A 57,671-nucleotide genomic window follows, 5' to 3' on the forward strand; every position below is an offset into this window, starting at 1 on the left:
CCAACTTTAATAGTCGAGGGTAATGATTTGCCTTGCCCAATAACAAATAAGGCTACTAGACTAAAACCAAGGACAATTGCACTGCCTATAAACGCGATTTGGGTTGCAGGTGTATGCCATAATGGGTGAGCGACCATTTGATAATAGACCTGTGCCGTGACCAATATAGCGGATAATCCACCAATTCCACTTACCCAGCCTAATATCGTGTTGCGCATGTTTACTGTGGGTTGCAACCAGCAAGATAGCGCCCATAACGTAACAACGCCGTTTAATAATACAAATGTCACGGCCTCACGGCTTAACCATGAATGGCTTAACCCCAGAACGGAACGATAAGCTTCGAGAGGCACGCCTAAATGGCCCATTGACATCGTTGACCCGACAACTTCAATCAGCCATATCAATAACACTGCGCGACGTAATGCAGAACCTGATAATAGGCGCTCCTGACTGGCCTTCATTTGGTAAATGGTTAATGCGAGAACAGCGCCGACTCCCCATTGGCTCATCACCGTGAAAAATACCAGAGGGAGTTCCATATGTTTAATATCCATGATCAGTCCTCCATCCCAATAATCACAATATTTGGATGACTAATTGTGTGATCGGGCATGTTATAACGTTGCTCCAGTACCGCCCAGTTTGTCGTGTGCTTTTTACGTAGCTCGGTAATATCACCAAACTCAATAGCGCCCGTCGGGCAAGACTCCACACATCGTGGCAATAAGCCTTCATCTAACCGTTCTGCGCACATATTACACTTACTGGTTTTTCCTTCTGCTGGGTCAAAGACAGGGGCATGATATGGGCAAGCCATGATGCACATCTGGCAGCCGATACATTTTTCATGATCTTGAACGACAATACCGTCCGCCCGTTTGGTATAAGTATCTGCTGGGCAAACTTTTAAACATTGTGGGTCATCACAATGATTACAAGACATCGTAATAAATGCTTGGGTATTCGGTGAATCATCATTAAATTCACGAACTCGGCGCCACAACACACCCGGTGGCGTGACATTTTCAGATTTACAGGCCATTGAACAAGTGCGGCAACCATAACAATCTTTTGTGTTGATCAAAAAACCATATTGCTTGACCATGATTAAGCCTCCCTTCTGACATCAACTAGCGTGCTATTACAGCAGTGTCCTGTTCCCAGGTGTTCAACTTGGTCATTCGTGACATGGCTGCTACTTCCCCCCTGCTGCTCCCACCAGCCGTTATCTAGTGAGATTACGCCTTTTTTAATATGCGTAGTTACCACCGCAATGGCTCTGTGTTCGCCTCGGTCATTAAATGTAACCGCCCATTCCCCATTCTTAATGCCTCTAGATTTAGCATCTTCTGGATGGATTAAAACATTTGGCTGGTTTCGTTGTACTTCAAGGATCCATTCATTCATTCCATGACTTGAATGCACACTACGCGCTAACTTGCGCTGAACCGCCATCAACGGGTACTTTTTGGCTAATTCAGGTGAACCTTTAACAGACTCCGTCACTTGGTAGTAAGCGACAACAGGTGAAAAGTTTTTCTTTTGCCAATCTTCAATAAACAGGTGCGCTTTTTGGGTTGATGTCCTAAAAATACCGTCTTTGAATGGTATCCAATCCCCCTCGACTGGGCGCACAGGGCCTTTTTCTAACATTTGGCGCGTGATACCAGAACCGACTAAACAGGCGTCAATATAGTGCTCTATGGGTTTATTGAATACGTCTCCAAAACCAAAACGTTCCGCTAATTGGGCAAAAATCCAATAATCGGGTTTTGCCTCACCCGCGGGCTCAACCGCTTTTTCCATTAATTGAACATATTGGCTACGTACACCTGCCATCAAACTGGTATCTTCAAAAATCGTGGTAACAGGTAGAACTAAATCTGCATATAACGCCGTCGAACTCATTAAGTTATCCGCCACAACCACAAACGGGACTTTCTTTAATGCTTCGCGTACCTTATTTGTGTTTGGTAATTGGGTCATTACCCCCATGGTCATGATCCACCAGAAATTAATCGGATGCGGTTTTTCATTGACAATAAAATCACCAACTTTCGCAACAGGAATAGGCGGGATATTTTTCACATTCGGTGCGGGGGGAACGATTGGACTAAATTTAGCCATTTGTCGAGCACCGCCAGCATCGCAAACACCCGCCCCTCGTTTTCCAATATTTCCAGTGAGTAAAGCGAGATAGAACTGACTAGCGGCAACATAAGCCCCATGTTCTGTGCGCTGAGCGCCGGACATATTTTGTACAATCATGGACGGTGTAATAGATGAGTAATCACGAGCAAGGCGGACTATCGTTTCCACAGGTACGTCTGTTTCTTCACTGACGCGAGCCACATCCCAACCTTTCGCTTGCTGATAAATTTGTTCAAAAACCGTGGTGTAACCCAAGTTATCAGGGAGTTCATGTTGGAAAAGTGCCGGTTTAATACCCGATAAATCATGGCGAACTAATTGTTTGCTTAATATATCGAAAACTAAATAGCTGTCTTTATCATCTTCATTTTGCCTAACTTGTTTTTGGTCTGCATCAACCAAATAGACAGCACCGGTATGAGCTCTGAGGAAATTTTCATCTATCCGATTTTCTTCAATGATAATTTTGATCATGCCTAAAGCAAGCGCAGTATCTGTCCCTGGAATAATTGGGATCCACTCATCGGCTTTTGCTGCGGTTTCATTAAAGCGCGGGTCAATAACCACTAATCGAGCGCCATTCTTTCTTGCTTGGTTATAATTTTTAAAATAGGCTTGCATCGTAACCGCTGGGTTATTCCCCCAACACAGGATATAACGGCTATCTGCTATCGTATCGCGGGTATCGGCATACCTCAGGCCGAGCATTGGGATCATGGCGGCTGTTACAGCAGAACAACACAGTGAGCCTGCTTGTTTCGTTGCCCCACCTAAATAATCGAAAAACGCCTTCCCCATATCATTTTTAATCGAGTCCATGTTTCCGGCATGAGTCGAAATAAACAACCCTTCATTGCCATATTTATCGATGGTCTCTCTGATATTTTTTTCAATAAGATCCAATGCCTCATTCCAACTTATTGGCTTGAATTCTGCTTTACCTTTTTCGCCTACTCGCAGTAAAGGTGTTGTGATGCGTTGATCATGATAGACCCATTTAGTTCGGCTCATACCTCGCAAGCAGCATTTAACATTAAACCCATCCGTTGCTTGAATTTTCATCAGCTTACCTTGATAGGTATATGCGGTTAGGTTGCAATGTAAACACTCCATTGCACAAGTTGAGCGGAATGTTTTGTAGTCCGACAGTTTTAGCCGCACTTTGGGTAAGGGTTGATTACTGTTACCCTGTGCATATGAACAGGGTGCAATACTTGCCAACCCGACAACACCAAGCCCTTTGAGCAGAGTTCGGCGCTTCAAACGTAGTGTATTTATAGTTTTCATTATAGTGAACCTCGACATTGCCTTTATAAGTACACTATATATATACCCCATTCACCAAAGATGAACTTGAGTAGTATCAATAATTCTATCTATTTATAGGTAATAACGCGTTACCGCTTTAGGGTTATCTTTTTGCTTTATCGGGTCGTTAGCAGCGCAAGGCAACTCATGGTAAAATACGAGGACTTGTTAAACTGAGGTTTATGTATGTCTACTCTGCAAGGTGTTAATTCTGTTGATATCGCTGTAAGCATTTTAAATTATATTGCTCAAAATGGGGGCATTGCGCGCGCAGCAGATATTTCAAAAGGTTGTGAGATATCGAAAAGCCGTCTACATAAATACCTAGTTTCACTATGCCGTACACAAATGCTGTATCAGGATATTCAAACTAGTCGTTATGGATTAGGTCGTAATTTAGCCTTCTTAGCCAATTTTGTTGAGCCTGAAGACTCTTATATCGACACCATTAATAATAGTTTGATTCAATTTCGCGATGAACAAAACGTCTCAACGGGTATTGCCACCCGCCTAGGGAAAGCACTTTCTTTAGTTAAATATAATCGCAGCTTCAAAAATATTGAAATTGACTTTTTACCTAACACCCCATTACCTGTCGTAAAAAGTGCTGCAGGGCTGGTTTATTCCGCATTTGATAGCCAATTTGGCTCGAATTCATATTCACAAGACGAAATAAACAAAGTTATCCAACAAGGCTATGCAATCCGTTACCGGCCGACAGAAGGTATTCCCGGTGCACAATCTATTGCTTGTCCTGTATTTAATCGCGAAGGCCAACTTGTTGCGGCAGCAGTAACGATGGGATTTATTGCAGAAAATGAAATGGAAAAGTTGGCAACTTCATTAATCAAACAAGTTAGCCGGTTAAATTTATAATAACTACACGTGGCCGATACTATCGACTCCAGCTATAAACTATAGCTTGAGTCAACGGTTCCAAATAAACCAAGCAAAAAATAAAGCCGAGCTTTGAAGTATCCCACTTTATGGAAGCACTTCAGTTACCTCGGCTTTATAAATTCATTACTTCACATCGATACGAGGCAATTCGCCCATTTCTTTGAGTTTTTTAGATATTTCACGACGCTCTTTAGAGAGCTCTGCGTTCTTAATAATATAATCATCAACGCGATCATCGTAATCGCTACGCATATTCGCAATAATTGCCTGAATATCTTCAATCGACATGCCTGGTTTTATATATTCACTCAAGTTATCCAGCAGTAAAACACGCTTCTGGTTATCACGAATTTTTTTCTCATTGTCGGTAATTTCACGACGAATTTTATTTTTGCGACGAAACATACGCACAAATTCCAGAACATTTTGGAAAGATGGCTTGTTAGCGTTGTCCATGTTTAAAACCCTCTAGTCAATATTTAAAACGCATTATCTATTAACACAATACATTCTAATCCTATCGTGTTACAAGTCCGTTTGGCATATTTATCAAAATATTCCACTGTAAATTGATTTCGCCTTACACTTTTACGACCAAATTTTCGGCGTGATCTTCATGAAATTTATTTATTTGTTCTTTCCCTTTGATTTATGGGACACCAGCCCATCACCTCTGAGGCAAAATGCAGATAATATCGTCGTAATAATCACAAATACTCCCATAACAAGATAAGTATGAGCAAAACCAATTTTGTCATACCCCCAGCCTGCTAATGGAGACAAAAGACTTGCAACAACAGAACTCATGCAACTAAAACCAACCAAATAAAGTGTCGATGATAAACGCTTATCAAAATGAAGACTGTTATATTTAAAAATTGCGACTAAAAGAATTGGGAGTTCAACGGCATGCAGTAATTTCATTATCGATATCATAATTGCACCATCAGCTAAGCCTGACCCCATAATGCGTAACGCCATGACTGAACTAGCAAATAATAATCCATTTTTAGCACCGATACAGTTGACGATAAATGGCGCTATGAACATGCCTCCCGCCTCCAAGAAAACCTGCAATGAATTTAGATAACCGTACATCTCATTACCTAATTGTTCACTTTGGAACTGATGAACAAAATACACCATAAATTGCTGGTCATAGACGCTGTATATGCAGGTTCCTAATACAAATAATATTAAAGCCCAAAATTGAGGCTGCACAAATAATTGTAAAGCATCTTTCACCGTTATGGCGGAAGGCTTACCGTGTTCAAGACGATTATAAGCCTCCGTATTTACTGTTTTTAATCTCAATAAAATAACTAAAAATAATAAGCCTGAAACGGTTGCCATAATAAAATTGTAGTCGGCGTTTACGTTAATATTGCGTCCAGCAAAAAACGTTGCAGTGGCCCATCCCAGTGAGCCCCACATCCTCGCTTTTCCATATTCAAAATTATGTAATCGGCTGACCCGTTCAGTATAAGATTCAAGTACACCAATCCCTGCGTGAAAGGTGATGCCAATAAACAAACCACCGATAATACTGCCTAAAAGTACATTCCATTTTAACAGCGTACCGAAAACCATAAAAAATGGCCCTGATGAAATTAGCAGTACGGCAATAAATAGCAGTAAATTTTTTCGTAAGCCTAATTTGTCCTGTATAAATCCATAAAGTGGCTGAGCGCAAAGCGCCACAATTGAAATGCAAGAGAAAATAAACCCCGTATCTGCGCCATCTAAGCCAACATATTTACGCAGCCAAATTGCGACGACAGAAAATATTGATGACCACGTGAAAAAGAAAAAAAACAATAATGCACTCAACGAGGCATAACACTGTTTTGACTCACGCTCCATATTTCACCACCTGTCCCAAATTATCCTGATTAAGCCGCTATTAATTCCACTCTCTCAATATCAGATAGCGTTGGTTTAGCTTTCACAGTAGATAAGGTATCATTAATCAACAATGTATAGTGATACCAATCAATTAACCACTATCAACCTATTATATAACCATCAAAATGGTGAAAACGTTGCAAGATAATAAAAAACAACCTACTTTTTTTATTCATGACTATGAAACCTTTGGTAAACGCCCTGCTCTCGATAGGCCTGCGCAATTTGCAGGCGTTCGTACCGACCTTGATTTTAATATCATTGAAGAACCTGAGGTTTTTTATTGCGCTCCGGCTGATGATTATTTACCACAGCCAGAAGCCGTCATGATCACAGGGATCACCCCACAGGTAGCATTATCTCAAGGCGTTAATGAAGCCGAGTTTGCTAAACGAATTCATGCAGCTTTTAGTGTCCCTAATACCTGTATTATGGGTTACAACAATATCCGTTTCGATGATGAAGTTACCCGTAATATTTTTTACCGAAATTTTTACGACCCATATGCTTATAGCTGGCAACAAGGAAATTCGCGTTGGGATTTGCTCGATGCTTTGCGGGCCTGTTTTGCGCTTCGTCCTGAAGGCATTCAATGGCCAGAAAATGAAGATGGCCTACCGAGTATGCGTTTAGAACATTTGACCAAAGCAAATGGGGTTGCTCATGAAAATGCTCACGATGCAATGTCTGACGTTTTAGCCACTATTAATATGGCAAAACTGTTGAAAGCTGCTCAACCGCGAATGTTCGACTATTTTTATCAGTTAAGAAATAAAAACAAAATAAGCCAACTTATTGATATTGTAGAAATAACACCATTAGTTCATGTGTCTGGTATGTTTGGCGCATTGCGTTCTTATGTTAGTTTAGTTGCACCTCTTGCTTGGCATCCTGACAACAAAAATGCCGTCATTATGTGTGATTTATCTGCCGATATCTCCCCCTTAATTGAGTTAGATGTTCAACAGTTACGTACTCGCTTATATACACCTAAAGCCGAACTGGCTGGCGAGTCTCCTGTTCCTGTAAAATTAGTGCATATTAATAAATGCCCTATTTTAGCGCCAGAAAAGACACTGCGCCCAGAAGATGCACAGCGAACTGGTGTTGACCGTGACTTATGTATGCGCAATCTGGAAATCTTACGTAAAACTCCTGACATTCGTAACAAACTAATTGAGTTATTTAGCGAACCTCAAATATTCGCAGAGTCCGATGATGTCGATACACAAATTTATAATGGTTTCTTCGGTACTTCTGACCGTTCGACCATGGATATTATTCGTGAAACATCCCCACAGAACTTGCCTGCATTGGAATTAAGTTTTGAAGATAAGCGTTTGAAAGAACTGTTTTTTCGATATAAAGCACGTAATTACCCTGCAACACTATCTTATGATGAGCAGCAACGCTGGTTACAGCACCGTAGGGACTACTTTAATGAAGAACGTTTAACAGACTATATGCAACAAATACAGCAACTGCTTGTAGAACATCAACATGATGAAAAGCGTTGTCAGCAATTAAAAGCATTGATTAATTATGCGAGAGATCTCGCCAGTTAATTTATCAATAAAAAAGGCAGATATTGTACTATTCCCAATACCTGCCTTACTTCATTTATATAGCGGGTTTATTACTGGTCATGAGTATGACCACAGCCACAATCTCCTTCCCAATTTTTCCGTTTCGTTGTTTTACCTAAACCTGGATTCATTGTGTTTGTGGGATCAGATTGCTTATAGAATGATTTCAGTTGCTCAGGTGCTTTATATAAATGACCGACGTTATGTTCAGCCGGATATTGAGCGCCTCGTTCATCTAATAACGCTAACATTTTTTCTTTTAGTTCTTTCGGGTCAACGCCTTTTTTCAAGACATAGTCTTGGTGCATAACATGGCACATAAAATGACCGCAGTATAATTTATGAACTAATAATTTTTCAATTTCTGGTGGTAATGTTTCAAACCAATTTCTATCATTACGACGCAATGCAATATCGAGAGGCAATACATCTTCCACATCTTTATTATGAACAGCATGATAACGAACCGCAGAACCCGCAGCAGCAAAGCGGTGCAAAAAGGCTTTTGCGCCCTCTTCTGGCGTACATTCAAAATAGCCGCCATCTGCGTTTGAAAAATAAGATTTTAGCCAAACTTTAGCTTCATCAATGCCGTCTCCAGCCATTTTCAACATTAAATGGTGTTCATAACGATCACGGAACTCTTTCATGCGAGGCGGTAAGTGGGAAGGCCATAATTTACTGAGAACCTGCATGGTACGGTCAATCAGATTTGATGGTAGGAATGGGACTTTATTTAATACTGCATCAATACGCCCTTTAAGAGTGAAAAACATTGGCATTTTGTCAGTACCGAATTTATCAATCATTAAAAAGGTATCTTTACCATAAACCTCTGCAATATCGAAACAACCACGATGCATATATTCCCCTGCAACTGGCAGGTTTTTAAATTCACTCAGAATATAACGACGTATATCTTCCAAAACATCTGGATTGTTAGAACCAATATAAAATACTTGTGTTCTTTTATCTGCTGGGAAGGTATCTAAACGAACAGCAAATACCGCTAGTTTACCCGCGCAGCCAGAAGCTTCAAATAGACGTCGTTCATCCGCATTGAAACGTGACGGTGTATCGGCATCGACATCACGAACGCGTTCCGCATATTCATGGTCAGACGCTAGTTTATCGCTCACTTGCACGTCTTCGCTGCTATAACCACGATTTTGTAAATTCGTCAGGATCTCTTCTGGCGTATTCCCCAAATCAATACCGAGGTGATTGACAAGCTCTACTTTGCCATCATCATTCACTCGCCCATACAGAGCCAATTCAGTATAGGCAGGGCCTCTGCGCACCAATGAACCACCAGAACTGTTGCAAATACCACCGACAACCGAGGCACCAATACATGAAGAACCAATCAAAGAGTGCGGCTCGCGCCCTAATGGTTTCAGAATTTTTTCCAGATCGTACAAAGTACTTCCTGGCATCGCAACAACTTGGTTAAACTCAGGTAAAACTTGAATTTGGTTTAGTTTCAAGGTGCTAATGATGACGATATCGCGATCATAATCATAACCACTCGGAGTTGACCCTTCGGTTAACCCTGTATTAGCCGCTTGCATCAGCACAATTTTATCTGCTTCAACACACGCCTTGAAGACATACCACTGTTCAAGCAATGTTGTTGGAAATACAACTGCGATTGCATCGCCCATACCAGAGCGGAAGCCTTTACGGTAACGTTCTGTTTTATGTGGCTCTGTTAAAATATTTTTTTTGCCAACAATATTCCTAAGCGTCAGTAATAACCGTTGATTCTCAGGTTTCTTTGCATCATTCATTTGTGTGCCTTATTAATCGAATTCGTAATTATCATAGTTATGCATTATGTGTTGTAACAACAATATCACATAATATTATGATGTTAATAGGCTACACGCTTTATCTTAAATAATTCTTAACGGGTAAAAAAATAGCGCCTCAAGGACGCTATTTGATCAATTCTAATTCTGAGTATATTCAAAATAGTTCGCGTTGTAGCAAGGCGCCGAGCAAAACGATCATGGGGAGCATACATAAGTATGTGACCCATGTCGTTTTGAGAACGCAACGCAGTTACGGCACGAAATATGAAGAATATAGCTAGATGTCGCTCATCTGTGGCATAGGCCGCTTAAACATACGTGTCAGCACCGCCATATAGACCAAACCAACTGCTGTCCAGATCAACCCATAAACCATTGAGTCTTCTTCTATATTCAGCCATAACACACACACTGTCAGTGTACCAATAACAGGCAGGATCAAGTAGTTTAGGATATTTTTGAAGCCTGTCATGCGGCGTTCACGAATAAAGAATTGGCTAATGACCGAAATATTTACAAAGGTAAACGCGATTAGTGCACCAAAGTTAATTAATGCTGTCGCAAAATCCATTTCAAACCAAATAGCGCCTAATGCCAAAAAGCCAACCAATAATACGTTGTATGCCGGGGTGCGCCATGTTGGGCTTACGTAGCCAAAGACTTTTTCTGGGAATACCCCATCACGTCCCATAACATACATTAAACGCGCACTACCTGCATGAGCGGCCATGCCTGATGCTAATACGGTAACACATGAGAACACCAGAATGATTGACTGGAAGAATGTACCAGCAACAAAACGCATAATATCTGGCTGTGTTTCATTAATATTCTTAAAGCGTGATACATCAGGGAAGTATTGCTGTAAGAAGAACGAAACCGTAATAAAGATAACCCCACCGATTAACGCGGTTAAGAAAATAGCGCGAGGAATAACTTTACCAGCATTCGGTGTTTCTTCTGAGAGTGAACTTAACCCGTCAAAACCTAAGAATGAGAAACAGAGGATTGTTGCCCCAGCAATGAGTGGGATCATTTCCGTTTTTTCATTAGCAAATGGGTTAAAAGTCCAAATTTCTCCCGTTCCTTCACCGTTAGAAACACCGTGGATCACAAGCCCCGTAAACACCACCATGACACCCACTTGAATGATGGCAATGACGGTACTTAAGTTTGCAATTACGTTAATCCCACGTAAGTTGGCTGCAGTCATTAAAATAACCAGCCCAACAACGAAGATTGCCGGTTCCACATTAGGGAAAATATCTTGTAAATAAATTTTAGCCAATAATATGTTGATCATTGGCATAAAAATATAGGACAGCAAGGATGTCCAGCCCACCAAGAAGCCAATATGTGGGCTCATTGATTTTTGGGCATAAGTGTACGCTGAACCGGCTGATGGGAAACGTTTCACCAATTTACCGTAGCTCAGAGCAGTAAACAGTATCGCAGCAAGTGCAATAATGTATGAAGTTGGAACATGTCCACCGGTTTTATCTGACACCATTCCGAAGGTATCAAATATCGTCATTGGCTGGATATACGCAATACCGATCATGACCACTTGCACCAATGTTAAGGTTTTTGCAAGTTGTACGCGGTTATTCGCACCCGTTTGATTGTGACCGATGTCTAATGGAATTGGCGTATTATTTTGCACGTCTAAGCCCTCCCATAACTTTCGATTGCATACTACTTCGGCTTAATCGACAGTTACTGGGAAGACTTTGCATCTGCCTATAGGCAGAGAAAAACGAAGAAAGGGAGAAAGGCGTGTGAGCGAAGCCACCGAGAGCCCCGTAGTCATCGATACGGCAGCCGCCAGCGCCTGGCCCTGCTGCGAATGCGAAAAAGTAAGCCATAAAAGCATTCCTCAAATCGGTAGCGAAAAATGTTTGCTACACGTAAATATTAAAATTATCTCTCCGGCTCTATGTCCGGCCCCGCTAGAATGAACGTTCCTAAAAACAAAAAAACCGATGCTTCATTTGATTAAGCATCAGTTATTTTTTAGTTCGCGCATTTTGCACGCCATAACTCGAAATAGCAAGTTAAATTGTTAACAAATCACCCTATTTTCTATGAGAAATTTTGATTATTTCTGGCTTTTTGCCATATCTGCTTATAAGTTCTTTTTCTTATGATTTTTATCAAGTTTTAATCAACAAAAAACCCTTTGGTGAGAGCCAAAGGGTTTGGGTTAATCGAGATAATTTTTTCGATTAGAAGTTGTAGTTGATACCGATATTGTAACGACGGCCTTCTAATTCAGCGCCGTAAGTCGCATTATCGATTCGGCGATCTAAGACGTTATAGACACCACCAACAATGTTTGCGTTCTTGTTAAGCTGATAACTCGCACCTAAATCAAATAAAGCATAAGATGCTGTACCACTTGCCATTTTTTGTCCACGGCCTTGGTACTCAGAGGTTTTACCGCGGAAATTCATACGCGTCCACGTTTCTAAATCTTCAGTGGTTTGCCATGTCAGTGTAGAATTAGCCATATGTTTAGGCTGTTTATTTAATGGCTTACCTTTATTTACACCACTTTTTTGTTCAGTATCTGTATAAGTGTAGTTAGCTGCGAAGCTTAAGTCATCCACAATACGCCAGTTGAAAGTTAGTTCAACACCGCGCATTCTTGCTTTATCAACGTTTGCTTTGTCACTAATAAAACGATATGGTTTTCCAGGTTTATCACCTTCACCATCTTGAGGTACTGTACATGCTCTTACTGTGCTACTATTTTCTTCACAACGCCTAACTTCAGTAATTTTATCTTTAAAGTCAGTGTTATAGATAGTTATCCCTGCAGTAATATTATCTTGGTTATTCCAAATAACACCAATTTCTTCAGTAATACTTTTCTCTGGTTTCAAATCAGGATTACCATAAATAACGGCATTTCCTGCTCTACCGCCTGTTGCTTGTCCCCAGTTTGCAGACGATTCACGTAAGCTTGGTGCTTTATAACCTGTAGTTACCCCGCCTTTAATGGTCCACTGTTCATCAGCATGCCATACACCATACAGACGCGGAGTCCAGTGTGAACCGTAGTTTTCGTCTTTATCCATACGGATACCGCCCGTTAATGCAAAATCATTCGTCATTAACCATTCATCTTCTGCAAATAACGCCCAGCTGTATCGTTCAAGCTGATTATACTGTTTGAATTTATTACCTTCGTCTTTCAACTTCTCTTTACGATATTGACCGCCAATACTTAAACTATGATCCCCCAGTAAAAAAACGCTTTGATTACGGAAAACAAGGTCTTCTGCCGTCATTTTACGGCCTGGGTTTTTTGTCTCATCGTATTGAACATAGGTATCTGTTGAGGCAATATCATAAATACCCGTATGGGTTAATGCCATATGAGTCAATTCATATTTGCTAAAACCGCTACCGTCACCTCTTTTGCTGGTATAACCTTCACGGTCATCACGGTGTTGGTTATCACGTTTGAACTCTGCATCGAAGGTATTTTTGTCATCTGGAGTTAACGATACCGTCGCTCCGCCACTTGCCATAATTTGGCGGTTAAAGCCATTAATAATTTTATCTTCACCACGATGTGAATATTGGCCTTGTAGTTTTACACCTAGCAAACCATCAATTAATGGACCTGATGTATAGAAGCTGCCTTGCCCTGTATTACCGGAATTTTTGCGTTCTGTAATTGTGGCATCTGCCCGTAAACTGGTCGTCCACTCTTGTTGCACACGGCGAGTGATAATATTGATAACCCCACCCATCGCATCTGAACCGTACAGCGATGACATTGGGCCGCGTACCACTTCAATACGCTCGATCGCTGGTAATGGTGGTAACCAACCTTGCTCAATACCTGAACCGTCACTATTTGGGCGTGTGCTGCGTGTATCTACACGTTTACCATCGATTAAAATCATGGTGTATTTTGCATCCATACCACGGATGCTAATATCAGAGCTACTGCCGCCACCGGTGACTAAAACACCCGGTACATCTTTTAATGCGTCAGTTACATCACGATAAGCTTTAGTTTCGAGTTGTTCGCGAGTGACTACAGAAATAGACGCAGGTGCATCTTCAATTTTCTGTTGATAACCTGATGCGGTTGTCACATAGATTTTATCATTACTGTCATCAGCAAATGCAGGTGCCGCAGCGATAGCCGCAATTATGCTAATTGCCACTTTTCTTTTATTAAAAACAACCATTCCCAACTCTCCAAGAGATATTTTGTTTTATATATGAATTGATTTGCTCACATTGATTTCATTGAATCAAAAATATCTTTTTTATTATTTAGGCATTGAAATACCCATAGGAAATTCATGGTAAAAAACCATTATATAATTCAATTAAATTTCCTGTGGGTAATTACTATTAATGAATATTTAAATTGTTTATTTTCAATATTGCTTTCTCTCCTTTTATTTAATGTACTTGCCAAGTGCGGCAAGTACATTATTTTATTACGATATTAACTCGCCAGTTTATCAACCAGCCCATCAATCAGGACTTGTGGAACACCTTGCGAACAACGTTCGATGCGACCACGTACACCATAAACTTCAGCAAGGCTTTCCGGTGTAATAACCTCAGCAGGTTCGCCTTGTGCAATTAAATTACCCTGCTTCAACATTAATATATGCTCTGCATGTTTAAGCGCAATATTAATATCATGAACTACCACAACCGTGATTATATTTCGGCGTTTGGTTTCTTTCGCCACTAAATCCATCACATGATATTGGTAATTTAAATCCAGCGCACTTAAGGGCTCATCTAATAACAATAAGTTGGGTTGACGAATTAAAGATTGAGCCAAGCCGACTAATTGTTTTTGACCACCAGAAAGTTGGTCTAAATAACTTAACGCCAAATGTTCAATACCCAATTGGCGTAATAGCCCCATCACTTCGTCTTTACTATTTTCATTGCTCAAACCGCCTGACGCACGTTGAGCAACAATAACAGACTCAAGAACATACAGGTGCACACCAGCAGGTAACGTTTGCGGTAAATACACCACATTTTGTGCCCGCTGGGCAAAGCTCTGTTGGGTTAAGTCCTGACCATCCAGTAGCAGCTGCCCTGTGGCTTTGTTTAACCCCGCCAATGAACGCAACAACGTGGATTTACCACTGCCATTAGGCCCAAGTAATACCGTGATCTTGCCTCGAGGCAAAATATCCGTCGATAAATTCTCAATTACGGGGCGTTTTGGGTAGCCTGCATTAAATTGATTAATAATCAGGCCGCTCATGATACGTTCCCTCTATGACGTAAAATAATGCTTAAAAAGAACGGTACCCCCACTAACGATGTCACAATCCCAACAGGAATAATCACACCCGGAATAATATTCTTCGACGCAATTGACGCCATGGATAAAATTAACGCCCCAATTAATGCACTTGCAGGCAGATAAAAGCGGTGATCTTCACCAAAAATCAACCTTGCAATATGCGGTGCGACTAAACCAATAAAAGCGATAGGGCCAACAAATGCCACCGCTAACGCCGATAAAATACTGATGCGTAATAATGTTGTTAGCCTTAAACGACGCACATCAATACCAAAACTGATTGCCCTGTCCTCGCCCAACCTTAAAGCCGTCAGTTTCCATGAGCTCATCATGGCAATCGGGAAAATAAGTGCGAACACTAGCGCCATCACACCCAGTTTAACCCAAGTTGCTTTTGATAAACTCCCCATCGTCCAAAAGACTAAACCTTGCAAGGTATCTTCCGTCGCGATGAATTGCATCATAGAAACCAATGCATTAAAGGTGAACACGAGAGCAATACCAAACAATACAACACCTGAAGTTGCTACGCGCGTCCAACGGGTAACCGCGTCTAACATCAAAGCGGCTAACAATGCAAAAATAAAGGCATTCGCTGATATCACCCATTGGTCAGGCACACCTGGAATTGCAATGCCAGAAACAATCGCTAATGCGGCACCAAAAGCCGCGGCATTAGAGACCCCTAACGTAAATGGGCTCGCTAACGGGTTATTGAGGATAGTCTGCATCTCAGCGCCAGCAAGCCCTAATGACATGCCAATCACCACTGCCATCAACGCGTATGGCAACCGAATATCCCATACGATGACGCGTGTTCCTGCATCAACGACCTCTGGGGTCATCAACGTTTGCCATAAACGCTCAAGAGATAAACCTGATGGCCCTAATGTAAAATCAATAACCAGTGATAATAAAATTGCCGCAACGATGACCCCTAGCCAAGTCAACCGACGACGTAACATATTTTGATAATGTATTTTTACATTATCGTCAGCCTGAATCGCTGATTTTTCAGCCACAACTATTGGCTCGCTCGTCATACTCATCAATTCTTACCCGTTTTCATTACTTTTCGCTGACCCAATATACACCTGTTGGTTCGATGGCGAGAAACTCTCTATGCAATTGCTCCAGCGTTTTTTGCGGCTCAAGGTCGGTAAATTGTTCTGGATAGAACCACTTAGCGAAAACTTGCGTCGCAATCACATTGTACGGAGAGTTATAGTAATTGTGCCAGATAGCATAATCTTGCTTATCTTTAATGGCTGATAACGCGCTAATTCCTTTACGTTCAGTTATTTTTTTCAGGCTTGCTTTCGCATCCGCTAATGAGCTTTGCGCACCTAATTGAACGCCTGCATCTTTACTACCCGGTGCTTTTGCCCCTGATGCAATATAAATATTTGGGTCTGCTGCGATGATTTTCTCTAAATTCATTGTACCAAGTGCACCCGGTAAAACGCCTTTTGCGATATTTTTACCACCTGCTAGGTCAATAAAATTCCCCATATTTCCATCGCCAGCCGTGCCACAGCAATCTTCAAAGGCACCTGCACGTAATTCAATAAAAACACTTGGTTTTTTATCGTCTGGTATTTTAGAGGTGATGTCAGTGACTAATTTTTGGTTTTTTTCATAAAAATCGACATACTTATTTGCTGCCTGTTCACGGTTTAACGCTTTGCCGAGTAAACGCATACTTGGCAATGTGTTTTCCAGTGGCTTATCACGGAAATCCACGAATACAACAGGTACTCCCGCTTTTTCAAGCTGGTTAACTAATTCACTATTTTTACCCGGCCCATGGCCTGATAACCCAAAAATCGCGATATCTGGATTTAGGGTTAATACTTTTTCTGAACTGACGCTATCTGCACTGGTATTACCAATCAGTGGGATATTATCAATTTCAGGAAATTTAGCTTTATAGGCAGCGTAGGTTTGTGGATCTAGTTTTCGAAGATCACCTTGCCAACCTACAATTCGGTCAATAGGTTTATCACCTTCCAGCAGAGCTATTGCACTAAATAGGCGTCCCTCACCTAATAAAATGCGATTAACATTATCAGGAACTTCAACTGTACGGCCTGCAATATCAGTGACTGTTGCAGCCCAAGCACTCATACTGGCACTTGCTAATAACGCTAAACTTATCCCTTTTACTACCGACCTAGCTACAGACTTCTTGGCTACCGACGACATAGTATTAAGCTCCACTATTAACCTCATTGACTTACCTTTTTTTTATGCGGTAACAATAAAGCAAATAAGAATACTTATCAATACGATTATTAGTTTAATCATGACTTTCATCAATGGAATTTTGTGACCACCATCGTAAAGCCAAGCATTCAGCATATTTTATCGCCAAAATACCACTTTATTGCCAGCGCTATATATAAAAAAACAGCACCCTATAAAGAGTGCTGTTTTCATGATAAGTATTTAAAAAAATTATTTATCTAAATTTTCGCGGTAACTTGGAAAGCTCATGTCTTTATAGCGAATAAACGTTGTTTTCTTCGCTATCTTATAGCCAAACCAAATCGCTAAAAATAATGGGATACCAATATAAGTTGCAGTAACCCCCACCCAATCAATTTTATCTTCTAAAAAGGCTTGGTAGTTTTGGCCTAATGTAATTGTTAAACACAAAATAAAGGCAAAAATAGGGCCAATTGGGAAGAAACCTGAACGATAAGGTAAGTCATTAAGATCTTTCCCTTGTGCAATATAGCCTCTACGGAAACGATAATGGCTAATTGCAATACCTAACCAAGCAATAAACCCTGTCATCCCAGATGTATTTAATAGCCACAGGTACACCGTCTGGTTTCCAAACATAGAACTTAAGAAACATAAGCCCGCAACAACTGTCGTTGCTAACAATGCATAACGCGGTACGCCACCTTTAGATAATCGGGCGAAAATGCGCGGCGCTTTGCCTTCACGCGCTAAGGTATACAACATACGCGTTGATGCATACATACCCGAGTTACCCGCCGATAATACTGCCGTTAAGATAACCGCATTCATCACTGCTGCTGCGGATAATAGGCCTGCATTTTCAAATACTAAGGTAAATGGACTAACACTAATATCTTTAACATCGTTACGTAGTAAGCTTGGGTCAGTATAAGGAATGATCAAACTAATAATTAAGATTGCGAAGATATAGAATAACAGGATACGCCAAAACACTTTGCGCACGGCTTTCGGAATATTTTTGGCAGGATCTTTCGACTCACCCGCAGCAATACCAATTAATTCAGTACCTTGGAATGAGAAACCAACGATCATTGCCACACCAATCATCGCAGAGAAACCACCAGCAAAAGGTGCATCACCGATTTCCCAATTATGCCACCCTGCATTTTCTGCACCACTCATGATGCCAAAAATCATCAATACGCCAACAACAATAAAAATAACGACCGTGGTGACTTTTATTAATGAGAACCAGTATTCTGCTTCACCGAACCCTTTAACAGAGATGAAATTCAGTAAGAAAATAATGGCGAGGAAGATTGCGCTCCAAATCCAACCGGGCGTATCTGGGAACCAGTAGGTCATCACCAATTGAGCGGCAACTAAGTCAACCGCAATGGTCACGGCCCAGTTGTACCAGTAGTTCCACCCAAGTGCGAAACCAAAGCCTTCATCGACATATTTTGCACCATAAGTTGCAAATGAGCCCGAAACAGGCATATAAGCAGCTAACTCGCCCAAACTGGTCATCAAAAAATAGACCATTAAGCCAATGATAGCATAAGAAAGGAGTGCTCCACCGGGGCCTGCTTGTGCAACCGTTGCACCCGATGCAACGAATAAACCAGTACCGATAGATCCACCGATAGCAATCATCGCAAGATGGCGCGCCTTTAACTCACGGCGTAGTCTTTGTGCGCCGCCCTGCGAGATAGTATTGGTATGTTGTTCTGACATTTGTTCCCTGCAATTTATTATTCAGCTAATATCGCATGGATTCTAGCAAAATAGGCTGTGAGAACTAAGCAACTCTTCACTGTTATAAGATACCTTCATAATTCACACAAAATTATAAGTAAAACGCGTTATTGCCAAATCCCCCATTTCTATTGAAAGAATATCAAAAATAGAATGAGGTATTTAACTAAGACGAAAAAGCGCAGCCAACAAGGCTGCGGCTCGATATATGGCGAGTATTACTAGTTGCAATAAGACAACAGGTTAGTAATCGCGTTCGAAAGATGCTTTTGACGGTGATAAATCAAATATAGCGTTCTTTCTAAATGAAGTTCGTCTATTTTTAATTCGACTAGAGAGCCATTTTCTAATTGCTCTTCGATCACTCGGCGTGATAAACAGCTTATGCCTATCCCGTAACGCACTGCATGTTTAATCGCTTCTGAATTACCTAGCTCCATTAAAATATGAAAGCCGGGAAGATGTGCAAATAATAGTTGGTCAAGGACATCCCGCGTACCTGACCCCCTTTCACGCAAAATCCAAGGCGCATCACGCAAATCCTTTAAAGAGATATTTTTATTCGCTAATGGATTTTGAGGTGAAACAAAAATAACGAGTTCATCTTTTAACCATGCTTTAGAAATTAACTCAGGGCTATGGCAAACACCTTCAATTAACCCAACGTCCGCTCGAAACTCCATAACGGATTTAATGATTTCTTCTGTGTTACTGATAAAAAGCTCTAAAGGTATATCCGGGTGATCATGACGATAACCCGCTAAGACTTCTGGCAAAATATAATTACCAATCGTCGTACTGGCAGCAAGACGCACAGCTCCCATCTCTTTTTTAAATAATTGCTCGACCTCTAACCCTTGCTCTAATAATGCTAACGCTTTGGGATAAAGCAGCCTTCCGTGCTCATTTGTAACAAGTCGTTTACCCACACGGTCAAATAATTGAACGCCTAATTGGCCTTCTAAATCCGTTAGGGATGCGCTGACAGCTGATTGTGAAAGCGCTAATAACTGAGATGCCTGCGTCGTGGAGCCACTTTTTAATACTTCCGTAAAAACCTCAAGTTGCCTAAGTGTAATTCGCATAAAGGTAAGCCCCAACGTGATTTTTAGTATTTGTAATAATAATGTTAATAGTAACGATTTATTCGTAATATTCCAGAAGAAACTTATAATCTGTTTTAGTGGTAGATAATATAAAGACAATCAATTTAAATTATTATTGATTTTGATATATCCTTATTACTAAATCTTATAAGCGGTAATAAAGAGCATCATCATGAATAAAAGTGACACCAACACCCTTGAGCAGAACAGTCAGAACCCTATATTAAAACTCATACCAGGTATTATTCTAGCGGGTATTCTAACTGCTATTGCAATTTACCTCGGTGACCAACCCTGGTTTATGGATATCGGTTTAGGTGCATTAACCCTCGCAATATTATTAGGAATTATTGTAGGGAATACTTTTTATCCCGTAGCCAGTCAATCTTGTGATGCAGGCATTAAATTTGCCAAACACTATTTCCTACGCGCTGGTATTATCTTGTATGGTTTTCGCCTTACTTTCCAGCAGATCACAGACGTCGGAGCCACTGGCGTCATTATCGATGCTTTAACATTAACATCGACATTCTTACTAGCGTATTGGCTAGGTAAAAAAGTGTTCGGTCTTGATGAAGAAACAACACTATTAATTGGTGCAGGCAGTAGTATTTGTGGTGCAGCTGCAGTCATGGCAACCGAACCTGTGGTTAAGGCCTCAGCGAGTAAAGTCGCGGTTGCCGTTTCAACGGTGGTTATCTTTGGTACGATTTGTATCTTTGTTTACCCTTGGATTTACCAATTAAATGCGCACTTCGGCTGGTTTCCAGCAACAGAAGAAACTTTTGGGATTTATATCGGTTCAACCGTGCATGAAGTTGCACAGGTTGTTGCAGCAGGCCACACCATTGGGACTGACGCAGAGAATGCCTCTGTCATTGCCAAAATGATCCGTGTCATGATGCTTGCGCCTTTTCTCATTATCTTATCGGCTTTCTTAAGCCGTAAAACAGCGGCTAACCAAACAACCAATAGCCCAAAAAGCAAAATTACTATTCCTTGGTTCGCTGTATTCTTTATTGTTGTTGCAGGTTTTAACTCACTCAACCTACTGCCTCAAGTATTAGTGCAACAAATCATTGCGTTAGATACAATTTTACTCGCAATGGCAATGGTGGCTTTAGGGCTAACGACCCATGTGAGTGCTATTCGCCAAGCGGGTATTAAACCCTTGTTAATGGCGCTGATACTGTTTGTTTGGTTGATAGTCGGTGGACTTTTGATTAACTTACTGATTCAAAGTATTTTTTAAACTATATTCCCCTCATTTTTAGCCACCTCACTTGGTGGCTTTTTTGTTGATTTCATTTATTTGCTCATTAATGGCATACTCCAAGAAAAAGGAGTCAAAAATGAAATATATTGGAGCACATGTCAGCGCCTCAGGTGGCGTTGACCAAGCCGTTATTCGCGCACATGAAATCAATGCAACCGCTTTTGCATTATTCACAAAAAATCAGCGCCAATGGAAAGCCGCACCGTTAAGCGAAGACGTTATTAAAAAATTTAAAGATAACTGCAAAAAATATGGGTACGGCAAGCATCAAATCCTTCCTCATGACAGCTATTTGATCAATCTAGGTCACCCCGAATTTGAAGCTTTAGAAAAATCTCGTGTCGCTTTTATCGATGAGATGCAACGCTGCGAACAATTAGGTATTGATTTACTTAACTTTCACCCAGGTAGTCATTTAAAGAAAATTGAAGTTGACGATTGTTTAGCGCGGATTGCTGAATCTATTAATATTGCCCTTGCTGAAACTGAAGGAGTGACTGCCGTGATTGAAAATACGGCTGGCCAAGGGACTAACTTGGGCTTTGACTTTACACATCTCGCCAAAATTATTGATGGCGTGAAAGATAAAAGCCGTGTCGGTGTTTGTATCGATACTTGCCATGCTTTTGCCGCAGGTTATGACCTACGCACGGCCGAAGATTGTGACAAAACATTCGGCCAATTTGCAGAGATTGTCGGGTTTGAATTTCTAAAAGGAATGCACCTAAATGATGCTAAAAGTGAATTTGCCAGCCGCGTTGACCGCCACCATAGTTTAGGTGAAGGAAACATAGGCTTTGCGCCATTTACTTACATTATGCAAGATAACCGCTTTGATGGTATCCCATTGATTTTAGAAACCGTTAACCCCGATATTTGGCCGCAAGAAATTGCATGGCTCAAAGCACAACAAAATAGCTAATTATTTACTTTCTAATAACCAAAACCCCCTGCATTTATCATGTGGGGGTTTTGGTTGAAACTAACGCACTATAACGATTTCATTTCAATTTTAGCCATCATATCCGCTAATTTGTTTCTATTTTTTAAACCGACATCTGGCTGAGAAACTGATAGCGCGGAAATCGCTGTCGCCATACGTAACGTGTGCTCACTGGATTCACCATTCAGTAACCCATACGCTAACCCTGCCACCATGGAATCACCAGCACCAACCGTGCTTATCACTTCACAATGGGGTGGTTTTGCAAGCCAAGAGCCCGACGCATTAACCCAAAGAGCCCCTTCTTCCCCTAACGATATGACCACATGGGAAATCCCTTTATCTCTTAATTCATGCGCTGCGGTCACGACATCTTGTAAATCGGGAAGTTTTCGGCCAACCCAACTTTCTAACTCATGACGATTAGGTTTTACTAACCATGGAGATGCTTTTAAACCGGCCTTCAACGCTTCCCGGCTACTATCAAAAATAATACATGGGCATAATTGGCGAAGGCGAGTCATCCAGCGAGTAAATTCTTCTGGGTCAATACCACTCGGTAAACTTCCGCTCACCACCACCATATCGAAATGGCCTAACCAGTTGAGCGACTCTGTCGAGAAACGGTTCCAATCTTCTTTACTAACTTCAAAACCTGAAAAATTGAAATCAGTCGATTCCCCGTTATTTTCAGTGAGTTTCACGTTAATTCGTGTACGCCCTGGCACCATACTAAAGCGATTAGCCATACCATTTTCACTGAAAAAATGTTGGAATTCTTCTTGGTTATCCTTTCCCATAAAACCACTAACGGTGATATCAATACCTAAGTCACGGAGCACTTTTGCGACATTGACACCTTTACCACCCGCATTGAGGCTAGCGGTTTTGACTAAATTGACTTCACCAACTTCGATAGTAGAGCATAAGCCCACAAGGTCGTAAGCAGGATTTAATGTAATTGTAGCAACCCGGCGAGTCATAACCACTAATCTCCCTTATCATGATTATCGTGTCTTTAAATTTAATTATAGTTATAACATTAAAGCATATTGTTTTCAGTGATATTTGTACTTTTTCCTGCTTGTTTTTCTACACGATTATGTCAGGATCAGCGCGCTAAAAAATAAAACAATAAGGAGAAGATATGTCTGAGCCTACCAACGTCGTCGTGGGTGTCGGTGTTCTAATCACGAACAAACATGGGCAAATTTTAATGGGTAAACGCAGCAGTAAACATGCGCCCTATTGGTCTATTTTCGGAGGCCACGTTGACCCAGGTGAGTCTTTTGAAAATTGTGCCATTCGCGAAATAAAAGAAGAAATTGGTATTGATATCCAAGCCCCCACCGTTTTTGGCATCAGCAATAATTTACAAACTTATCAACAAGAAGGTAAACATACGGTTTCTATTTGTATGCATGTTGAATATAGCGGTGATGTTGAGCCTCGAATTATGGAAGCAGATAAATGTGAAAACTTAATGTGGGTTTCCCCTGATAATCTCCCAGAACCCCATTTTGAAGCGAGCCGCAATGCGGTTGACCTCTGGTTAACACACCGTTTCTACCACCACATCGCCTAATTAACCGAAACGTACAAACCTCTTCGTTTTGTGCGTTTATTGTCCATCTCTTTCTAATTACTCATTTTTCCCTAATTTATTCAATTTGCCATATTTACAATACCTCACACTTACCGTATCATTTAGCTAGTACAGTGAAACATAATATTTAGGAGCCACCATGGCTATTGATGGAACAACCCAACAAAAAAATCCTTCTATATTGGGAGGTGCTATGATCATCGCCGGTACTGCAGTCGGTGCTGGTATGTTTTCTATTCCTATGGTGACTTCTGGCGTATGGTTCACAGGTTCCGTCATTCTGTTAATTTATACCTTTATTTGTATGTTACTTTCTGGGTTAATGATTTTAGAAGCTAATATGAATTACCCTACGGGTGCTAGTTTCCATACAATGGTAAAGGATTTATTAGGTTCAACTTGGAATTCAATTAACGGCTTATCCGTTACTTTTGTGCTTTATATACTCACTTATGCCTATATTTCTGCGGGCAGCTCTATCATCGCAGCAAACCTGTCAGAAAAAATACAGATACCACAAGCGGGTGCAGGCTTTGTTTTTGCTTTCATTGTTGCTTTTTTTGTATGGCTTTCTACGCGTGCTGTCGACAGGTTAAGCACCATTTTAATTGGCGGGATGGTAATCACCTTTATCATGTCAATCGGTGGGATGGTTTCCACTGCATCGCCCGCGATTTTATTTAACCAAACTGAGCAAAGCGAAAGCCAATACCTCCCCTATGCCTTAGCCGCATTACCTTATTTATTAACCTCTTTTGGTTATCATGGTAATGTACCTGGATTAGTAAAATATTATAATAAAGATAGCCGTAGTGTTGTTAAGAGCCTCGTCTATGGTGCCACAATCACTGTTGTTATCTATATTTTATGGCAGTACGCTATTCAAGGAAATATTCCAAGAACGTCATTTATTGAGATCAGAGAAAACGGCAATAATATTGATGCATTACTGGCTCAAATGAATATTTCCACCCAAAGTAGTTTTATCTCTCAATTTTTGAACCTGTTTTCGTACATGGCTCTAGCCAGCTCTTTCTTAGGCGTGTCTTTAGGGTTATTTGATTTTATTGCTGACTTTTTCAAATTTGAAGATAATAAGTTTGGCCGTCTTAAATCTGTCGCAGTCACATTTTTACCACCAACAATTCTCGCTTTAATTTTCCCTAATGGGTTTATTTATGCGATTGGTTTTGCCGGGTTGGCTGCCACTATTTGGGCTGTTATTGTCCCTGCATTGATGGCAAGAGCCAGTCGTAAACGTTATCCAAATAACAGCTATAGAGCACCAGGAGGAAGCTTTATCATTGGCTTCGTGATCCTTTTTGGTTTAGTTAATGCGGTGGCTCATTTATTGTCATTGTCTGGCTTACTTCCTATCTACTAATCATTTCAGTATGAATATAGCCCACGGGTTATATTCATACTTATTGCCTTATCCAAGAACTGTATTATCTAAAATTGTATTTTCCAAAAATTTTTCACCGAAAATTGACTTTAGCATCTTGCCTAATTCCTTATCTGCGAGTAATTTTGTCGCACTCTTTTTGACAACCCCAAAGAAGGTTATTTATGGCCAAGGCCAATGAAATCAAACGTGGTTTTGCAATAAACTACAATGGCAAATTATTACTTGTAAAAGACATTGATATTCAAGCACCTAGCGCTCGTGGTGCGAGTACATTATATAAAATGCGTTTTACTGATATCAAAACTGGCCAGAAAGTTGAAGAGCGTTTCAAAGGCGATGATATTTTAGACACAATTTCACTTACGCGTCGTGGCGTCAGTTTTTCTTATATTGATGGTGATGAATATGTCTTTATGGATAATGAAGACTACACGCCTTATATTTTCAAAAAAGCTGATATTGAAGAAGAATTACTTTTTATTCCTGAAGAAGGGTTACCAGGAATGCAAGTGTTAACGATGGATGGGCAAGTTCTGGCTTTAGAGTTACCACAAACGGTTGATATGGCCATTATAGAGACAACACCTGCGATTAAAGGAGCGTCTGCCAGCGCACGAACTAAACCGGCAACAATGTCGACAGGGCTAACCATTCAAGTTCCTGAGTATCTAACTAGCGGCGAAAAAATTCGTATTCATATCGCTGAGCGCCGTTATATGGGCCGTTGCGATTAATTTTTACTTTTAATTTTGCAAAAGTAATGCTTTATATGCCTATGAGTTTATTGTTCATAGGCATATGCCATTGCAATTAAACATTGCTCCCTCATCCCATCTTCGTTTGCTACATTCAATTATTGGTTATCTCAAAATTAATCGTATTTAATCGTATAAATCCCTAACGTTTTATCTTTATTAATCCAGTTAAATTGCTGAGTACCTTTTTGATTTGGAAGCAACATTTCTTGATTTTTTAGTTTTCGAATATCTGCAGATGCGGTTTCCAATTTGCCGTTATCACTCCAACATTTAGTTTCAACCTTATTCGCATTCGCTTCGACAACACAAGGTGATGCAACAATAGCTCCAGTAAATCGAATAACGGCGGTATTACTCCGTCTCGCCTCACTGTTTTCAGAGGCGAAAATTGAAAAACTTGTACTTAATGTCGCTACCGCTAAAAAAGTCATTACTATTTTTTTTACTGAGCTATTCATGATGAAATCCCCTTCTAAAATTATGTTATCGTCACTTTCTGTCATTTATTTACAGTTAAAGTATTTAATTTGGCTGAATTGCCGGAGAACGACATACTAATTCCAAAAGGAAATTAAAAATTTAATTTATAGTCGTAGTTTTTTATTTTTCCTTTTAATTATTTATCCAAATAAAATAAACGACTTGCATCACACTTAATTAACCACACAAAATGCAACACTTTATAAATAGTATCTATTAGCATTGGTTGTATAATTTATAAAAAACGTCGCAATATCATTTTAGGCTTATCCTATAATTCATTAAAAATAGTATGTATCGCCATGAATAAAAAACTAGATAAAAAAATTTCATTACCCGTTAGCAACTTGATCGCATCAGGCCGCCAGCGCGCTTGTTATCAGCATCCTGACTATCATGACCTATGTATAAAAGTTCATTTAAATGGGAGAGATGACAAAGAAACCTTAAGAGAGATCCGCTATTACAAGCGCTTATATAGAAAAAACTTCACGACAAAAACAATTTCTCATTACTATGGCACCCAACAAACTGATCAGGGGCTGGGGTATGTATTCCAATTAATCAAAGATAAAACAGGAAATGTTTCACATACTTTAGATTATTACCTAAAAAATAAACAACTTTTTTTAAAACATAAAAAAAATATGAAAGTTGCTTACGAGCAATTTAAAAAGAATATATATAAAGAAGCTATCACCACGATGGCGCTAAAAACGTATAATATCGTTTACCAACTAGGTTATAAACCTTATGGCCAGTTTTTTATTATTGATAACCTGGGGTCCGCTAACTTAATCCCCATTGATTATTTTTCAACTAAAATAGCCCGTTCCACACTAAATCGTCGGTTTACCGATTTCGAACAACGGCTATATCGTGACTATAATATTAAGGTATAGCGCACATACTCTGACTTATACTTTACCTTCACCATTAGTATCTGGTTATATTGATTTATTGTTAGCATAGATTATCTCACATTATCTGATACCAGTATCACACAAAAAATAGGATTAACGAAAACACTGATATACATACAGTATTTTTGTTTTTTTGAGTATTTTTTCTCCTAATAGTGTTTTTTTAAGACAAATTAAACTATTCATTTTTTTCATAAATAAACCTTCGTTAAATATAAATTTAGACTTCTTTACATTTCGGGTTTGAAAAGGACTTAATTATGTAATTACACTGAAATATTACACAATAAAACGTGATTTAGATCATAGTTTATTAGTGATAAACACCCGTTCTGTAAGTGAATATACCTCATTGTAGACGACCATCACATAACCCAATGGCAAATAGGCTCTTTTATCTAATGTTTTGTAAATTTCCCCCCTATTAACTCGCCATTTTGCTTTTGTTTATGTATGCTCTTAAAGGTTTGATTTGGTACTAATGCGATACCGAATCTTCTAGGTAAAGAATGTTTTAGTAAATTTAGTAAATATTGATATATATCCTATACTCAATAAGTCATTAAATATGATTAATACATTCGAAGTTTGGTAGTGCTGCAATAAACACTTTCTGCGAAAAACACACTTTTCTGATTTGTAATGCGTTTTTCACAGGGATAGGTTTAGTTTTTTTGTGTCTTTTTACACAATAAGTACTAGAAAAATGGTAAGGGATATATATAAGAATGTTAACGTCTGAAAAACTTAAGCGCTATGCTTGGCGCATTGTTCCGGCAATTGCCATTGCCGTGACGCTCACAGCATGTACCACCCCAAAGTCAGCTAAGAATACACAATATACCGCTAAATCAGATACCCGTATGCTAAACGGTTCTGCTGGCGATTCGTTGACGATGGCATCTCAAGATGAATTCGAAGAGTTAGTACAAAGTGTTGATACTAAGTCTAAAATAATGGACCAATACGCAAGCTGGAAAGGTGTAGCTTATCGCCTTGGTGGCACAACAAAGAAAGGTGTCGATTGCTCAAGTTTCGTTCAGCGTACATTCTTTGAACAATTTGGTGTAGAGCTTCCACGCACAACATCTGAGCAAGAATCCTCCGGGAAAAGCGTAAAACGCAATAACCTAAAAGTCGGTGATATTGTTTTATTTAAAACAGGCCGCACGATGAAGCATGTTGGTATCTATATTGGTGATGAAAAATTTGTTCATGCATCAACCAGTAGTGGTGTTATCGTTTCTGAAATGACTAACTCTTACTGGAGCAAAAGATATTACGCAAGTAGACGCATTATCAACGGTTCATAAATTTTTGTAGTACCCTATATCCCCTTTCCAATAAAAAAGCTTCCATTTGATGGAAGCTTTTTTATTGGAAATCTTTACTGACTAAATTTAGTGGTAGTCATCCGATTTTAAATCAAAAATAACTCAGTCACCAAATTCCACCTCATGATGATACTCATCCAAAAAAACAGTTTTAAATATAGAGCCAAATAAAATCAGTAAGCAAAAACAGTAATAAACAGTCGAGCCATCATTACTAAACAAAGATTAAAACATACTCAAAGCTAAGCACTATAAAAACCAGAAGAAAGTTCTGCTATAGCAACACCTGAAGCTTTTAAACGGCACATAGCGGCTAACTCATCATTAGCATGAATGAATAGGCAAATTTCTTTCTGCCACTCTAAGATCGCATTAGCAATCTGCATGTCTGATAATGATTCAGACAATTGCTGCATTGCAATACAGTCTGTCGCACAGTCATGGCTAAGCAGTTTCAGCCCCACAAGCTTATCGCTATCGACATCATTCATAGGCACAACTTCAACATCGGTACCTTTTTTGCCTGATAACCAGCGGTAGCTTTGCGGTAGCCTGTGCACCACCGAAAGACCTAATTTTTCCACAAACATATCCTATTGAAACATTTTAGTATTTTGCCAAGTATTGATATTTACTTTCTTACTTGACCTAACACGGGCTTAAGCCAATCATTCATCGTTCAAACCGAACTTTTAGTTATCTAAAAAGTGACATTAATGTTAAATAATGAACCATAAATATAACATTAAAAAAACAAAATGTCGTTAAATTTTTGTGACACAAATCATTGCATATTCATTTTAATAGTAAATACATTAAAATTTAAACTATTTTTGATCTTTGCGCTCAACATCCTGCTCAAAACACTTAACTTTTTTTTACATTTCTGAAATGAAAATAGTAAAAAATAGTTTATTTTTGAAATTAAACAAAATTTTTATTAATCAATAATGTTGCAATGTACATTAAATCATAAAACATAAATTTAACAAATCTAACCATAATGATAGTTGATTTAGATCATTTTTCAGCAAATATTTTAACTACCCTGTGTTACTATTCGGTTTTGTCGAGTGATAATCCTTTATCCCTTATAGATAAAATGAATGATATGGAAAAGTAACTAGAAAAAGCTTTATTTGATTAGAGATATAAAGAGGAGAATTATGTGTTTTCAGCTTCATCCTTGAAACTTGAAAACATACGACTTACTTTGTTTTTTTTGCCAATAATACAAATAACATTGAAAAAGCGACACAAGCGACCATAGAACCCACCATTGGCCATGCGCTCTGGGCGGGTATTAGCGATAATAATGTTCCAACAAGTGCCCCTATCGAAAACCTTATTGTTCCTGCCAATGAAGAAACCGTTCCTGCAATATGTGGATAATTATCTAAGATCACGGCCATTGCATTCGACGTGATCATCGCTATACCACTAACATAAATGGCAACGCCGATTACCAGTGTCCAAAAATCTAGCGCAAAGGCTGTTGTCACTAGCAACCACACCCCCATTACAAATTGAATAATAATACCAAAATAAAGCATTTTTTCGGCACCAAAATGCCTAACATAGCGGCTATTTATTGTCGTCATAATAAATAGGAATATGATATTGATACCAAAATAGTAGCCAAAATTCTGTGGAGACACCCCGTTCAAATCAATATATACAAAAGCGCCTGCATTTAAGAATGAAAACATCCCTGCAAAGGAAAATGAACTCGCTAATATGTAGAACAGTACCTGTCTTGCCCTAAATAAAGTAGCAAACTGCCTTAATGTTGTACCAATATGAAACTTCTGCCTTTTAGCTACGGGTAATGTTTCTCGCACAAAACAGCTCACTAAAACGACAGCGATAACCGCGGCAATGGCGATGCTCCAAAAAATTGCATGCCATGAGAACCAGCGCATTAGCTCCCCCCCTAAAATAGGGGCTAACAACGGCGCTACTGTCATCACTAATACAACGAAGGACATACTTCTTGAAAATTCATCACGAGTAAACATATCCCGCATAAGTGCGTTAATCACAACACTTGCAGCGGCAGCAGCAAAACCATGTAAGAAACGTAACCAAATCAGTGAATCAATCGATTCCGTGATAGCACAGGCCGCTGATGCGATGGCAAAAACGACGACCCCACCTAAAATAACAGGTTTACGCCCGATGCTATCTGCCATCGGACCATAGAATAATTGCCCTATAGCAAAACCAAAAATGTAGCTATTGAGCGTCATCTGAATGCGCCCTTCATCTACATTAAAATAATGCATCATCGTCGGAAAGCTTGGTAGGTACATATCGATAGCCAATGGCATTAGCATCGATAATAAACCTAGAATTAATATCAGCCCCAAATAGGATGAACGCTGCTGTTGCACTCTTTAAACTCCTGCTGTTTTTTTACGTGGTACATTAATACTATTGATCTCTTCTTCCGTCAGTGGGCGGTATTCTCCTGGTTCAAGTGTCTCATCTAGCCAAATTTCGCCAACGCGTTCACGATGCAGCCCACAAACATGGTTCCCTACCGCAGCAAACATGCGTTTTACTTGATGATAGCGTCCTTCACTAATCGTCAATCGGACATCTCTAGGGCTAATAATTTCCAGTTTCGCTGGTTTAGTTGGGTGTTTTTCCCCGTTAAGCATGACCCCCAGAGCAAACTGTTCGGCAACATCATTGGCAATATCGTCACTTAATTGAACTCGGTATGTTTTTTCACAATGATGCTTCGGTGAAGTAATGCGATGTGACCATTGGCCATCATCAGTCAATAACACCAAACCTGTTGTATCGATATCTAAACGCCCTGCTGAATGCAGTTTTTGTGCGAGAGGCTCATCGATAAAAAACAGGATCGTGGGATGTGTTGGGTCATCTGTGGAGCAAATATAGCCTTGTGGTTTATGTAACATAAAATAACGCGGCCCTGTAACTTGCACGAGGACATTACCATCATAAGCGACTTCATGGTCAATCGTAACTTGAAAAGCACCTGATTTAACGATTTCATCGTCAACGGTTACAAGCCCTGCACGCAGTTCTCGCGCTACCAAACTTCGGCTTATCCCTAATTGCTGGGACAAAAATTTATCCAGTCGCATAGATTCTCTTAACTTGATGGAATGTCAGTGAAGCGTACAATAACGCTCAACTGTCAGAATAATATAGAGTGAAAGGGTGTTGTGATTGTTATCACATTATTCATTATAACAATAACCCCTGTGAAGTGATAGCTTCACCTAAGCAGCTGACATCTTTAGACAGACTCATCGTTTTAAATTAAATTTAACGTCATTCACCTGATTTAATTACATAATACTGAATAATATGCCTTTTATTTTACGCCCTTATCAACAAGAAGCTGTCGATGCGACAGTGAGTTATTTCCGTAAGCAGACTCACCCGGCTGTGATTGTCTTGCCTACTGGCGCAGGTAAAAGCTTAGTGATTGCCGAATTGGCCCGACTCGCTCGAGGACGAGTGCTGGTATTAGCTCATGTGAAAGAGTTAGTTGAACAGAACCATGCTAAGTACCTCGCATATGGCCTGCAAGCTGATATTTTTGCTGCGGGACTGAATCGCAAAGAGTCTCAAAGCAAAGTGGTTTTCGGCAGTGTGCAATCCGTTGCTCGCAATCTAAAAGCATTTGATGCACATTTTTCCCTAGTGATTATTGATGAGTGCCATCGCATAAGTTTGAATGATAAAAGCCAATATCAACAAATTATTCAAGCTTTACAGGTAAATAACCCTTCATTGCGTATTTTAGGCTTAACAGCCACCCCCTATCGCCTCAACAGTGGCTGGATTTACCAATATCATTACCATGGCATGGTACGCGGTGATGAAAATTGTTTTTTCCGTGAGTGCATCTATGAGTTACCGCTACATTATATGATTAAAAACAAGTTTTTAGTCCCGCCTGAACGGCTTGACATGCCTGTTTTACAATATGATTTCAGCCAGGTTTCACTCACATCATCAGGTATTTTTAACGAACAAGAACTTAATTTATCGTTAAAAAAGCAACAACGCATTACGCCTAAAATTATTGAGCAAGTTATTGAATACGCTGCTCCGTTGCAAGGCTGCATGATCTTTGCTGCAACGGTCGAACATGCAAAAGAAATTTTGGGCTATTTACCTCAGGGGCGCGCCGCATTAGTGACAGCTGAAACCCCAGCGGCTGATAGGCAATCAATTATTACGCAGTTTAAAAACAAAGCACTACATTATTTAGTTAACGTTTCAGTGTTAACAACTGGGTTTGATGCACCCCATGTTGATGTGATTGCTATTTTGCGACCAACAGAGTCAGTGAGTTTATACCAGCAAATTGTTGGCCGAGGATTACGCCTTTCTGAGGGCAAAACACGCTGTTTAATCTTAGATTATGCAGGAAATCCACACGACCTATTTCGGCCTGAAGTGGGCTCAAGTAAACCGAATTCAACCAGTGTGCCGGTACAAGTTTTTTGCCCATTGTGCCAATTTGCGAATGTTTTTTGGGGGAAATGTACCTCTGATGGCCAAATTATTGAACACTTTGGTCGGCGCTGCCAAGGCTGGGAAGAAGACGAAAATGGGCAAAAACAGCAATGTGAATTCCGCTTTCGCTTCAAGCAATGTCCACACTGTGGCGCTGAAAACGATATAGCCGCTCGCCGCTGCCAAAAATGCCAAGAAGTGCTAACCGACCCTGACGATATGTTAAAAGCCGCATTAAAACTTAAAGATGCATTAATCATTCGTTGCGGGGGAATGCAATTTATCACAGGGAATGATGCCAAAGGCGAATGGATTAAAATCAATTATTATGATGAAGATGGAACCTCTGTTTCAGAACGTTTTCGCCTAGCGACGCCCGCACAAAAACGCGTTTTCGAATACCGTTTTTTACGAGAACATCAACGTGCCCCAGGGGTCCCATTTAAGTGGAATAATGCAAATGATATATTATTGCAGCAGTCTTTGTTACGTTATCCCCAATTTATTGTCGCTCGCAAAAAAGAACGTTTTTGGGAAATTCGCGAGAAAATCTTCGATTATCAAGGGCGTTTTCGCGTTGCAGATCCCCTATCGTAGAGCGAAGATGATCATAATGATTGCTGGATGACGGATTTTTCGTTAAAATGCCGCCCGCCTTCCGATATCTTGTTCTCTGAATGAAGTATCCCTAGGCCAAATCTCGAACCTGCTGCTGGGTCGCCTGTAGCAGGAATTTATATTTTCTTTTTATAGAGAAATAGTAATGTTAACTATCAATGCAATTGAACGTAAAGAGCAGGGTAAGGGTGCGAGCCGCCGCCTGCGCAGAGATAACCAGCTTCCAGCTATCGTTTACGGTGGCAACCAAGAAGCTATCTCTGTAACTCTTAACCACGATGAAATCATCAACCAAGAAAGCAAAGCAGAATTTTACGAAGTTCTGAATCTGGTTATCGATGGTAAAGAAACAAAAGTAAAAGTTCAGGCTGTTCAACGTCACCCATTTAAGCCAAAAGTGACGCACATTGACTTCCTGCGCGCTTAATTAAAGCCCACAGCCGAGCTTTAGAATTTTCGGGACGCCGAGTAAATAACGCCGCAATTGCGGCGTTATTTATTTCTAGCTATTCAACACCATAATCTATTTCGTGCCACGGCGTTGTAATTGGTCTCGCAGATTAGGTGGTGTGCCACGAATGGTTAACGTATCAGTGACAGGATCCCAAAAGATACGCTCCCCCATAAGCATCGCATCAAAGCTAATCGTGATCCCTCCGCCACTTCCTGAAAACTTCGTTAATTGCTTTAATGTTCCTCTATCAGCAGGGAAACTTTCCTCAAGTTGGTAATCATTTTGACGAGCGAAATCGTCAAAACTTTGCTCTTCCACCATTGGTAACTCTTTCGCCAATGCTTCCAACTCAATTTCTTCACCTGACTGTAATTGCTCCGTGCAATAACTGTGAACTTGCTGGCGATAAGCTTGACGCGTGTTTTTATCCATCTGAGCATTGTCACAAAAATCATCCAGTGCTTGAACTAAGCCTTTATTTTGAACTTTTGCATTTAGCCCTTCGGACGCAGCTAAAAAATCCATAAAGAAGTCAGAGACTTTTCGTCCTACTCTACCTTTTAAGAACGTTAAATACCGTTTTGACTCAGGATTGGTTTCCCATTCGGTTAAATCAATACGAGCGACAATATCCGCATGAGGAATATCTAAATAGTGTGTCGTGCCTAAATCTAATGATTCCGTGACAAACATGCTGTCACAACTATTGAGCACTGCAATTAATAGGTATTCGACTGCGAGGTAGCGGTATTGACAAAAAAGAACGACGCCCCCTTCAGCAAAAGGGTATTTGGCTAGTTCATCTTTCAAGCGAACGGTCATCGCACGGCTGAAACCTAAGAATTCTTCTTCGCCCTTACGCAATAACTTTAACGCATCAGCAAGTTCACTTTCTTCGTTAAACTCACCAAATGCTTTACTTTTAGCACTATAGACGCGATGTAGCTCTGCCATCATGTCTTGTACGACACCATCTGCTGTCAATAAAGAATCCCGCAACATCACCTCGAGGGTTTGTTCATCTCTTTTAATTAACTGGTGTAACGCTATCTGGTTAATTTCCAGACTCATTGTTGGCTCCTTCGAAATAGCAGAAATAATGTTGCGCGTATTAAAACATTGATATTATTCCTCTGCAATAGAAACTATCATTTGCACAAATTTTAACCCACACTGCTGAACTTATGCACACTTTACGAATCTTAATTAGCATTATTATCACTTAAACAAAAATTTGTTGCGAAGAAAGAAGAAAAACCAACTGTGATACGCTATGATATGTAGCTTTCATTAATTTAGGATCTCTTAATTTATGCCACAATCATCTCGCTATAGTGATGAAAAAGTTGAAGGTTTACTTTCTGACCTTGTTAGTGTGTTAGAAAAAAACCACACCCCTGTTGACCTTTCCCTTATGGTGTTAGGTAATATGGTCACGAATCTGCTGAATACGTCAGTTGCACCTGCACAACGTAAAATGATTGCAGAATCATTCGCAAATGCATTACTTTCTTCTGTTAAAGAAGATAAATCACACTAATTGATTAATGAAATAAACAGTATGGTCACCCACCTGCGCTACCGTGACAAAGTCTCTAACATGATTGGTTGGGGGCACTGGTTTGCACTATTCAATATACTGCTTAGCCTTGTGTTAAGTAGTAGCTATCTGTTTATTTTTGATTGGCCAGACACCCTAACTGGCCGAGTTTATGCTTTCGTCAGTTGGTTAGGTCATTTTAGCTTCGTGGTCTTTGCAGCCTACTTACTCATTATTTTTCCACTGACCTTTATTGTCATGTCTCAGCGGTTGCTGAGGCTACTTTCTGTTGCCCTCGCGACTGCAGGGATAACTCTTTTAATTTTTGATATCCGTGTTTTTAGCCAGTTTGGCTTGCATCTAACCCCACAGGTATGGGATTTAGTCATTAACCCTACAAAAGGCGAGATGGCTCGTGAATGGCAGCTGATGTTTATCAGTATCCCCATTATCTTTCTTGTTGAAATGTTATTTGCAACTTGGAGTTGGCAAAAACTGCGCAGCTTAAGCCGGCAAACCTTTGGTAAACCGCTTGCGGGTATTTTTATTGTGACTTTTATCATGTCACACCTGATGTATGCGTGGGCCGATGCGAACTTTTACCGCCCTATCACGATGCAGCGTTATAATTACCCATTATCACAACCAATGACTGCGCGGAAACTTCTTGATAGATACGGCTTATTGGATTTAACAGAACATCAAAATCGTGTCTTCCAGCAAGGTAGTCCGACTGCCCTTAAATTAAATTACCCATTAAAACCATTAAGCTATTATGATCAGGGTTCAGGTTATAATTTATTATTATTAGTGATTGATGACCTCGGTAATAAGTCTCAACAAGACTCGATGGATGCTCTGAATGAGTTTAAATCAATCAGCACACAGTTTACCAACCATTATACAACTGGTTTACGTAACGATACCGCCTTGTTTGGCCTATTCTATGGTATCTCATCGACTTACTTTGATAATATTCTTAATGGCCGCCATCCATCAAGTCTGATTGAAGCTCTTCAGCATCAAGGGTATCAGTTCGGTTTATTCTCAACAGATGGCTTTAACTCTCCATTATTCAGGCAAGCTATTTTAGCCGATTACTCTTTGCCTGCCACAACTGCCGATAACGATAGTTTGACTGTTTCTCAATGGAATAATTGGTTAGGTAATCTGAAAAATGGGTCGCCTTGGTTCTCATTCCTTAACATTACAGGTACGCCAGGCAGTGCAAAAACCAACGAGCAGATCAAGCGTGTGATGGCGACATTACAACGTGAGAACCGGTTAGAAAATACCATTGTTATTGTCACTGCCAATTACAATAATCAAGGTAAATCAGAGAACGAATGGTTAGACGGCAAACACTTTAATCGAGATAAGATGCAAGTGCCTCTATTTATTTACTGGCCGAATACTCCTGCACAACAAATAGATAAACTGACTAGTCATCAAGATGTAATGACCACGCTAATGCAACGGCTGTTACACGTCAGTAACCCACCTGATGATTACAGCCAAGGTGAAGATTTATTTAGTGTTAAACGTACTTACCCATGGGTGATCACCGGCGATAACGACGATGTTGTGATTACCACTGACAATGCCACCCTTTATATGGATCAAAATGGTCAGTTTAATATCTATGATAAACAAGGGGCTATCGAGAAAAATGAAAAACCTGATTTGGCTGAGTTATTGAAGATCTTTACTGAATTAAAGCGTTTTAATGAAAATTAAATGCTTAAATATCAACCAGTCGCATCATGCGTCTATTGCTTTTAGAAACAAATTGGGTAGTATAAATCAAAGTTCGGCATGTAGCGCAGCTTGGTAGCGCACCGTCATGGGGTGTCGGGGGTCGTAGGTTCAAATCCTATCATGCCGACCAACTTTTTATAGAGAAACCAACCTGTTACGGTTGGTTTTTTTATACCACCAAAAATATGGTGAAAATCAAAACCAAAGCTGTGAGTTAGGTTCTTTCTACATGAAAATTCAAGGTGACCTATGGAAGTATAAAATTCCTCTCTTTTATGGCCAGTGCAACTTTTTTGTATGTAAGGACTTAACAGATAAAGGAATGAATAACGAAGCAAACATTCTTTGCATGTCAAAGAAAATGACTCAAGCATATGTAAACAATCTATCAGAAAATGATTTATCCTTGATTGCTATATCCTTTCTTAATGCTGTTAACGTATTTCAAACAATAGATTTATGGTCATCTCAAAATTTGAAAATGCTTAATGCTGCAATTGCTGATTTACGTAATATATATACAACTGGTTTGATTGTTCTGACTAGTAAAATGTTAAGTAAAACTATTGGAAATATAAATTCAACAATACTTCCACGGTTAGGCTATTCCATGAAAATAGGTAAGATAACGCTACAAAAAATAATTTGTACCACTTATCAAACTCACGAGAAAAGGCATCATGTGTTAACACAGATACGAGCATGATCCACACCAATCCTTAGTTGAATTATCAAAATCTCATTTTAGTATTTTATGTATTATCACTATTAATAATAGACTAGCTGGAAACGAAAACAATGTTACAAATGAAATTAACACACTGGTATCCAGCAGTTCATTAATAACTGCTCTTAATTGTATTGTAGTCATATTATCTGACCATGACTGCTCCATTTGGTATTTTTGGTTAATAGCCATTCCTGCATTCAATAAAAACAATATAACGTAATTTGCTACAATAATACCAAGCGTTAATCCCCACTTTATGAATAATTTAGTTCCCATTTATTTGTTCCCCGTAAAGTAATTGCCCAATTATCCCCATTGTTTCCTCCCCAGAAAAATCTGTATTATATCCAATAATAGATGCTGCACCTGATGCGGCTTCAAACAATGTTCTCAATTTACTTTTTTCCATAGGTGTAACACCTGTGACATTTGGATACTGCTCTTTGAATAACCCTGTTACTTCTATAACAACAAGAGAAGATAAATCTTGTTTCTTACCAACCATGTAATCCTCTAAAGATGCGGGAACCACAAAAGATTCCTGACCAGTTACAATATATCTGGCTAACGAATAACCCGAACGAACAGATGATAATTCCTTTTCAAAAACCTTTGAGCCTCCTGCTTTTATTGCATTTACTGTTTGTGTTGTACAATTACTCGTTGATAAATCGTAAATGTTTATTGTGTGCCCGTACTTTTTAGTTGCCTCGCCCACATTAGGGGATAACCCAACAGGGGAAGAGCCTCCACTCCACAATGCCATAAAGTGAGCTTCTACTTGCTGTATATTGGCATCATTTACAGCAAAAACTCGAGCATTCATTTTGTATAGCTCATGTCGGTAATAATTTCTTGCATCCTCACCTATAAGGCGAATTAAGATACCGTCCCCCACGATGCCAAGAGTACCAGTCCGACCGAATCTACCATAAGTATAAACTGTTATTTGGTTATTTTTATGTAATGAAACATACGAGTGCCCAGAGCCTACTCTTTCTGTCCACACATAAACCCCATCAGGAATAAGATTATCTAAAGCCGTGCATTCACCTATGATATTAGAAGGAATAAAAGCGGCGTGACACGGACACGTTGAATAACTTTTGCGGGTATCAGCAGCTGGTTGCCCCCCAATTAAATGAGTAAAATCTCCCCCTACTATTTCATACCTTCCTGCATGAACACCACATGTAACTTTATTACCTTGAACGGCTTGTCGCTTAAAATTAATACCACCCCGATGTGCTAATGCACTCCCCTCTAATACTCTTCCACCGCATGTAGTCCTATCCCCCTCTAGCACTTTGAATGACATCACCATAAATCACCTCAATAAAATTAATTAACTAGGTTTTGTGTAATACTATAACTTGAGGTATTTGCAGCTTTATGTTCACAGGTGATACTTTCATACTTCATCGATACTGTTTCATAAGCTTGTGCATCATTATTGTCTAGGGCATTTGGATGGTGATTACTAATGCTTACGATTGATGCATTAGTCAATTTGATTGTTTTATAGACTATCAACTTACCGCTTCTATCGGTTCTATAAAAGCTAAATTCACAATCAAGTAACTCGTTATTATTAATGCTATTCATCAAGAGAGGGGTCGATTTATCATCTAATTTTGTAAATGAAAAGGGTGAGTGTGATACGTTTTGGTGACGACTCATACTATAATTAGTTGAATAAACAAAGATTTCATTTTCATGACCTTCTTGGTATTTATTTCCTATCGAGTCGTAACTTGAGCATCCAGCAGAGATAAGCCCTTGCTTCTTTCCTTTTATAACTAAATATATTTGATTTGCCACCGAGACGCTCCTTAATATAAAAAGAATAATTAAGCATTATATTCACCTTTTTTCTATAGGAATATTCGACATAGTTAATATAAATAGCTCAATGCTCCAATAAAGATTATTAAACCCAATTCAAAATCAGTCTCTAGGTTAAATTCAGCTCCCATAAAAGGAGTTGAACTTAAAGTAAACATCAATACCCTATGTTTGCAGTCATAAACCGACTGTGCCACACTGTTGTGCCATTAACTTCATCGACATAGATAGAAGAATCAAACAGTTATATTGGGGAGGAGCTTCAAGCCAGCTCCACCAAATTTGGTGGGTCAGCGATAGAAGAACAGCTTCAAAAACAGTGAATTACCAAATCCAGTTGGACTGCGCACTGACACAAATAGGACTACAAATGATACGCAAATCGTACGCGGATTATTAAGTTCACTAAAAGCCCACTTCGGTGGGCTTTTTTATTGCACCTCGAAAATTAGAGAGTGTGCCTCTCTGTAGTGGCATAGTTAATTTGGTCACCAACTCAGAGGTGATATCATCACTTCATAAACAGATAGGTGACAATTATGGCAAAACGTATAAGACGGCTTTTCAGTGCTGCATTTATGTTTAAAGGCCGTGGGTATGATCCACAAGCACGAATGGCTCATAGTGATGCTGAATCAACCAAGATTTATACCGAAAACCATGTAGAATGGGTTGAAGTGCCACATTGTGAGATTACTTGAGTAAAGAGAGATAACATATATGCAAGATGATGGTGATTTGATAGAAAGTTATAACCATGTTTGTGCTGAGTGCTTCGGTAATCAGGGAATCATAAATTTAATAAATGATGAAGAAGAACTTAAAGCTGAGCAAAAATGCGATTATTGTAAAAAAAATAATAGAAAAGTAGTATTGTTAGACTTAGTTCTAGCACATATTTTAGGCTCTATTTATTTTTGCTATGCAAACCCTGAAGAGGTTGCATATAGGGATAAAGGTGAGTTTATAACAGAAAAGAACTTGAGTACCGCAGAAGTGCTCTACGAACTAGGCCTTAAATGTAACAATAATAAATTATTTGAAGACATCTGTTCTCACATTAGAAATGACTATTGGTGTGAATCACAACCATACCTATCTGAAAAACATGAAGTTTTACTATATAGTTGGGATAGTTTTTCAAACCACATCAAAAATAAATCTAGATTTATTTTTTGAACAAGATACCGAACCTTTCGACGATCAATACTTTCCTCCCGCATTAATTTTAAATTATATTGGCAGTGCCATAAAAGAATTATCTTTATTTAAAACATTACAAAAAGATGAACCTATATATCGATGTCGACATTTATGTATCGATAATAAAAAATATTGGAACGCAAAAGATCTAGGCACTCCACTACCTAAATATACCCTAGGGAATCCAAATCGGATGAACCCTCAAGGAATACCCATGTTTTATGGTTCCCCCCAAAAGCTTACAGCTATTAAAGAAATTATTGATTCTTGCAACACGTCCGATGAATCCAAAGAGTTCGTCACAGGGATCTTTTATTCAACTAAAGAGCTGCGTTTAGTCGATTTAACTCAATCACTTGATGAAATAGATTATTTTGATCATTCTAATCAACACCTAATAACCTCTAAATTATTCTTACGAAAATTCATTGAAATAATTAATAAACCTATAACTAGGAGTGAACCTAATCTAGCATACATTGAATATATTCCAACACAAGTAGTTACCGAATATTTCAAAATTATACTCACAGATAACAATGGGCATCACATGAATGGTTTTCAGTATAAAAGTAGCAAGGATGGGGAACCCTGCATTGTGCTATTTGTTACTCAAGATGAATGTGATGATGACTCAAATATCACCAATAAAACGGTACTGGCACTAAAAAAAATAGAGCGTGATAGTAATAATGACATAAAGAAAAGGTTGGATGATGGGTGGTAAAACTAACCCTAACTTATTGATTCATATAGTGCGTATTTCGTAAATTATGCACTGTTTGAAAACACAGTAAAACATAAATATGTTATATTTAAAATCATAGCATTATATAACTTAGAATCGAATTCATGGGGTGTCGGGGGTCGTAGGTTCAAATCCTATCATGCCGACCAACTTTTTATAGAGAAACCAACCTGTTACGGTTGGTTTTTTTGTATCTAAATTTTAGGTGGGTAAAATGGGGTACCCCAAAAACTTTCACTTCTACAAATCAGTCGAATACAGCCACTCAACACTTCTTAATTAAAGCTGGCTTTATTCCTAGTGGCTACATTGAAAATTTAGATAATAATGACCCGGTACTTATCTATTGCTATAAACTTGATTAAAACCATCTACATAAGGAACTATAATAGCGCTTTATTCATCACAAGCGTTTGTAAGGCGTGATTAAATTGCTGATAGACTTCTTCTGCTATCGCTTCTGGATAACTTAATACCCTAAGCTTATGTGGCTTATTTCCAGGGTAATAACTTGGATGTGCGTGTGCGTATTCGTTTTGCTGAAAACCGCAATGTCGATAAAAAGACCAACGCTTTTGGCTCACATCATCAATAATAGGGTCAATTTCTAGGATCACTTTACCTACATCATGACAAAACTGTTTTAATACCTTTTGCCCATAACCTTGCCCTCTTAATACAGGAGAAATAGCAAGATGTTCGATGTAATAATAATCTTCGATTTTCCAACACCCAATAAAACCAATAAAAATGTCATTTTCTTTGAAGCTGAACAAATAATAATCACTATGATTTAATATTGCTTCTCTTCCTTGGTAGCTTCTTTGTTCATATAATGGAAAAGCTGTGTCATACAACTGGTTAATCATTGCTACCGTTTGGCTATCTTCACTTGAAACTCTTAAACCATATAACATTTAATCGTTACTCACTTTCATAAAATATATTTTTTAGAATACCTATTTTAAACTTTCTGACAATTACTTATCGAGCACTCATAATATTAACCTACTGTTTTATTTAAATATTATTTTCCCACTTAATTCACTGATAAAAATATTTGTGCCTCTATATTGACTTTTTTACCTAATAGTTCTAAAAATACTGTATATAAACACAGCTCTTATTAGAGGCTATCATGTTACGTATCGAAGTTTTATTTGATAAGAATGCTCCACAAAAACCGAGTTCAGTTGTTTTACAAGCACTTGAAACTGAGATTTTACGCAAACTTCAAAACCAATACCCGGACATGGTAACGCGGGTTGGCTTTAGTTCACAACAACGCGTGAATATCTCAGGTACAAAAATAGCGGAGGATAAAACGCGTATTGAAGAAATACTGGAAGAGATATGGATGGATGATGGTTGGGTCCCAGAAGAAACAACGGTGGATTAACCAAAGACTTAAAGGAATGTTTCCTTATTATGTAACATTCCTTTTTCTGTCTCCAAAATTTGCAAGTAAAAAACTACTCGCTTTAAATTTCTCATATCTAAATTTTACGCCCAATTAATTAGCCAATTTTATGCCTAAGAAAGGCTTTAATTTCTTTCACTAGATTCAACTTTTTATTTTTTTTATCCGTTGTTCTAACCTGAGAAATACAGTTATTAGCATCTACACAGGTAGGAATTTCATTTAACATTATTGCTGATAAACTCACAGCCGGCCTATTATTGATATCTTTTCCAATAAAAGTTAAGGCCAGCGCGATTGCTGCTATAAATAATGGCACCTCATAGAATGCTTGTTTCATTATCAATGCTCTTATTGTTTGAGTGATGGATAATAATAAACAGTCTATTTCTTTGTACCTTAAAAAATAGTTAAACCAACCTTAAGGTATGCTTAAATCCACCTCAAACTTGAATTGTTCGTATTGTCTGACGCTCATTGCCTGCTTATACTTGCTAGTAGAGGTGATAACATGAATATCCTATTAGTCGAAGATGATCTTCAATTGGGAAAAGCGCTATGTCGTGGGCTGGAACTTGCAGGTTTTAGTCCTTGTTGGGTCAGGCTACTTGCTGATGCAAAATTACAACTCGCATCTCGCAATTTTGATTTAATGCTCCTAGATTTGGGATTGCCTGATGGCGATGGTCTTGATGAACTCATTACTTGGCGTAATATGGGAGAAACGATCCCAATCATCATTCTTACAGCAAGAAATCAAATGGATAACTTAGTTTCTAGTTTAGATTCAGGCGCTGATGACTTTTTAACAAAACCATTTGCTATGCCTGAGCTTATTTCTCGAGTAAAAGCGGTTAGTCGCCGTATGGCTGGTTTTTCATCTGAAATATGGCAATTAGGTAACCTACAATTAAATCCTCTTAATCACCAAGTCACCCTTAATGAGCAATTGTTGCTGCTCTCCGGGAAAGAATATCTATTACTCTACGAACTCATAAAAAATGCAGATAATGTTGTCAGAAAAACGGATTTAGAGCAGCGCCTATTCGGGTTAGATGATGTGGAAAGTAACTCTTTAGAGGTTCACATTCATAATCTACGCCGGAAAATAGGTAAAGACCGTATAATTACTATCCGCGGTATTGGTTATTTATTAAAAAAAGAAGTGCCACTAAGTGAAAGTTAAATCATTTTTTATTTATACATTTGGGCTGCAAATCAGCTCAGTTATTTTCCTTTGGCTGCTATTAGTTGGCTGGCTACAATTTTTTTATTGGCCCTCAATTCATGATGAGTTAAATGCGCAACAGAATATCGTCACTCAAGGGTTTGCTAAGACACTTGATATAGTTGCTGATAAACCGGAATATTTCAATAAAATAGCAAATAACCTACAAGAACTTTATTCTGCAGCGATGGAAAGTGGCGATGATATTAACTATCGGCCTTTTATGGTTGTTAGAGATAAACAAGGGAATGTCTATTACCGAAACAGTGACAAATTACATGTGCCATCGCTTAAATCTGTCTCTGAACTCGCCGCATTACATAAAGATTGGCATTTTACTTCTGCATGGAATGAGCAAGAAACTTTCGAAGTTGTTATTGCCGAGTCTTATAGTGACCGTAAATCTTTATTAGGTAACCCAGCTGAAGGTACAGCCATTCCACTCGCTTTTATTTTGGGTATTATGTTGTTAGCAATATTAATTACCGCTTATTTTAGTCTGCGGCCTTTAAGGCAATCTGCAAAACTAATTTCTAGCCGTCAGCCAGGTAATTTAACTCCGATAGAAACAAAAGAACAATATAAAGAAATTCGCCCTATTATTGATGCTATAAATAACCTTATGTCACGTGTTGATGCTGCAAATCAACGTGAAAAGCGCTTTATGGCAGATGCTGCACATGAATTAAGAACTCCCATAGCGGCTGTTATTGCTCAATTACACTTGTTGATGCAAATTGATAACCCAAAAGAAAGGGCAGAAATCATTAATGATATGCAAGAAACTTTAAATCGCGCAGCCTCTTTATCACATCAATTAATAGACCTAGCCCGCTTAGAAACTGAAGACTTTTTATTAAATAAAGAGCAAATTGACCTACCCGTATTAATTAGCCATTTAATATCCTCACACATACCTTACGCCATTAATAAAAATATTGATGTTGAACTACAAAGCCCAAATTCTTTTTATATCCTCACCGATAAACTCGCATTGAGTAATATTTTTACTAATTTGTTTGAAAATGCGATTAAATACTGCCCAGAGAAAGGGAAAATAAAAGTCGTTTTAAAAGACCTTACCCCGTTTGGTGGGACTATTTCTGTTCAAGATAATGGCCGAGGAATCCCAGAAGAAAGCCGTCAACTTATATTTTCTCGTTTTTATCGCGTACCAGGAACAATGGAAACCGGAAGCGGTTTAGGTTTATCTATCGCTCAAAATTTAGCCTGCAAAATCGGTGCTGTAATAAGAGTTACTGATGGATTAGACAATCGAGGTATCGGTTTTATTATTGACTTACCCTAAATCGAATTATGTTATTGAGTTAACAGCATTCGCTATTTTTTCTAGCTAGAATATGCCTTTCATACGTTAATATACCTACACCTAGAAGAGGCAATAATGTCCAAGGCATTAGTAATTATTGATCTCATTGAAGAGATAATTGGTAAAAATGGCTTATCTAATTCAAGTTATCAACAGACTTGCTCACGTAAAATCGTTGAGAAAGCCAATCAAGCAGCGCAATATGCAAGAAAGCATCATATCCCTGTTATTTGGGTAAAGGTTGGGTTTTCAGACAATTACCACGATGTTCCTGCCGGTTCTCCGATGTTCCAGCAAGCCAAAAGCCTTGGTGCCTTGAAATTGAGCGGTAATGGCTGCAATTGGGCTCATGACCTTGAGGTAGCTTTTCGTGATCCTGTAATGATTAAAAAAGGGGTTTCTGCGTTTGCAGGAAATCATTTCAATAAATGGCTTACTGATAATGGGATCACCGAGTTATTTATTGGTGGAGTCAGTACCGTAAAGGCCATTCAAAGTACTGCACGACAAGCCCACGATTTAGGATATTATGTCACCGTACTTGAAGATTTATGTGCAGCCCCAACGCCAGAACTCCACGAGCAAAGTCTTCTGGCACTGGAAGGTATGGTAACGGTTTCTTCAGTTAAAGAATTTATGCAATTAAAATAACATTTGATATTTCAAAGCATTATTTTAGTTTTTGCAAGTATATCTCCCGTAGCCGGATAGCTAGTTTCCCCGGCTTACCTTCTCCAATTAATTGTCTATTAACCATAATAACTGGCCACACTAATGTTGTTGCTGAAGTAATAAAGACTTCTTTAGCTTCTAACATTTCATCAATACTAAATGGTTTTTCAATAATGCCTATTCCTTGCTCCCGGGCAAGTTGTAAAATAGCTTGGCGAGTAATGCCTGGCAATATCTCATTATTTAACCCTCGCGTTTGTATTTGGTTTTGATGGTTAATAATAAAACAATTACTGGAACTTCCTTCAGTGACATAACCATTTTTAACAAATATGGCGTCATCAGCACCTTGTTGCTTAGCGTATTCTTTTGCCATGGAAGCAGCTAATAAGGCGACAGTTTTAATATCACAACGCTGCCAACGAATATCATCCACGGTGACGGCTTTTATTCCATGTTTTGATTTTTCATTTTCAACAATCTTCGTCTTTTGTGCAAATAAGACTAATGTTGGCTTCGTCTGTTTATTAGGATATAAAAAACTGCGTTGTTTTGCATTGCCACGTGTCAACTGAAGATATACAAGCCCTTCTTCTATGTTATTCTGCTGAACCAGTTGAAAATGAATGTGTTTTAATTCGGCTAAATCGTAGGGGAATGATAACTGTAATTCAGCGCAAGAGCGCTGCAAACGAGCCATATGATGTTCAAAATCAACTAGCTTACCGTTGATTATTGCTGTCACTTCATACACTGCATCCGCAAATAAAAAACCACGGTCAAAAATAGATACTGACGCTTCTTCTTCAGGTAAAAACTGGCCGTTTACATAAGCAATCATGAGCTATATTCCTTTATCAATCAAATCATTACCTAATCTCTTATTAACCATACACTATATTACAAAAATTACCTTTCAATTCTTCACATTTATTATCTCTATTTGCAGATTCGGGCCCTCTTGTATGCACCGCGACTAACAAAAAAACAAGCGGTAGTACAGCAACTAAAATATAGTTTAAAATTTAAAATTATTTTTAATATTAACTTGACATTAACATGTGAATAGCTAAAATGCTCTCACGTGATCTGGATCACATTTTAATTTGGAGTTCTCGATGAAAAGCATCAAAGAATTTATCAGCAGTGTACAAGAAGTCGTCGAATTACTATCTAAACGTTTTATGTAAGCAAGTTAATTAATCTTTAGTTAATCAAACCTTTAGTTACCTCATCATTAGCGTTAAATTGCATTTATTTTGCACAACGACCTTAAAATTAAGGTCGTTTTTTTATTCAAAAACATTCTCAATAATTTCAGCAACAACCGCTGTTCCTATCGCTACCAAGATAAGGTCTCGGCCACTTATTTTCCATTCATAGCCTACATAAACGGGTAATTCGGCTAAAAATGCTGAGGGTAGCATTTTTTTTGCAATACCTGGAGGAAGTGGTTTTCCCCTGCTAACTTGTTTTGCAATACCGGGTGGCAAGCCACGATACCCCGTCAGTCCATATTCAATGGCCAAAGGCCTTACGTTGCCAAAACTCACATTAAAACTAATATTTGCTCCCCGATGCTTATCGTAATATTTACTTGATTTAACATGTTTTATCTCTTGATTATCATTGCCTTTATTTGAGTTATCTTTGTTCTGCTTACCTTTATTTCCATGAACTTGTTGATGCCCTTTGCCATTTCCTTGGCCTTGATTACCATTAGGGGATGAATTAGCGAATAATGAGGTAAAAGCAATAATAGGCAATAAGATATACTGCAAAAGAACTGAACAAATCGGCTTTTTAAATTGATTCATAATAGATTCCTACAAAGTTAATATAACATTAGGACATTTTGTAGAACATTATGCTTAGTTATAACGACTCACAATCAGAAAATACTTATCACACGTAATGTTATGTAAATGTTACTTCATCACTCAAATTAGTAAGTGCCCTCCTTTATAATAGCTCTTATTGTCATTAATATTATTTTCATATATTAGACAATACTTAGAACTAGTAATAAGAATTAAGACGGAGTTTAATATTGCTCCCCATGAATTTTCGTTGTAAATATGATAAAGTCATTTGACCTATGCTATTTTATAAACAATTGTTCCTAACATTCTAAAGAAGGAGAAACCATGCAGCAGCAACTGCTAGACTGGGTACGTCAATTCAACCAAGATTACGCTGACATTGCCTCTTTACTTATGGTGCTCGGTTTAATCCTTATTGTCGCCTGCGTATTACACTTAATTCTACATAAAATATTACTTCCTCAACTCGAAAAGCGCGGGCAAAAAAGTGCAGGAACTTGGGTACATTTAATCACTCAACATAATCTTTTCAATCGATTCGCATTTGTGATCCAAGGTGTTGTGGTCAATATCCAAGCAACACTATGGTTACATTCAGGTTCGACTGCTCAAGCCGTTTTAAACGTTGGCTCACAGGCATGGTGCCTATTATTTGGCTTACTCACCCTTTATTCCGTCCTTGATATCATACTTGGCGTACTCCAACGTGCAGCCAAAACAGCACACCTACCTCTTCGAGGTATATTCCAAAGCCTGAAGCTACTCGCCACAATTTTAATTGGCATCATGATCATCGCGCTATTAATTGGCAAATCACCACTGATTATCCTAAGTGGCCTTGGTGCGATGACAGCCGTCATGATGTTAGTGTTTAAAGACCCCATTATGGGCTTAGTTGCAGGAATACAACTTTCAGCCAATAACATGGTCAATATTGGTGATTGGTTAGAAATGCCTAAATACGGTGCTGATGGCGCTGTTGTTGACATTGGTTTAACCACAGTTAAAGTGCGTAACTGGGACAACACAGTTACGACTATTCCAACTTATGCGCTGATTTCTGACTCCTTCAAAAACTGGAAAGGAATGACAGAATCAGGTGGACGAAGAATTAAGCGTAGTGTCCGCTTAGACGCCAGTAGTGTTCATTTTTTAACAGATGAAGAAATCGCGCAATACATTAAAGCCAATTTACTTGAACCCTATATTGAACAAAAAATATCGGAGATCCAAGTCTTTAATTCTAGTCTACCTGATGACAAAGCCGTTCCTTTAAATCAACGTCGTTTGACGAATATAGGGACCTTCCGAGCTTATATTGAAGCTTATTTAAAATCACACCCTAATATTCATAAAAATATGACAATTATGGTCAGACAGCTAGAATCTGATTCAAATGGTATTCCAATCGAAATATATGCCTTTACGAATACAACCGTATGGGTGGAGTATGAAAGAATACAATCTGACATTTTTGATCATATCTTTTCCATCCTGCCGCAATTTAATCTGATGGTACATCAATCACCTACCGGAAATGATGTTAGAATGATAGGCCATTTCCCAGAAAAATAACTAATACTAAGTGATTAGTTAAATTTTCTTATTCATCTACATCTAAAGTAGTATCTAAAAGAGGGAGATATCCCTCTTTAACTCTTAATTCCCTGTCATCGCTATATAAACGATAACATTTCGATAGTTAATCAAAATAAAACTAACCTATGCACTAACAAACAAAAAACCCTTATAAATTAAATAAATACATTTACTTTATCAGGGATAACATTGATGTAAGTCATGTAACTCAACAGAAACTTTTTTTAACATATAACACAAGATAGTAATGTTGTTATTTACATATAGGCAATGTCAATGCATAAAAATAAAATAAATACTCAATTTGGAAAACTGAGCAGGAGGGAGTTTATACAAACCTCCGCAACTGTTGCGGGTGCCGCTGCTGTTGCAGGCTCAATCACTCTCCCTTTTGCTGCACAAGCAAAAACACCAGCAATCATGCCAGACGAAGTCAGCGAAAAAATTAGCTATAGCGCATGCTTAGTCAACTGTGGTAGCCGCTGCCCATTAAAAGTCCATGTGAAAGATGGTGTGATCAGCCGTATTTCCAATGAAACGATGTATGACGACTCAACGTTAGGTGAACACCAAATCCGTCCATGTCTACGTGGTCGTTCAGTGCGTTGGAAAACCTACAATCCAGACCGTTTAAAATACCCAATGGTTCGTGTTGGTAAACGTGGTGAAGGTAAGTTTAAAAAGATTTCATGGGATGAAGCAACAACCATTATCGCTGAAAAATTAAAGTATACGATTGATAAATATGGAAGTGATGCCATTTATTATCAGTATGGCTCTGGGTCAACGGGTGCTAACTTACACGGCCGTGCAGCGTGTAAACGTTTATTAAGCTTAACCGGTGGTTTCTTGGGTGACTATGGTACATATTCATATGCTCAATTAATGGAAATCACACCTTATGTCTATGGTAGCGTAGAAGAATCCTATTTATCTGAAATCCAAAACTCTGACCTAGTTGTCATGTTTGGCCACAACCTTGCGGAAACACGCATGTCAGGCGGCGGTCAATTCTACGAGACCCTCAATGCGTTAGATAAAAGCAAAGCAAAAGTGATTATCATTGATCCACGCCGTACCGACAGTGTCACAACGCTTGGCGCTGAATGGATCCCGATTTATCCCGGTACTGACGCTGCATTAGTTGCTGCTCTCGGTTATGTCATGATCGAAGAACAACTGACTGACGAAGAATTCCTGAACAACTATTGTGTTGGTTGGGATGAGTCGACCTTACCTGCTTCTGCACCACGCAATGCATCATATAAAGATTATATTTTAGGTAATGGGCCTGATGGCATCGCAAAAACCCCAGAGTGGGCAAGCAAATTAACGGGGATCTCCGTCGCACGCATTAAGCAACTTGCACGTGAAATCGGCAATGCTAATAGAGCATGGATTTCACAAGGCTGGGGCTTACAACGTACTGAAAATGGCGAACAAGCTTGTCGTTCTATTATGATGTTACCGCTGATGTCTGGGAACATTGGTCGTGCAGGAACGAACACAGGTCTGTGGGGGAATAGCTATGCTTATCCTGTTGCGGGGTTTGCTTTACCTAACCCAGTCAAAGCCTTGATCCCAACTTATATGTGGTCAGAAGCTATTGTTCGTGGGAAAGAATTAACCGCAGAGAACGGTGGTATTAAAGGTGTCGATAAACTCAATAACGACATCAAGTTTATGTGGTGTTACTCCAGTAATGTCATTGGTAACCAACATGGCGACTTAAACAAAACCCATGAAATACTGGCTGATGAGTCAAAATGTGAATTCATTTTAGTGTGGGATAACCATGATACGCCATCCGCAAAATATGCAGATTTATTGTTACCGGATGTCACGACCGTTGAAACCAATGATTTAATCAATAACTCCTATGCAAGTGGTGCATACCACTATTTAGTTCGCCTACAGAATGCCATTGAGCCACTGTGGGAAAACCGCCCTAACTATGATGTATTAGCAGAAGTTGCTGAGAAAATGGGGGTAAAAGAACAATTCACCGAAGGCCGTACCTACGCCGAATGGATTGAGTTCTGTTATAACAAAACACGTGAAAAAATGCCGCATTTACCTGAATTCAGCGAAACCGACGGTGCGGGTATTATCGACCGTAAATTCCTGAACAGCTCAGAAAATATTGCATTGAAGAAATTCCGTGATGACCCAATCAATAACCCATTGAAAACGCCGTCAGGTAAAGTGGAAATCTATTCGGAACAACTGGCTGAGCGTGTTAAAAATTGGGAGTTACCAGAAGGCCAACGTATCCCTGCCCTTCCTGAATATTGCGTCAATAAAGAAGGCGTTGAAGCCCAAGCAAGCCAACAGAAGCATCCGCTATTAATGACAGGCTTTCATGATAAAGGCCATGTGCATTCATCTTATTACAATGTTGCCATGCTCCGTGAAGCCATTCCGCATCAATTTTGGCTCAACCCAATTGATGCCCAGCAACGCGGTTTGAACAATGGTGACATGGCTGAAATATTTAATGATCGTGGCCGTATTCAAATTAAAGTGAAAGTGACAGAGCGTGTATTACCTGGTGTTATCGCTGTTCCACAAGGTGCATGGCGTACTCTCAATGAAGATGGGCTGGATATTGGTGGTTGTATCAACACACTGACCTCTCATGTTCCTTCGCCATTGGCTAAAGGTACCCCACAACATACTAACCTTGTTGAAGTTAAACGCGCTTAAGGAGTTGAATAATGAAACAATATGGCTTTTACTTTGACTCCACTAAATGCACTGGCTGTAAAACATGTCAAGTCAGTTGTAAGGATGAAAAAGATTTAGATTTAGGTCCAAAATTCCGTCGTGTCTACGAGTTTGGTGGCGGTAGTTGGCAGAAACAAGATGGTATTTGGCAGCAAAACGTTTTTAATTACTATCTTTCAATTTCATGTAACCATTGCTCAAACCCGACTTGTGTCGCAGGTTGCCCAACCGGTGCAATGCACAAACGTGAAGAAGATGGTTTAGTCGTAGTTGACCAATCTATTTGTGTGGGTTGCCGTTACTGTGAATTACGCTGTCCATATGGCGCACCACAGTTTGATGAGAAGAAAAAACTCATGACTAAATGCGACGGCTGTTATGAACGTGTCGCAAAAGGAATGAAACCGGTTTGTGTTGAGTCTTGCCCGCAGCGTGCTTTAGATTTTGATGATATTAATGTTCTTCGTGAGTTACACGGGACCGAGTGTGGTATCGCTCCAATGCCAGACCCAAGCCTGACAAACCCAAATATTGTCATCAAACCCCATAAAGATGCGAAGCCATTTGGCGATAAAAGTGGCGAATTAAAAAACCCTGCGGAGGTGTAAGATGCATGAATTACCACTCGTTTTTTTCACTGTCTTAGGACAGTCAGCTGCTGGGCTTTTTTTACTCGCTTATATCAGCCGTAAAATGGGATCTATTGATGATAAACAGCTAAAAACTGCCAATATCGTTGCCTTTATTATTATGATAATTGGTTTAGGTATCGGTGGGTTACACGTTGGCCAGCCACTACGCTTCTTCAATATGCTACTGGGTGTGGGCCGTTCGCCTATGAGTAATGAAGCCTTCTTAAGTGGCGTATTTGTTGGATGCGCTGCGGCAACGTTATTTTTCACCCTGTTTTTCAAGCATACGTTATTGCGTGAACTGGCAAATATTGCCGCAGTCGTGTCAGGGCTTGCATTTGTTTGGTCAATCCCTCAAGTGTACAATATCGCCACTATTGCTAACTGGGACACCGGTTATACCACACTGCAAATGTGGATGACGATGTTAGTCGGGGGCGGCGCGCTCGCTATTGCTATCGGCGCACGTGGCTTAGGTATTGCTTCATTCTTAATTGGTACTTTCGCTATCTTTGCAAGCCGTGCTGGTTACCAAGCGTTTTTAGCCGAAACCGGCCCCGCTCTTAGCGGTGAGCAAACAGGCTTCTGGGGCTTCCAAGTGGTTGTCTTAGCGATTGCTTTAGCTGCATTTGTTGGTATGGCGTTGAAACAACGTGCGCCAAGAGCAACATTAGCAACGTGTGCCGCAGCAGTATTATTAGCTGAACTAGCTGGCCGTATCGCATTCTATAACTTGTGGCAGATAACCATGTAAGGCATTGTTCTTACTATGTTATAATTTATTACTCAAGAACCCCATTTGGGGTTCTTTGTTTAGTAATCCCACATTATCCTGCATCGATACAGTGACAGGAAATCAGATAATGATGGCATACTTTAGCGCAAAATAAGACGGATAAATAATATGATTGACACGACAATGATCCGCATCCTTGGTGCGTTTTTCTACTACCCTCCGCAATCGGACACGCTACGAAACGTCTACCCTGTTTTGAGTGAAATTCCACAATTACACACATGGGAAAATCCAGAACAAATTCAGGCGCTTTGTACTGCCTTGTCACAAACACAACCTGATGATATCTCGTATGATTATTCTATCTTATTTGAAGGACAAGGTAGTATGCCAGCGCCTCCATGGGGATCTGTGTATCAAGAACATGATAATTCTGTTATGGGAGAGTCAACGGCTGCTTATCGCCACTTTTTGCAAACCAAGGGGTTAGTGACTGATACCGGACTTCGTGAGCCTGAAGACCAATTTGGCTTAATGATGATGGCTGTTTCTGCTTTAGCGGAACAAGAAGACGACAGTGCCATTATAACGCTATTTGAACAACATTTATTACCTTGGGCTTATCGTTATTTGAAACTGGTGCAGGAAAGTAAAACTGAGACAGCCTTTTACCCTAACCTTGCGCAGATCACTGAAATTTACCTCAAATCACTACAGTCAGAATTAGCGTTATCGCCAATCGATACTGAGTTATTTCGTTAAATGAAAAACGAAACCAAATGAGCTTATTAAGCAGTAATATGGGCTCATTTGGTTTTCACCTAAAATGAAGAATTTGGCTCTTGTAAAAATGCAATTTCTTCTTGTGTCGATGGCCGACCTAAAATTTCATTACGGTGTGGATAGCGACCAAATTTGTCAATAATCGCTTTATGTCGCATTTCATAATCTAATGTGCTGTCATCACCCAGCATGCGAAAAAGTTCAACAGCCTGTAAATGAATAAAACTGGATTCAGAATGCATAAATGGCATTAAAACAAACTTGCGCTGTGATAACGTCAATAGGTTATAATCATGCTGTTTGATCGCTTCTTGCGCGAGAGCTAAAGCCATCCCATCTTGAGCAAAAGACTTTGGCGTATCGCGCCATAGGTTACGAGAAAACTGGTCTAGAACAATAATTTCTGCTAAACGTCCACGAATAGATGCACGCCAATACGCTAATTCGCCCTTAGCTGCACGTTCACAAACATGAGCAAATCGCTGTGCTATCGTTAAATCAAATTTAGCGCTTTTTTCAAACCATTGTTTTGGCGTCGATTCCTCAAACCAAAATGAAAGCACTTCTTCCATGGCAGTCATGATGTATTCCTATCAATTTTCTTATTAGAGGTTGTCATAATCCTAGATAAAATTCGCCTTAATTGACAGGCTTGAGCTCTAATATCGGTTATTTGTAGATAATTATTTTATTTTTTTGCGATCTGACGCCAAAAAACACTCGATATCGTTAGGGGAATTTTAACTATATACCGCGTTATTTGTTACCAAATCATGTGGTTCCTATTTATAATAATTCGCAACTGTTTAATTCATAACGATTTGCTTTTTAGTGTGAATAAAAGAATTCCCCATGACTAAATACATACATTTGGTTAACTCAATGTTAGAATTTAACTTATAATGCGTATGTAAATTACGATAGCTACTTACAGTCATCACTTTTCAGCGGTTCATATTGGTTCTTATTAAGGAAGGCAATGTAAATGGCAGGACATATGGTACTCATTGGTTGGGCGTTATGGGTGAGTCCTTGTGGCTCAGATTCATGCGATGCGTTACCTGTGACTGAAACTATTTTCACACAAGAACAATGTATTAGCCGAAAAGACTACCTAGAATCAAAACGTCCAAATCTCTATTTTCTATGTGGTGAAGTCTACCGCGATAGCAATGAAATAACTGCTGAAGAAAAACATGCTATTCCTGCACCTCATCTTCCTCTAAGAACATTGCCTGAACGGCTTTCCCGTTAGTTTGAGCTAATTCCTTTAGCTCAAACTTAAGCGGACCAAACTAAATAATTTCAGCTATTGGGCTCTCTGCTTCAACAAAATCCCCTTTAATCGCGCAATGTTTCAACGTTCCTGCACGGTGTGCAACAATTTGAACTTCCATTTTCATCGCCTCCATGACACCAATTATATCCCCTTCTGAAACATTATTTCCATGAGGGATCAGCCAGTTAAATAATAGCCCAGAGATGGGGGCATTAACGGCATCTGGGTTATGGATGATTTGAGGGGCTGAGTGGGTTGCAGCTGAATTATTGACTGAAAAGCCAGAAAACAGTTGTGTGGGTAAACCCAATTCGCAACGCTTTCCATCGATTTCAATAAAAGTGCGTGTTATTTCAGCAGCCGATAATGGAATTTGCCGTTTTGCGGGTGGAATTTCCACATTAAATTCAGTCTCTATCCAACGCGTATGTACGCTAAAATCCTCACAAAAATCAGCTTGTTCCATTACCGCACGATGGAATGGTAATACGGAGGCAACACCTTCAATGTTAAATTCAGCCAAAGCACGACGTGCACGCGAAATGGCTTGCTCTCGTGTACTCCCCACAACAATTAATTTCGCCATTAACGAGTCAAAAGTGCCTGGTATTGTTGTCCCCGCTGTTACTCCACTATCGACACGAACCCCCGGCCCTGTTGGCGCATCAAAAACCGTAATAGTGCCGGGTGTCGGTAAAAAACCATTTCCAGCATCTTCAGCATTAATACGAAACTCAAATGCATGCCCTCGAGGAGTCGGCATCTCATTAATACTTAAAGGTAAGCCTTCTGCAATTCGCAATTGCTCAATCACTAAGTCGATACCTGCGGTTTCCTCTGTGACTGGGTGTTCGACTTGTAAGCGTGTGTTGACTTCTAGAAATGACAACGTGCCATCTTGGCTTAGCAAAAACTCCACAGTTCCTGCTCCCACATAGCCCGCTTTGCGGCAAATATCCGTTGAAGCTTGAATGATTTGCTGCTGTTGCTTCTCAGATAAAAAAGGGGCTGGTGACTCTTCAACCAATTTTTGATTGCGCCGCTGTAATGAACAGTCACGTGTCCCCACCACCAGCACATTGCCATGTGTATCTGCAATAACTTGTGCTTCAATGTGCCGAGGGTTATGCAAAAATTGTTCAATAAAGCATTCGCCACGACCAAAAGCGGCGGTTGCCTCACGCACAGCTGAATGATAAAGCTCTTCAACTTCATGGAGTTGCCATGCAACTTTTAGCCCTCTGCCACCACCACCAAATGCCGCTTTA

At 39.3% G+C, this 57,671-nt stretch carries 55 protein-coding genes, 1 tRNA gene and 1 pseudogene (2 of these 57 only partly in view); 28 read left to right on the top strand and 29 right to left on the bottom strand.

All coding sequences use genetic code 11. The features are described from left to right. The 3 genes in view from M0M83_RS11895 to M0M83_RS11905 are tightly spaced (at most 2 nt apart) and all read right to left on the bottom strand, a layout consistent with a single transcriptional unit that may run on beyond the window. Positions 1–557 carry the 5' portion of a dimethyl sulfoxide reductase anchor subunit family protein gene (locus tag M0M83_RS11895; RefSeq protein ID WP_248466635.1) on the bottom strand. The gene continues 259 nt to the left of window position 1, outside the view, so the window shows 557 of its 816 coding nt (coding positions 1–557); its start codon is at positions 555–557; its stop codon lies beyond the left edge, outside the window. A gap of 2 nt (positions 558–559) precedes the next feature. Further along, positions 560–1,108 carry a 4Fe-4S dicluster domain-containing protein gene (locus tag M0M83_RS11900; protein ID WP_004911860.1) on the bottom strand — a complete coding sequence of 183 codons (549 nt, stop codon included), beginning with the start codon at positions 1,106–1,108 and terminating at the stop codon, positions 560–562. Between the two features lie 2 nt (positions 1,109–1,110). Continuing rightward, complete coding sequence (locus M0M83_RS11905; protein WP_125891213.1) at positions 1,111–3,441, bottom strand: molybdopterin-containing oxidoreductase family protein; 2,331 nt, start codon at positions 3,439–3,441, stop codon at positions 1,111–1,113. 207 nt (positions 3,442–3,648) lie between these two features. On the opposite strand from M0M83_RS11905, the gene M0M83_RS11910 reads away from it, so the two are divergent. Further along, a complete protein-coding gene (locus tag M0M83_RS11910) occupies positions 3,649–4,338 on the top strand; it encodes a helix-turn-helix domain-containing protein (RefSeq protein ID WP_125891214.1) in 690 nt (229 codons plus the stop codon). Positions 4,339–4,485: 147 nt separating this feature from the next. On the opposite strand, the gene tmaR is transcribed toward M0M83_RS11910, so the two are convergent. Together tmaR and M0M83_RS11920 are read right to left on the bottom strand one after the other, a co-directional pair. Then, complete coding sequence (gene tmaR, locus M0M83_RS11915) at positions 4,486–4,818, bottom strand: PTS system regulator TmaR (RefSeq protein WP_004253179.1); 333 nt, start codon at positions 4,816–4,818, stop codon at positions 4,486–4,488. Positions 4,819–4,989: 171 nt separating this feature from the next. Then, entirely contained in the window at positions 4,990–6,225 is a 1,236-nt protein-coding gene (locus M0M83_RS11920; RefSeq protein ID WP_248466636.1) for an MFS transporter, read from the bottom strand. Positions 6,226–6,392: 167 nt separating this feature from the next. Between M0M83_RS11920 and sbcB the strand changes: the two genes are divergently transcribed. Further along, entirely contained in the window at positions 6,393–7,832 is a 1,440-nt protein-coding gene (gene sbcB, locus M0M83_RS11925; protein WP_413776181.1) for an exodeoxyribonuclease I, read from the top strand. A 71-nt stretch (positions 7,833–7,903) separates the two neighbouring features. On the opposite strand, the gene dld is transcribed toward sbcB, so the two are convergent. From dld to yieE, 9 genes are all read right to left on the bottom strand, one after another. Next, the gene (dld, locus tag M0M83_RS11930; RefSeq protein WP_248466637.1) at positions 7,904–9,643 is read right to left on the bottom strand and encodes a D-lactate dehydrogenase; all 1,740 of its coding nucleotides are present in this window, start codon (positions 9,641–9,643) and stop codon (positions 7,904–7,906) included. A gap of 301 nt (positions 9,644–9,944) precedes the next feature. Continuing rightward, complete coding sequence (locus tag M0M83_RS11935) at positions 9,945–11,330, bottom strand: APC family permease (protein WP_125891223.1); 1,386 nt, start codon at positions 11,328–11,330, stop codon at positions 9,945–9,947. Then, positions 11,320–11,532: a hypothetical protein gene (locus M0M83_RS11940; RefSeq protein WP_004253162.1), complete on the bottom strand. Its 213-nt coding sequence runs from the start codon at positions 11,530–11,532 to the stop codon at positions 11,320–11,322. The genes M0M83_RS11935 and M0M83_RS11940 overlap by 11 nt, the downstream gene beginning before the upstream one ends. 360 nt (positions 11,533–11,892) lie before the next feature. After that, on the bottom strand, positions 11,893–13,875 hold the full coding sequence (locus M0M83_RS11945; RefSeq protein ID WP_248466638.1) for a ligand-gated channel protein: 1,983 nt from the start codon (positions 13,873–13,875) through the stop codon (positions 11,893–11,895). Positions 13,876–14,141: 266 nt separating this feature from the next. Further along, positions 14,142–14,930 carry an ABC transporter ATP-binding protein gene (locus M0M83_RS11950; protein WP_125891225.1) on the bottom strand — a complete coding sequence of 263 codons (789 nt, stop codon included), beginning with the start codon at positions 14,928–14,930 and terminating at the stop codon, positions 14,142–14,144. Next, the gene (locus M0M83_RS11955) at positions 14,924–16,018 is read right to left on the bottom strand and encodes a FecCD family ABC transporter permease (RefSeq protein WP_213912574.1); all 1,095 of its coding nucleotides are present in this window, start codon (positions 16,016–16,018) and stop codon (positions 14,924–14,926) included. The genes M0M83_RS11950 and M0M83_RS11955 overlap by 7 nt, the downstream gene beginning before the upstream one ends. 19 nt (positions 16,019–16,037) lie before the next feature. Further along, positions 16,038–17,174, bottom strand: a complete 1,137-nt coding sequence (locus M0M83_RS11960; RefSeq protein ID WP_213912573.1) for an ABC transporter substrate-binding protein — start codon at positions 17,172–17,174, stop codon at positions 16,038–16,040. Between the two features lie 252 nt (positions 17,175–17,426). After that, entirely contained in the window at positions 17,427–18,917 is a 1,491-nt protein-coding gene (locus M0M83_RS11965; protein WP_248466639.1) for an amino acid permease, read from the bottom strand. 242 nt (positions 18,918–19,159) lie between these two features. Beyond that, the gene (gene yieE, locus M0M83_RS11970) at positions 19,160–20,023 is read right to left on the bottom strand and encodes a DNA-binding transcriptional regulator YeiE (protein WP_125891229.1); all 864 of its coding nucleotides are present in this window, start codon (positions 20,021–20,023) and stop codon (positions 19,160–19,162) included. Positions 20,024–20,216: 193 nt separating this feature from the next. Here yieE and M0M83_RS11975 point away from each other — a divergent pair, with 193 nt between their 5' ends. Continuing rightward, positions 20,217–21,296 carry a YeiH family protein gene (locus tag M0M83_RS11975; RefSeq protein WP_248466640.1) on the top strand — a complete coding sequence of 360 codons (1,080 nt, stop codon included), beginning with the start codon at positions 20,217–20,219 and terminating at the stop codon, positions 21,294–21,296. Positions 21,297–21,396: 100 nt separating this feature from the next. Continuing rightward, positions 21,397–22,242 carry a deoxyribonuclease IV gene (gene nfo / locus M0M83_RS11980; protein ID WP_125891231.1) on the top strand — a complete coding sequence of 282 codons (846 nt, stop codon included), beginning with the start codon at positions 21,397–21,399 and terminating at the stop codon, positions 22,240–22,242. Between the two features lie 68 nt (positions 22,243–22,310). Here nfo and fruK read toward each other — a convergent pair whose 3' ends face one another. After that, complete coding sequence (gene fruK, locus M0M83_RS11985) at positions 22,311–23,246, bottom strand: 1-phosphofructokinase (protein WP_248468450.1); 936 nt, start codon at positions 23,244–23,246, stop codon at positions 22,311–22,313. 164 nt (positions 23,247–23,410) lie between these two features. Here fruK and M0M83_RS11990 point away from each other — a divergent pair, with 164 nt between their 5' ends. The 3 genes from M0M83_RS11990 (at position 23,411) to yeiP (ending at position 26,011) form a co-directional block, all read left to right on the top strand. Next, positions 23,411–23,848: a nucleotide triphosphate diphosphatase NUDT15 gene (locus M0M83_RS11990; protein WP_248466641.1), complete on the top strand. Its 438-nt coding sequence runs from the start codon at positions 23,411–23,413 to the stop codon at positions 23,846–23,848. 160 nt (positions 23,849–24,008) lie between these two features. Continuing rightward, positions 24,009–25,253 carry a tryptophan permease gene (gene mtr, locus M0M83_RS11995; protein WP_248466642.1) on the top strand — a complete coding sequence of 415 codons (1,245 nt, stop codon included), beginning with the start codon at positions 24,009–24,011 and terminating at the stop codon, positions 25,251–25,253. A 185-nt stretch (positions 25,254–25,438) separates the two neighbouring features. Continuing rightward, the gene (gene yeiP / locus M0M83_RS12000) at positions 25,439–26,011 is read left to right on the top strand and encodes an elongation factor P-like protein YeiP (protein WP_125891234.1); all 573 of its coding nucleotides are present in this window, start codon (positions 25,439–25,441) and stop codon (positions 26,009–26,011) included. A 137-nt stretch (positions 26,012–26,148) separates the two neighbouring features. On the opposite strand, the gene M0M83_RS12005 is transcribed toward yeiP, so the two are convergent. Further along, on the bottom strand, positions 26,149–26,493 hold the full coding sequence (locus tag M0M83_RS12005) for a hypothetical protein (protein WP_125891235.1): 345 nt from the start codon (positions 26,491–26,493) through the stop codon (positions 26,149–26,151). A 324-nt stretch (positions 26,494–26,817) separates the two neighbouring features. On the opposite strand from M0M83_RS12005, the gene M0M83_RS12010 reads away from it, so the two are divergent. Both M0M83_RS12010 and mepS read left to right on the top strand, forming a co-directional pair. Continuing rightward, positions 26,818–27,417 carry a YrbL family protein gene (locus M0M83_RS12010; RefSeq protein WP_213912570.1) on the top strand — a complete coding sequence of 200 codons (600 nt, stop codon included), beginning with the start codon at positions 26,818–26,820 and terminating at the stop codon, positions 27,415–27,417. Positions 27,418–28,166: 749 nt separating this feature from the next. Continuing rightward, a complete protein-coding gene (mepS, locus tag M0M83_RS12015) occupies positions 28,167–28,751 on the top strand; it encodes a bifunctional murein DD-endopeptidase/murein LD-carboxypeptidase (RefSeq protein WP_102137694.1) in 585 nt (194 codons plus the stop codon). Positions 28,752–29,014: 263 nt separating this feature from the next. Here mepS and M0M83_RS12020 read toward each other — a convergent pair whose 3' ends face one another. The 3 genes from M0M83_RS12020 to rsuA all read right to left on the bottom strand — a co-directional run bounded on the left by M0M83_RS12020 (position 29,015) and on the right by rsuA (position 31,891). Continuing rightward, positions 29,015–29,356 (bottom strand): hypothetical protein, encoded by a 342-nt coding sequence (locus tag M0M83_RS12020; protein ID WP_102137693.1) that lies wholly within the window; start codon positions 29,354–29,356, stop codon positions 29,015–29,017. Between the two features lie 624 nt (positions 29,357–29,980). Beyond that, positions 29,981–31,108, bottom strand: a complete 1,128-nt coding sequence (locus M0M83_RS12025) for a Bcr/CflA family multidrug efflux MFS transporter (protein ID WP_248468451.1) — start codon at positions 31,106–31,108, stop codon at positions 29,981–29,983. 60 nt (positions 31,109–31,168) lie between these two features. Then, positions 31,169–31,891: a 16S rRNA pseudouridine(516) synthase RsuA gene (rsuA, locus tag M0M83_RS12030; protein ID WP_125891238.1), complete on the bottom strand. Its 723-nt coding sequence runs from the start codon at positions 31,889–31,891 to the stop codon at positions 31,169–31,171. A 226-nt stretch (positions 31,892–32,117) separates the two neighbouring features. Between rsuA and M0M83_RS12035 the strand changes: the two genes are divergently transcribed. Next, positions 32,118–33,875 (top strand): DEAD/DEAH box helicase, encoded by a 1,758-nt coding sequence (locus tag M0M83_RS12035; protein WP_213912568.1) that lies wholly within the window; start codon positions 32,118–32,120, stop codon positions 33,873–33,875. 166 nt (positions 33,876–34,041) lie between these two features. Continuing rightward, positions 34,042–34,323 carry a 50S ribosomal protein L25 gene (gene rplY, locus M0M83_RS12040; RefSeq protein WP_004260060.1) on the top strand — a complete coding sequence of 94 codons (282 nt, stop codon included), beginning with the start codon at positions 34,042–34,044 and terminating at the stop codon, positions 34,321–34,323. A 96-nt stretch (positions 34,324–34,419) separates the two neighbouring features. Here the strand turns inward: rplY and yejK are convergent, their stop codons facing one another. Beyond that, positions 34,420–35,421, bottom strand: a complete 1,002-nt coding sequence (gene yejK, locus M0M83_RS12045) for a nucleoid-associated protein YejK (protein ID WP_125891240.1) — start codon at positions 35,419–35,421, stop codon at positions 34,420–34,422. A gap of 241 nt (positions 35,422–35,662) precedes the next feature. Between yejK and M0M83_RS12050 the strand changes: the two genes are divergently transcribed. The 4 genes from M0M83_RS12050 to M0M83_RS12065 all read left to right on the top strand — a co-directional run bounded on the left by M0M83_RS12050 (position 35,663) and on the right by M0M83_RS12065 (position 38,354). Beyond that, on the top strand, positions 35,663–35,890 hold the full coding sequence (locus tag M0M83_RS12050; RefSeq protein ID WP_047755730.1) for a YejL family protein: 228 nt from the start codon (positions 35,663–35,665) through the stop codon (positions 35,888–35,890). A 21-nt stretch (positions 35,891–35,911) separates the two neighbouring features. After that, the gene (gene yejM / locus M0M83_RS12055; protein WP_213912567.1) at positions 35,912–37,627 is read left to right on the top strand and encodes an LPS biosynthesis-modulating metalloenzyme YejM; all 1,716 of its coding nucleotides are present in this window, start codon (positions 35,912–35,914) and stop codon (positions 37,625–37,627) included. A gap of 74 nt (positions 37,628–37,701) precedes the next feature. Further along, positions 37,702–37,778 (top strand) — tRNA-Pro (locus M0M83_RS12060). 99 nt (positions 37,779–37,877) lie between these two features. Next, positions 37,878–38,354 carry a hypothetical protein gene (locus tag M0M83_RS12065; protein WP_213912566.1) on the top strand — a complete coding sequence of 159 codons (477 nt, stop codon included), beginning with the start codon at positions 37,878–37,880 and terminating at the stop codon, positions 38,352–38,354. 33 nt (positions 38,355–38,387) lie between these two features. Here the strand turns inward: M0M83_RS12065 and M0M83_RS21815 are convergent, their stop codons facing one another. From M0M83_RS21815 to M0M83_RS12080, 3 genes are read right to left on the bottom strand one after another with little or no spacing between them, the layout of a single operon-like run. Next, positions 38,388–38,654: a hypothetical protein gene (locus M0M83_RS21815; protein ID WP_213912565.1), complete on the bottom strand. Its 267-nt coding sequence runs from the start codon at positions 38,652–38,654 to the stop codon at positions 38,388–38,390. Next, the gene (locus tag M0M83_RS12075; protein ID WP_248466643.1) at positions 38,644–39,696 is read right to left on the bottom strand and encodes a PAAR domain-containing protein; all 1,053 of its coding nucleotides are present in this window, start codon (positions 39,694–39,696) and stop codon (positions 38,644–38,646) included. Before M0M83_RS12075 ends, M0M83_RS21815 begins: the two co-directional genes overlap by 11 nt. A 23-nt stretch (positions 39,697–39,719) precedes the next feature. Beyond that, complete coding sequence (locus tag M0M83_RS12080; RefSeq protein ID WP_213912563.1) at positions 39,720–40,199, bottom strand: Hcp family type VI secretion system effector; 480 nt, start codon at positions 40,197–40,199, stop codon at positions 39,720–39,722. A 614-nt stretch (positions 40,200–40,813) separates the two neighbouring features. Here M0M83_RS12080 and M0M83_RS12085 point away from each other — a divergent pair. The 3 genes and pseudogenes from M0M83_RS12085 to M0M83_RS12095 form a co-directional block, all read left to right on the top strand. After that, a pseudogene (locus M0M83_RS12085) lies at positions 40,814–40,924 on the top strand (integrase); the annotation flags it as partial. A gap of 19 nt (positions 40,925–40,943) precedes the next feature. After that, on the top strand, positions 40,944–41,402 hold the full coding sequence (locus tag M0M83_RS21820) for a HEPN-associated N-terminal domain-containing protein (protein WP_248466644.1): 459 nt from the start codon (positions 40,944–40,946) through the stop codon (positions 41,400–41,402). Continuing rightward, the gene (locus tag M0M83_RS12095; protein ID WP_213912561.1) at positions 41,332–42,153 is read left to right on the top strand and encodes an RES family NAD+ phosphorylase; all 822 of its coding nucleotides are present in this window, start codon (positions 41,332–41,334) and stop codon (positions 42,151–42,153) included. Before M0M83_RS21820 ends, M0M83_RS12095 begins: the two co-directional genes overlap by 71 nt. A 404-nt stretch (positions 42,154–42,557) precedes the next feature. Here the strand turns inward: M0M83_RS12095 and M0M83_RS12100 are convergent, their stop codons facing one another. Next, positions 42,558–43,091, bottom strand: a complete 534-nt coding sequence (locus M0M83_RS12100; protein WP_213912560.1) for a GNAT family N-acetyltransferase — start codon at positions 43,089–43,091, stop codon at positions 42,558–42,560. Positions 43,092–43,312: 221 nt separating this feature from the next. On the opposite strand from M0M83_RS12100, the gene M0M83_RS12105 reads away from it, so the two are divergent. After that, positions 43,313–43,573 (top strand): DinI-like family protein, encoded by a 261-nt coding sequence (locus tag M0M83_RS12105; RefSeq protein WP_213912559.1) that lies wholly within the window; start codon positions 43,313–43,315, stop codon positions 43,571–43,573. A gap of 118 nt (positions 43,574–43,691) precedes the next feature. Here M0M83_RS12105 and M0M83_RS12110 read toward each other — a convergent pair whose 3' ends face one another. Continuing rightward, on the bottom strand, positions 43,692–43,934 hold the full coding sequence (locus tag M0M83_RS12110; protein ID WP_125891244.1) for a hypothetical protein: 243 nt from the start codon (positions 43,932–43,934) through the stop codon (positions 43,692–43,694). A 171-nt stretch (positions 43,935–44,105) separates the two neighbouring features. Here M0M83_RS12110 and M0M83_RS12115 point away from each other — a divergent pair, with 171 nt between their 5' ends. From M0M83_RS12115 to M0M83_RS12125, 3 genes are all read left to right on the top strand, one after another. Next, complete coding sequence (locus tag M0M83_RS12115) at positions 44,106–44,780, top strand: response regulator (protein WP_125891245.1); 675 nt, start codon at positions 44,106–44,108, stop codon at positions 44,778–44,780. Then, positions 44,770–46,131, top strand: a complete 1,362-nt coding sequence (locus M0M83_RS12120) for a sensor histidine kinase (RefSeq protein WP_213912558.1) — start codon at positions 44,770–44,772, stop codon at positions 46,129–46,131. Before M0M83_RS12115 ends, M0M83_RS12120 begins: the two co-directional genes overlap by 11 nt. 96 nt (positions 46,132–46,227) lie before the next feature. Continuing rightward, positions 46,228–46,803, top strand: a complete 576-nt coding sequence (locus M0M83_RS12125; RefSeq protein ID WP_213912557.1) for a cysteine hydrolase family protein — start codon at positions 46,228–46,230, stop codon at positions 46,801–46,803. A 19-nt stretch (positions 46,804–46,822) separates the two neighbouring features. On the opposite strand, the gene M0M83_RS12130 is transcribed toward M0M83_RS12125, so the two are convergent. Both M0M83_RS12130 and M0M83_RS12135 read right to left on the bottom strand, forming a co-directional pair. Beyond that, entirely contained in the window at positions 46,823–47,665 is an 843-nt protein-coding gene (locus tag M0M83_RS12130; protein ID WP_213912556.1) for a D-amino-acid transaminase, read from the bottom strand. 451 nt (positions 47,666–48,116) lie between these two features. After that, complete coding sequence (locus tag M0M83_RS12135) at positions 48,117–48,641, bottom strand: anti-virulence regulator CigR family protein (protein ID WP_125891249.1); 525 nt, start codon at positions 48,639–48,641, stop codon at positions 48,117–48,119. Positions 48,642–48,971: 330 nt separating this feature from the next. Between M0M83_RS12135 and M0M83_RS12140 the strand changes: the two genes are divergently transcribed. The 5 genes from M0M83_RS12140 to M0M83_RS12160 all read left to right on the top strand — a co-directional run bounded on the left by M0M83_RS12140 (position 48,972) and on the right by M0M83_RS12160 (position 55,103). Beyond that, on the top strand, positions 48,972–50,222 hold the full coding sequence (locus M0M83_RS12140; RefSeq protein WP_125891250.1) for a mechanosensitive ion channel family protein: 1,251 nt from the start codon (positions 48,972–48,974) through the stop codon (positions 50,220–50,222). Positions 50,223–50,522: 300 nt separating this feature from the next. Continuing rightward, positions 50,523–52,952, top strand: coding sequence for a DMSO/selenate family reductase complex A subunit (locus M0M83_RS12145; RefSeq protein ID WP_213912555.1), 2,430 nt, complete (start codon positions 50,523–50,525; stop codon positions 52,950–52,952). Positions 52,953–52,963: 11 nt separating this feature from the next. Next, positions 52,964–53,581: a DMSO/selenate family reductase complex B subunit gene (locus M0M83_RS12150; RefSeq protein ID WP_125891252.1), complete on the top strand. Its 618-nt coding sequence runs from the start codon at positions 52,964–52,966 to the stop codon at positions 53,579–53,581. Between the two features lies 1 nt (position 53,582). After that, positions 53,583–54,359, top strand: coding sequence for a dimethyl sulfoxide reductase anchor subunit family protein (locus M0M83_RS12155; protein WP_125891253.1), 777 nt, complete (start codon positions 53,583–53,585; stop codon positions 54,357–54,359). A gap of 150 nt (positions 54,360–54,509) precedes the next feature. Then, positions 54,510–55,103 (top strand): TorD/DmsD family molecular chaperone, encoded by a 594-nt coding sequence (locus M0M83_RS12160; RefSeq protein ID WP_213912554.1) that lies wholly within the window; start codon positions 54,510–54,512, stop codon positions 55,101–55,103. A gap of 59 nt (positions 55,104–55,162) precedes the next feature. On the opposite strand, the gene M0M83_RS12165 is transcribed toward M0M83_RS12160, so the two are convergent. After that, positions 55,163–55,705 (bottom strand): DUF924 family protein, encoded by a 543-nt coding sequence (locus M0M83_RS12165; RefSeq protein ID WP_125891255.1) that lies wholly within the window; start codon positions 55,703–55,705, stop codon positions 55,163–55,165. A gap of 404 nt (positions 55,706–56,109) precedes the next feature. On the opposite strand from M0M83_RS12165, the gene M0M83_RS12170 reads away from it, so the two are divergent. Then, a complete protein-coding gene (locus tag M0M83_RS12170) occupies positions 56,110–56,379 on the top strand; it encodes a hypothetical protein (RefSeq protein WP_213912552.1) in 270 nt (89 codons plus the stop codon). A 40-nt stretch (positions 56,380–56,419) separates the two neighbouring features. On the opposite strand, the gene M0M83_RS12175 is transcribed toward M0M83_RS12170, so the two are convergent. Continuing rightward, a protein-coding gene (locus M0M83_RS12175) for an acetyl/propionyl/methylcrotonyl-CoA carboxylase subunit alpha (protein WP_248466645.1) crosses the window boundary here: on the bottom strand, positions 56,420–57,671 show its 3' portion. It continues 488 nt past the right edge of the window; 1,252 of the gene's 1,740 nt are visible here — the last part of the coding sequence; its start codon lies beyond the right edge, outside the window — the gene reads right to left on this strand; the stop codon is at positions 56,420–56,422.

The organism is Providencia rettgeri, assembly GCF_023205015.1.
In the GTDB taxonomy this organism is placed as follows: Bacteria; Pseudomonadota; Gammaproteobacteria; order Enterobacterales; family Enterobacteriaceae; genus Providencia; species Providencia rettgeri_E.

Excerpts from the sequence above, each read along its gene's own strand:
- M0M83_RS11900 (WP_004911860.1), bottom strand. The coding sequence starts at position 1,108 with ATGGTCAAGCAATATGGTTTTTTGATCAACACAAAAGATTGTTATGGT.
- M0M83_RS11905 (WP_125891213.1), bottom strand. The coding sequence starts at position 3,441 with ATGAAAACTATAAATACACTACGTTTGAAGCGCCGAACTCTGCTCAAA.
- M0M83_RS11910 (WP_125891214.1), top strand. The coding sequence starts at position 3,649 with ATGTCTACTCTGCAAGGTGTTAATTCTGTTGATATCGCTGTAAGCATT.
- tmaR (WP_004253179.1), bottom strand. The coding sequence starts at position 4,818 with ATGGACAACGCTAACAAGCCATCTTTCCAAAATGTTCTGGAATTTGTG.
- M0M83_RS11920 (WP_248466636.1), bottom strand. The coding sequence starts at position 6,225 with ATGGAGCGTGAGTCAAAACAGTGTTATGCCTCGTTGAGTGCATTATTG.
- sbcB (WP_413776181.1), top strand. The coding sequence starts at position 6,393 with ATGGTGAAAACGTTGCAAGATAATAAAAAACAACCTACTTTTTTTATT.
- dld (WP_248466637.1), bottom strand. The coding sequence starts at position 9,643 with ATGAATGATGCAAAGAAACCTGAGAATCAACGGTTATTACTGACGCTT.
- M0M83_RS11940 (WP_004253162.1), bottom strand. The coding sequence starts at position 11,532 with ATGGCTTACTTTTTCGCATTCGCAGCAGGGCCAGGCGCTGGCGGCTGC.
- M0M83_RS11945 (WP_248466638.1), bottom strand. The coding sequence starts at position 13,875 with ATGGTTGTTTTTAATAAAAGAAAAGTGGCAATTAGCATAATTGCGGCT.
- M0M83_RS11955 (WP_213912574.1), bottom strand. The coding sequence starts at position 16,018 with ATGAGTATGACGAGCGAGCCAATAGTTGTGGCTGAAAAATCAGCGATT.
- M0M83_RS11960 (WP_213912573.1), bottom strand. The coding sequence starts at position 17,174 with ATGTCGTCGGTAGCCAAGAAGTCTGTAGCTAGGTCGGTAGTAAAAGGG.
- M0M83_RS11965 (WP_248466639.1), bottom strand. The coding sequence starts at position 18,917 with ATGTCAGAACAACATACCAATACTATCTCGCAGGGCGGCGCACAAAGA.
- yieE (WP_125891229.1), bottom strand. The coding sequence starts at position 20,023 with ATGCGAATTACACTTAGGCAACTTGAGGTTTTTACGGAAGTATTAAAA.
- M0M83_RS11975 (WP_248466640.1), top strand. The coding sequence starts at position 20,217 with ATGAATAAAAGTGACACCAACACCCTTGAGCAGAACAGTCAGAACCCT.
- nfo (WP_125891231.1), top strand. The coding sequence starts at position 21,397 with ATGAAATATATTGGAGCACATGTCAGCGCCTCAGGTGGCGTTGACCAA.
- fruK (WP_248468450.1), bottom strand. The coding sequence starts at position 23,246 with ATGACTCGCCGGGTTGCTACAATTACATTAAATCCTGCTTACGACCTT.
- M0M83_RS11990 (WP_248466641.1), top strand. The coding sequence starts at position 23,411 with ATGTCTGAGCCTACCAACGTCGTCGTGGGTGTCGGTGTTCTAATCACG.
- mtr (WP_248466642.1), top strand. The coding sequence starts at position 24,009 with ATGGCTATTGATGGAACAACCCAACAAAAAAATCCTTCTATATTGGGA.
- yeiP (WP_125891234.1), top strand. The coding sequence starts at position 25,439 with ATGGCCAAGGCCAATGAAATCAAACGTGGTTTTGCAATAAACTACAAT.
- M0M83_RS12005 (WP_125891235.1), bottom strand. The coding sequence starts at position 26,493 with ATGAATAGCTCAGTAAAAAAAATAGTAATGACTTTTTTAGCGGTAGCG.
- M0M83_RS12010 (WP_213912570.1), top strand. The coding sequence starts at position 26,818 with ATGAATAAAAAACTAGATAAAAAAATTTCATTACCCGTTAGCAACTTG.
- mepS (WP_102137694.1), top strand. The coding sequence starts at position 28,167 with ATGTTAACGTCTGAAAAACTTAAGCGCTATGCTTGGCGCATTGTTCCG.
- M0M83_RS12025 (WP_248468451.1), bottom strand. The coding sequence starts at position 31,108 with ATGCTAATGCCATTGGCTATCGATATGTACCTACCAAGCTTTCCGACG.
- rsuA (WP_125891238.1), bottom strand. The coding sequence starts at position 31,891 with ATGCGACTGGATAAATTTTTGTCCCAGCAATTAGGGATAAGCCGAAGT.
- M0M83_RS12035 (WP_213912568.1), top strand. The coding sequence starts at position 32,118 with ATGCCTTTTATTTTACGCCCTTATCAACAAGAAGCTGTCGATGCGACA.
- rplY (WP_004260060.1), top strand. The coding sequence starts at position 34,042 with ATGTTAACTATCAATGCAATTGAACGTAAAGAGCAGGGTAAGGGTGCG.
- yejK (WP_125891240.1), bottom strand. The coding sequence starts at position 35,421 with ATGAGTCTGGAAATTAACCAGATAGCGTTACACCAGTTAATTAAAAGA.
- M0M83_RS12050 (WP_047755730.1), top strand. The coding sequence starts at position 35,663 with ATGCCACAATCATCTCGCTATAGTGATGAAAAAGTTGAAGGTTTACTT.
- yejM (WP_213912567.1), top strand. The coding sequence starts at position 35,912 with ATGGTCACCCACCTGCGCTACCGTGACAAAGTCTCTAACATGATTGGT.
- M0M83_RS12065 (WP_213912566.1), top strand. The coding sequence starts at position 37,878 with ATGAAAATTCAAGGTGACCTATGGAAGTATAAAATTCCTCTCTTTTAT.
- M0M83_RS21815 (WP_213912565.1), bottom strand. The coding sequence starts at position 38,654 with ATGGGAACTAAATTATTCATAAAGTGGGGATTAACGCTTGGTATTATT.
- M0M83_RS12075 (WP_248466643.1), bottom strand. The coding sequence starts at position 39,696 with ATGTCATTCAAAGTGCTAGAGGGGGATAGGACTACATGCGGTGGAAGA.
- M0M83_RS21820 (WP_248466644.1), top strand. The coding sequence starts at position 40,944 with ATGCAAGATGATGGTGATTTGATAGAAAGTTATAACCATGTTTGTGCT.
- M0M83_RS12095 (WP_213912561.1), top strand. The coding sequence starts at position 41,332 with ATGAAGTTTTACTATATAGTTGGGATAGTTTTTCAAACCACATCAAAA.
- M0M83_RS12100 (WP_213912560.1), bottom strand. The coding sequence starts at position 43,091 with ATGTTATATGGTTTAAGAGTTTCAAGTGAAGATAGCCAAACGGTAGCA.
- M0M83_RS12105 (WP_213912559.1), top strand. The coding sequence starts at position 43,313 with ATGTTACGTATCGAAGTTTTATTTGATAAGAATGCTCCACAAAAACCG.
- M0M83_RS12110 (WP_125891244.1), bottom strand. The coding sequence starts at position 43,934 with ATGAAACAAGCATTCTATGAGGTGCCATTATTTATAGCAGCAATCGCG.
- M0M83_RS12115 (WP_125891245.1), top strand. The coding sequence starts at position 44,106 with ATGAATATCCTATTAGTCGAAGATGATCTTCAATTGGGAAAAGCGCTA.
- M0M83_RS12125 (WP_213912557.1), top strand. The coding sequence starts at position 46,228 with ATGTCCAAGGCATTAGTAATTATTGATCTCATTGAAGAGATAATTGGT.
- M0M83_RS12130 (WP_213912556.1), bottom strand. The coding sequence starts at position 47,665 with ATGATTGCTTATGTAAACGGCCAGTTTTTACCTGAAGAAGAAGCGTCA.
- M0M83_RS12135 (WP_125891249.1), bottom strand. The coding sequence starts at position 48,641 with ATGAATCAATTTAAAAAGCCGATTTGTTCAGTTCTTTTGCAGTATATC.
- M0M83_RS12140 (WP_125891250.1), top strand. The coding sequence starts at position 48,972 with ATGCAGCAGCAACTGCTAGACTGGGTACGTCAATTCAACCAAGATTAC.
- M0M83_RS12145 (WP_213912555.1), top strand. The coding sequence starts at position 50,523 with ATGCATAAAAATAAAATAAATACTCAATTTGGAAAACTGAGCAGGAGG.
- M0M83_RS12150 (WP_125891252.1), top strand. The coding sequence starts at position 52,964 with ATGAAACAATATGGCTTTTACTTTGACTCCACTAAATGCACTGGCTGT.
- M0M83_RS12155 (WP_125891253.1), top strand. The coding sequence starts at position 53,583 with ATGCATGAATTACCACTCGTTTTTTTCACTGTCTTAGGACAGTCAGCT.
- M0M83_RS12160 (WP_213912554.1), top strand. The coding sequence starts at position 54,510 with ATGATTGACACGACAATGATCCGCATCCTTGGTGCGTTTTTCTACTAC.
- M0M83_RS12165 (WP_125891255.1), bottom strand. The coding sequence starts at position 55,705 with ATGACTGCCATGGAAGAAGTGCTTTCATTTTGGTTTGAGGAATCGACG.
- M0M83_RS12170 (WP_213912552.1), top strand. The coding sequence starts at position 56,110 with ATGGCAGGACATATGGTACTCATTGGTTGGGCGTTATGGGTGAGTCCT.